Genomic DNA, 48,703 nt, shown 5'->3' on the forward strand with positions numbered 1-48,703 from the left:
CTGCCTCGTGGAAGCCGCGCACCCATTCCACGGTCCCGTCCTCGCCGTTCCACAGCGCGGCGAGCACTCCGCCCGGCCGCAGCACCCGCGCGACCTCCGCGTAGGCCCGGTCGTGGTCGAACCAGTGCCACGCCTGCCCGACGAGCACGGCGTCGAACGACCCGTGCGGCAGCGGGATCGCCTCCGCGGTGCCCTCGAGCGCGCGGACGCCGGGCAGCCGGCTGCGCAGCTCGGCGAGCATCGCGGCGTCGGGCTCGACGGCGGTGACCTCGCCGCGGTCGACGAGCGCCTGGGTGAGCTTCCCGGTGCCTGCTGCGAGGTCGAGCAGCCGCAGCGGTCCGCCCGCGACGGGCGCGAGCGCCCAGTCGACGGCCGCGGTGGGGTAGCCGGGACGGTGCGCCGCGTAGGCGGCAGCCGCCGCGCCGAAGGAGCGGGCCCGTTCTGGGGTGGTCACGCCTGCCGACCGTACGGCCTGCGACGGATGGGCGAACGAAATGCGCTCGATCCGGCTCACTACCCTTGACACCCGTGAGCAACGAGCCCCCCACCAGCCCCGACGTCGACCTGCCCGAGCAGATGCGGGTCCGCCGGGCCAAGCGGGCGGCGTTGCTGGAGCAGAACCGGGATCCCTATCCCGTCGCGGTCGAGCGCACCCACACGCTGCGCCAGGTGCGCGAGGCCCATCCCGACCTCCCGCCGGACACCGCCACCGGCGACGTCGTGGCCGTGACCGGCCGCGTGATGTTCCTGCGCAACACCGGCAAGCTGTGCTTCGCCACGCTCCGCGAGGGCGACGGCACCGAGCTGCAGGCCATGCTCTCCCTCGCGAACGTCGGCGAGGAGGAGCTCGCGCGCTGGAAGGCGCAGGTCGACCTCGGCGACCACGTGCAGGTGCACGGCGAGGTGATCACCTCCCGCCGCGGCGAGCTGTCGGTCATGGCCGACAGCTGGCAGATGGCGGCCAAGGCGCTGCGCCCGCTCCCGGTCGTGCACCGCGAGCTCGCCGAGGAGACCCGCGTCCGGCAGCGCTACGTCGACCTGATCGTCCGCCCGCAGGCGCGCGAGACGGTCTACCGGCGCGCCGAGGTGCTGCGCACGCTGCGCGCCGTCCTCGACGAGCGGTCCTTCGTCGAGGTCGAGACGCCGATGCTGCAGCTGCTGCACGGCGGGGCGACGGCGCGTCCCTTCGTCACCCACTCCAACGCGCTCGACACCGACCTGTACCTGCGGATCGCCACGGAACTGTTCCTGAAGCGATGCGTTGTGGGCGGGATCGAGCGCGTCTACGAGATCAATCGGGTGTTCCGCAACGAAGGGATCGACTCCACCCACTCGCCGGAGTTCACCACGTTGGAGGCCTACCAGGCCTACGCGACGTACGACGATATGGCCGTTCTGACGCGCGATCTGGTGCTCGCCTGCGCCCGCGCCGTCTTCGGCTCCACAGTGGTCACCCACGTCGACGGATCCACCTACGATCTGGGCGGCGAGTGGCGTTCGGTCACGATGCACGAGGCCGTGTCCGAAGTGGTGGGCGAGGAGGTGACTCCCGACACTTCCGTGGAGCGCCTCCGCAAGCTCGCGGCCACTCACGACGTGGAAGTCGCAGAAACCGACTCTGCCGGCGCGATCGTACTGGAACTGTTCGAGAAGCTCGTCGAGCACACGCTGCACGACCCGACGTTCGTGCGGGACTACCCGATCGAGCTCCGGCCGCTCGCCCGGCGGCACCGGAACGATCCGCGGCTCGCGGAGGCGTGGGACCTGTTCGTGTTCGGCACCGAGCTCGGGGTGGCGTACTCCGAGCTGGTCGACCCCGTCGATCAGCGCGAGCGGCTCACCCAGCAGGCGCTCAAGGCCGCGGCCGGTGATCCCGAGGCCATGCAGCTGGACGAGGACTTCCTGCGCGCCATGGAGTACGGATTGCCGCCCACCGGGGGCATGGGAATGGGCATCGACCGGCTGCTCATGACGCTCACCGGCCTCGGAATCCGCGAAACCATTCTGTACCCGCTCGTGCGTTCTGAGTAACTGTCGCGCGACACCGGACAGGGTGACTCGACGAACCGCCCCTTCGGGCTTATGGTTTCTTACGCGGCCATTGCCGCGTCGAAGCAGGTACGAAGTGGAGGGTTGCGGCTATGGCGCAGATCCGTGAGGTCCGACTGATCGACGACCTAACCGGAGAGGCCGCCGACGAGACGATCGAGTTCGGTATCGACGGCAAGAACTACGAGATCGACCTCTCCAAGGAGAATGCGAGCAAGCTGCGCGAGGCGCTGGCCGCCTACATCGCGGCGGCTCGGCGGGCCGGGGGCCGGCGCGGCCGTTCCGGTGCGGGCTCGGGCCCGGCGCGGCGTGCGTCCATCGACCGCGAGCAGAACCAGGCAATCCGAGAATGGGCGCGCAAGCGGGGCATGAAGGTGTCCGACCGCGGGCGCATCCCGGCCGAGGTGCTCGAGGCGTACCACAAGGAGAACTGACGCTCCGGCCCGCCCGACCCGGGGCGCCCGTGGTTAGCCTGACCCCACAGGCATCTCCCGAGGAGGCCACGTGGCGCGCAGGACGACCACCCTCGAGGTGCTCCGCACCGAGCGGCTCACCCCGCGGATGATCCGCGTCGTCGCGGGAGGGGACGAGCTCGAGACGTTCCCCGACACTCCCCACACGGACCGTTACGTCAAGATCCTCTTCCCGCGCCCCGGCGTGCGGTACCCCGAACCGTTCGACCTCGGCGCGATCCGGGCGGAGCTGCCCCGCGAGCAGTGGCCCGCCATGCGCACCTACACGGTGCGGGCGCTCGACCACGCCGCCGGTGAGCTCACGATCGACTTCGTCCACCACGGCGACGTCGGGCTCGCCGGGCCGTGGGCCGCGTCGGCCCGGCCCGGCGACCTCCTGCGCCTCGCGGGCCCCGGCGGCGCGTACGCCCCCGACCCCGACGCCGACTGGCACCTCATGGTCGGCGACGAGAGCGCGCTGCCCGCGATCGCGGCGGCGTGCGAGCGCGTGCCGGACGGCGTGCCGGTGGTGGCCCTGCTCGAGGTCGCCGACGCCGCGGAGGAACAGGAGCTGGCCTGCCCCGGCGACCTGCGGGCGACCTGGCTGCACCGCAACCCCGACGCGCCCGACCAGGTGCTCGACGCGGTGCGGGCGCTCGAGTTCCCGCCGGGGCGGGTGCACGCGTTCGTCCACGGCGAAGCAGGCATCGTGCGCAGCGTGCGCAGGCACCTGGTCGGCGAGCGCGGCGTGGCTCGCGCCCGCCTGTCGGTGTCCGGCTACTGGCGCCGCGGCGTCGACGAGGACGGCTGGCAGGCCGAGAAGGCGGCCGAGCGGGCCGCGGTGACGGGGGGTCGTTGATCGTTCCGGGGGTGGGCTCGGAAGGTGCTGCGCCGGACGGCCAGGTTTCCCCGATCGGCCCAGCCACCCGTCTTGACCTGGGGGGCCTCGGCAGTGCGGAATGAGGCCCAGGGTGAACGCGTTGTCACGGGTGCGTGCGAGAGGCGCGATGCACCGCCCCGGGCCGATACAGTGGAGGCACGGGATGTACTCGGTGCGCTAGTGCGCCGGTGCATGGCGCAGCAGGCTAGGAGCGTAAATGTTCGAGAGGTTCACCGACCGAGCGAGGCGGGTTGTCGTCCTGGCCCAAGAAGAGGCCCGGATGCTCAACCACAACTACATCGGCACCGAGCACATCCTCCTGGGCCTGATCCACGAGGGTGAGGGTGTCGCTGCGAAGGCCCTCGAGTCGCTGGGCATCGCGCTGGAGGGTGTCCGCCAGCAGGTCGAGGAGATCATCGGCCAGGGCCAGCAGGCGCCGAGCGGGCACATCCCGTTCACGCCGCGGGCGAAGAAGGTGCTCGAGCTGTCGCTCCGCGAGGCGCTGCAACTGGGCCACAACTACATCGGCACGGAGCACATCCTCCTGGGCCTGATCCGCGAGGGCGAGGGCGTCGCAGCCCAGGTGCTCGTGAAGCTGGGTGCCGACCTGAACCGGGTGCGCCAGCAGGTCCTCCAGCTGCTGTCGGGCTACCAGGGCAAGGAGCCCGCGGAAGGTACGTCCGGCGGCCGCGGCGAGGGCACCCCGAGCTCGTCGCTGGTGCTCGACCAGTTCGGCCGCAACCTGACCCAGTCCGCCCGCGAGGGCAAGCTGGATCCGGTCATCGGCCGCGAGAAGGAGATCGAGCGGGTCATGCAGGTCCTCTCCAGGAGGACCAAGAACAACCCCGTTCTGATCGGCGAGCCCGGCGTCGGCAAGACCGCTGTCGTCGAGGGGCTGGCGCAGAACATCGTCAAGGGCGAGGTGCCCGAGACGCTGAAGGACAAGCAGCTCTACACGCTCGACCTCGGCTCGCTGGTCGCGGGCTCCCGCTACCGCGGTGACTTCGAAGAGCGCCTGAAGAAGGTGCTGAAGGAGATCCGCACCCGCGGCGACATCATCCTGTTCATCGACGAGCTCCACACGCTCGTCGGAGCCGGTGCCGCCGAGGGCGCGATCGACGCCGCGTCGATCCTCAAGCCGATGCTGGCGCGCGGCGAGCTGCAGACGATCGGCGCCACCACGCTCGACGAGTACCGCAAGTACGTCGAGAAGGACCCGGCCCTGGAGCGGCGCTTCCAGCCGATCCAGGTGGGGGAGCCGAGCGTCACGCACACCATCGAGATCCTGAAGGGGCTGCGCGACCGGTACGAGGCGCACCACCGCGTCACGATCACCGATCCGGCCCTGGTGGCCGCGGCCACGCTCGCCGACCGCTACATCTCCGACCGCTACCTGCCGGACAAGGCGATCGACCTGATCGACGAGGCGGGTGCCCGGATGCGCATCCGGCGCATGACCGCCCCGCCGGACCTGCGTGAGTTCGACGAGAAGATCGCGGCCGTGCGCCGCGACAAGGAGTCGGCGATCGACGCGCAGGACTTCGAGCGGGCCGCGCACCTGCGCGACCAGGAGAAGCAGCTGCTCGCGCAGAAGGCCGAGCGCGAGAAGCAGTGGAAGTCCGGCGACCTGGACGTCGTGGCCGAGGTCGACGACGAGCAGATCGCCGAGGTCCTCGCCAACTGGACCGGTATCCCGGTGTTCAAGCTCACCGAGGAGGAGACCACGCGTCTGCTCCGCATGGAGGAGGAGCTGCACAAGCGGATCATCGGCCAGGAGGACGCGGTCAAGGCGGTCTCGCAGGCGATCCGGCGCACGCGCGCCGGCCTGAAGGACCCGAAGCGCCCGTCCGGCTCGTTCATCTTCGCCGGCCCGTCCGGTGTCGGTAAGACCGAGCTGTCGAAGGCGCTGGCCAACTTCCTGTTCGGCGAGGACGACGCCCTGATCCAGATCGACATGGGCGAGTTCCACGACCGCTACACCGCCTCGCGGCTCTTCGGTGCCCCTCCGGGCTACGTGGGCTACGAGGAGGGCGGCCAGCTCACCGAGAAGGTCCGGCGCAAGCCGTTCTCGGTCGTGCTGTTCGACGAGATCGAGAAGGCGCACCAGGAGGTCTACAACACCCTCCTGCAGGTGCTCGAGGACGGCCGCCTGACCGACGGCCAGGGGCGCACGGTGGACTTCAAGAACACCGTGATCATCTTCACCTCGAACCTGGGCACCCAGGACATCTCGAAGGCGGTCGGCCTCGGCTTCTCGGCCGGCAACGACGAGCGGTCGAACTACGAGCGGATGAAGACGAAGGTCGAGGACGAGCTCAAGAAGCACTTCCGGCCTGAGTTCCTCAACCGCATCGACGACATCATCGTCTTCCACCAGCTGACCGAGGACCAGATCATCCAGATGGTCGACCTCATGATCAGCCGCGTCGAGCAGCAGCTGGCGAGCAAGGACATGGCGATCGAGCTCACGCCGAACGCCAAGAAGCTGCTCGCCCGCCGCGGGTTCGACCCGGTGCTGGGTGCCCGGCCGCTGCGCCGCACCATCCAGCGCGAGATCGAGGACCAGCTGTCGGAGAAGATCCTCTTCGGCGAGGTGGAGCCCGGCCAGATCGTGGTCGTCGACGTCGAGAACTTCGACCCCGACGCCCCCGAGGGCCGCGGCGACGACAAGGCCAAGTTCGTCTTCCGGGGCGAGCCGAAGCCGGTCACGGTGCCCGACTCGCCGCCGGTCGACATGGCCGGTCAGGGCGACGAGTAAGAGCACCCGACCCGAACGACCGAACGGCGCTCCCGCCGGCAACCGCCGGCGGGAGCGCCGTTCGTCGTGAGGGGCGTGTCGGCGAGTCGCGGTCTGGGTGTCGGCGAGTCGCGGTGTGAGCCCCGGCGAGTCGCGGTGTGAGTGCGGGCGAGTCGCGGGCCGGACGCGGGCGAGCCGCGGTCAGGCCTCCGAGTGGCCCGCGGCGACGCGGTACCGGTCGGTGGCGCAGGGCGGCGGGTGGCACCGAGGCCGAGCACCGCCCCGCGGCGTCGGACCAGGCCGGGCTCAGGCGCGGCAGGTCGCGGCCCGCTCCAACAGCGCCTTCCGCTGCCTGGTGTTGGCCGTGAGCAGGGCCGCGCGCTCGAACTCCGCCGCGGCCTCGGCGGGGCGGCCCAGCTTCTCCAGCAGGTCCCCGCGCACGGTGGGCAGCAGGTGGTAGGCGCCGAGCCGGGGGTCCTCGCGCAGGCGCTCCACGATCTCCAGCGCCTCCTGCGCGCCGCGGGCCATGCCGACGGCGACGGCCCGGTTGAGCTCGACCACCGGCGAGGGGGCGAGCTGGGCCAGCCCGTCGTAGAGGGCGACGATCCGTTCCCAGTCGGTGTCCTCGGCCACCCGGGCGCGGGAGTGGCAGGCCGCGATGGCGGCCTGGAGCGTGTAGGGGCCGACCGGGCCGCCGGTCGCGTACGCGCGCTCGAGCGCGGCGAGCCCTCGACCGACGAGGAGCCAGTCCCAGCGGGAGCGGTCCTGTTCGAGGAGCGGCACCTGGTCGCCCGATGCCGAGACACGGGCCCGCGTGCGAGACGCCTGCAGCTCCATCAGCGCGACGAGCCCGTGGACCTCGGCCTCGCGCGGGAGCAGCTCGGCGAGGACGCGCCCGAGCCGCATGGCCTCCTCCAAGAGCTCGGGCCGGACGAGGTTGTCCCCCGAGGTCGGGGAGTAGCCCTCGTTGAAGATCAGGTAGATGACCTCGAGCACCGAGGCCAGCCGCTCGCGCAGCTCGCCCCGCCCGGGGACCTCGAACGGCACGCGCGCCGCGGACAGGGTGCGTTTCGCCCGCGAGATCCGCTGGGCCACCGTCGACTCCGACATCAGGTAGGCCCGGGCGATCTCCTTGGTGGTGAGCCCGCACAGCAGCCGCAGGGTGAGCGCCACCCGCGCGTCGGTGGACAGCAGCGGGTGGCAGGCGGTGAAGACGAGCCGCAGGAGGTCGTCGTCGAACGGGTCGTCGGGGTCGGGCTCCGCGGTCTCGGCCAGCTGCGCCCGGTGCCCGATCTCCTCGATCTTGCGTTGGTGGACGTCCGCCCGGCGTAGCCGGTCGATGCCGCGGTGCTTCGCCGTGGCCATGAGCCAGGCGCCCGGGTTCTCCGGGACGCCCGACTCCGGCCACTCCTCCAGGGCGGCGAGCAGCGCCTCCTGGGCGAGGTCCTCGGCGAGGCCGACGTCGCGCACCAGGCGCGCGGCGCCCGCGATCAGGCGCGCGGACTCGATCCGCCACACGGCCTCGATGGTGCGTCGGACGTCGGCCTCGGCCATCAGGCGCCCTCGACCTGCTCCCGCATCTTCTCCTCGCGCTCCTGCAGCTCGGGGGTGAGCGCGTCGCCGAAGTCCTCGGCCTCGAAGATCGGGCGGAGCTCCACGACGGAATGCTCACCCGTGGGGTTCGGGATCCGCTTGGCCCACTCGATGGCTTCGTCCATCGACCGGACCTGCCACACCCAGTAGCCCGCGAGCAGCTCCTTGGTCTCGGCGAACGGCCCGTCGATCACCTTCCGCTCGGTGCCGGAGAACTCGATGCGCACCCCCTTCGAGCTCGGGTGCAGGCCGTCCCCCGCGAGCAGGATGCCGGCCTTCACCAGCTCCTCGTTGTAGGCCGTCATGGCCTCGAGCTCCTCCTGCGTGGGCATCGCCCCCGCCTCGGTCTGCTCGGTGGCCTTGATCAGCACCATCACTCGCATCGGTGGAACCTCCTCGTCCGTTTCGGGTCCTTACCTGTGCGGCGAGCGAACGGACCGGATCTCGACACGGGCCGACTGTGGTATGCATCACGCCGCTCGCGCCCCATCCACCGGGTGCCGTTCGCGCTCGAAACAGGTGCCGCGGCCGGGGCCTGTGGGGGGTGGCGCCGGCCGCGGCCTCAGCCCTCGACGAGGTCGGCGAGCTCGGTGAGCACTTCGGCGGCCGGGCGGGCGATGCCGACGCCGCGCCCGTGGCGCACCTCGGGCTCGCGGGTGTTGATCCGCACGAGCGCCCCGCTCGCGGCGCTGGAGAGCTCCGCCTCGCGCCGCACGGTCGGGACGGCGGTGCCTGCGCCGATCTCGATGACCGTGAGCGGGACGCCGGCGGCGTGCAGCTCGCGGCGCCACGCGGTGTGGGCGCGCAGCTGCTCGGCCGTCCGATCGGGGACCCAGTCGGCGTCGCCGAACATCAGGATGTTGGGGCGGGCGAGGGAGCCGCAGGCCGGGCAGGAGGGCAGGGGCGGCCGGGCGCGCATCGTCTCCGGGTCGACCTCGACCGTGACGTCGTCGGCGGGCCACGGCGGCTGCCCGCAGTGCGCGGTGCACTGCAACCAGTGGATCGAGCCGTGGCACTCGGCCACGGTGTCGGCCGGGAAGCCGGCGCGCTGGAACTGGCCGTCGACGTTGGAGGTGAACACGCGCGTCGGCCACCGCTTCGACCACTCGCGCAGCACGACGAACCCGACGTGCGGTTCGGTGCGCCGGTAGAGCTCGAGGCGGTGGCCGTAGAAGCCCCACGCGAGCTCGGGGTCCTCCGCGAAGTGCACCGGGTCGGCGAGCTCCTCGAACCGGAGCCCGAGGCGGCGGTAGGGCGGGTAGGCCCGCCAGAAGCCCTCGGGGCCGCGGAAGTCGGGCAGGCCGGAGTCGACCCCCATCCCCGCGCCGGCGCAGACGAGCAGGGCGCCCGCGTCGCGGATCAGCTCGGCGGCGCGCCCGAGGTCCCCGCTCAGGATCCCGACGCCCGGGACTGCTGCACGACCTCGAACTCCAGCAGCGACGACCCGGTGCCGACCGGGCGGGCGCGCTCGCCGGAGTGGGCCTGCATCCCGGCGCCCTTCATCCACGCCTGGAACGACTCGTCGTCCTCCCAGTGCGTGACGACGAAGTAGCGGCTCTCGCCGGACACCGGGCGCAGCAGCTCGAAGGAGATGAAGCCGGGCTGGCCGTCCACGGCGTGCAGCCGGTTGGCGAACCGCTTCTCCAGCTCTGGGCCGGCGCCCTCGGGCACCTCGATCGCATTGATCTTCACGACGGCCATGGCTTCCAGGGTAGCTACCGCGCCGCCCTCGGCTATGGAGCGCGTGTGGGCTCGAGGACGAGCAGGCGCAGCTCGTTGGGGGCGAGCGGCAGCGTCTGGCTGTAGTAGGTGCCGTCCGTCCGTGGCGGGATGACGAACGTCTCGACCGGGTTCAGGCCGCCGGCGTGGACGTCGTGGGCCACCCGGTATCGGGTGACGCGGACCGACGACGTGCGGAACGCCCCGGAGAAGCCGGTGAGCACGATGCGGGAGTCGTAGGCGGCCGTGCCCGTCCACTGGTAGTTCCACGTCATGACCGCGACCGTCGAGCCGCTCGCCGCGGCGAGCCCGTAGACGCCGGTGCCCTGGGGCGACAGCGCGTCGGACGTCGCCCGCACCCGGGTGGGCGGGAGCGTGGTCAGTTGGCGCAGCGCGGCGTAATACGGTCGGGGCACGCCGGTGGCGAGGTCGACGAACAGGTCCTTCCGGTCGTTCTCCGGGTGGTCGATCGTCCAGTCGAACGGGATGATGTCCTGCTGGCCCGCGTAGTGGTAGTGCAGCGAGGCGGCGCAGGCGGCCTGGATGTGCAGGTCGGCATCGAAACCGCGCGGGGACTCGCGGGTCCCGGGGAAGACCCCGATCTCGGTGACCAGTACCGGGACCGCGGGGAGTCCGCGGGCGCGCAGGAGGTCGACGACCTGCTGCCGCTCGGTCCGCACGATCGCAGGTTCGTCCTTGAGCGCGTCCCACGCTCCGCCGCCGGTGTTGATCAGGTACTGGTGGTAGCTGATGAAGTCGAGGCGCTTCGCCTGGTCGCCGTCGCGGGCGTACTGGTCGAGGAACGCGCCGAGCCGCAGCGTGCTGAACACGTCGAGGGTCGGGCCGCCCACGAGCAACCGGGGGCCGGGCAGGTTCATCGCGTTGACCGCGTTCACGACCCGGTAGGCCAGCCGGTACTTCTCGTAGTAACGGGGGGCGTCGGCCGGGACCCCGAGGTCCTCGTTCTCCACCTCGATGTACTCGATCTTCGGGTAGCGGCGTTTGTAGTGGGCCAGCATGTCGACCTGTGCGGTGTACAGCTGCTCGGCCGTCCAGCCGCCGCTCGTGACGAGGGGGTCGTAGTCGGTCTGCCAGTTGACGAGGACCCGCTGCGCGCGCTGGTGGTAGGTGTCGAGGTAGTCGTACCAGCGTGCGTAGTCGGGTCGGCGGGTGGCCGGGTCGACCGTGCGGGTGAACCGCAGCCAGACGCGGACCCGTTCGAGCTGGAGCGCGTCGAGCGCGGCGAGGGTGGCGGGACCGTAGCGCCAGCTCTGCGGGATCGCGCTGAGCTGGCGGCCGAGGCCGAAGGGGAACCGGCCGGAGGGGGCGGCGAGGTCCACCGACACGGTGGCGAGCCGGGGGGCGGCCTGCTGGGGACGGGCCGCCGCGATCAACGCGGGGGCCGACAGGCAACCGGCCAGGAACGTACGACGGTCCACGGGGAGCGTTTCCTGGGGTGTCGGGGTCGGGGGCGGAGGTGGGCGCGGCCGCGCCGGAAGGTCGGGGGAGCCGGCACGGCCGCGCGGGGGTCGAGCGGTCAGCGACCGCCGGGCAGGTGCTTGCGGAAGTGCTCGTCGGCCGCGTCGACGGCCAGCGAGACCTGCTCGTCCTGGTCGTAGAAGTCGATCTGGGTGCCGCCGTCGGCCCACACGACCTCGGTCGGGCCCGCGGTCGCGTCGGCCACCGTGCGCAGGTTCTCCGGCAGCACGCAGCCGTCGCTGTGGACGAACAGGCCGGGGGCCCGCACGGCCGGGGCGGCCGACAGCCCGTCGAAGGTGAGCCAGTACAGCCACGACAGCTCGGCCATCTCGTTCACCCAGGTCGGGACGGCGCCGCGGGCCGGGGAGGCGTAGTAGTCCAGCTCGAGGAACATGCCCGCCTCCTCGTTGCCCGCGTCGTAGGCGGGCACGGTACGGACCTCGCCGGTGCGCTGGTAGAGCGCGAGCGCGTCGGCGGCCCGGTCGAGCCGCTTCGCCACGCCGTCGGCGCCGCCGTAGAACGGGGCGACGGTGGCCGCGTCGTGGAACCAGCCGGCCACGCTCGCGTAGGCGGTGATCGGCGCCCCGGCCGCGATCGCGCGCAGCACGTACTGGGCGCTCGCGCAGATGGCCAGGTACCCGAGCGCGCCGGGCCGTACGAACGACAGCGTGGATACCGCGCGCGCGGCCGCGACGATGTCGTCGATCTTGCGCGCGGGCAGCTCGGCCTGCCGCGGCGTGCCGTCGCTGGCACCGAAACCGGCGAAGTCGAACGTGAACACGGTGTAGCCACGGGCGGCGAGCCGGGCGGCGTACAGGTCGGCCATCTGCTCCTTGACCGTGAGCCACGAGCCGGTGACGAGCAGCGCGGGCTGCGGCTCGACGAGGTCTTCCGGCGTGCGGTGCAGCGTCGCGGCGAGCGTGGTGCCGCCGGTGAACAGCTGGAAGGGCCGTGGGGTGATCACGTCGGGATCATCGCTGGTCAACGTGCCTCCAAGGAGGGTCGGAACGTGCTGTCTTCGCCTCGGGAACCGGCCACCCGGTGGCCGCGTCCGGCGTCCGCCGAACCTATGGACGCGCGGGTTCGCGGGGGAAACAACGGATCGGTGTGGGGGCCACCGGTTCCGGTTGTCGGCACGGGCCGTGGGCTCAGGGCTTGCCGAGCAGGTTGCGGGCCACCGACTCCAGGTGGGTGCGCATGGTCGACTCGGCGAGCTCGGGGTTGCGGTCCCGCAGCGCGTCGACGATCGCGACGTGCTGGCGGTGGTAGAGCCGCCGGTGCTCGATGGTGTGGGTGCGCCGCTTGAGGCTGCCCCACACCGGCAGCTCGCGGGCGGTGTGCATGACGTCGCAGAGGTGCTCGAGCAGGCCGCTGTGCGTCGCGTGCGCGATCGCCCGGTGCAGCCTTTGGTCCCAGGTCTCGAGCAGGTCGGGGTCCTCGTCGACGAGCGCGTCGCCGAGCCCGTCGACGCACCGTGCGATCCGCTCCAGGTCGGACTGCGTCGCGTGCCGCGCCGCGAGCGCCGTGACCGGCGGCTCGATCAGCAGGCGCGCCTGGATGATCTCGGCGGGGCTGGTGTCGGTCGGGGCGCGCTTGACCGCCGTGCGGCCCTCCTCGGTGAGGAACGTGCCGCGCCCGACCTGCCGCACGACGAGGCCCTCGCGCTCCATGACGTCGAGGGCACGCCGGATCGCGCCGCGCGGCGCGGCGAGCCGCTCGACGAGGGCGCGTTCGGTGGGCAGCTTCGCGCCCGGGCCGAGCGTGCCGTCCGCGACGCCCTCCGCCACCAGGGCCCGCAGGGCCTGCTCCACGTTCAGCACGGATCAAGGGTAGCTCTTCGAACCAATCCGAACCAATAACGCGCACTCGGATCAGCGAAATCGCCTCTTCCGTCCCTTGTCTCCTGGCTGTATGGTTCCCGCTCGAGCGCTGATTGGTCCGAAATTGGTTCAGATTGGAGCGCCAATCCATGAAGCTGGTGAGCTTCACCACCGGGCGCGAGGAGCGCGTCGGGTTGCTCGACGCCGACCGGGAGACGATCCGCGACGTCACCGGTCTGCTCCCCGACGGCGCCGGCATGCTCGAGGTGATCGAGCGCTGGGACGAGCTGGGGCCCGCCCTCGCCCGGAACGCGTCCGCGCTCCCGGCCCGACCGCTCGCGGACGTGCGGCTGCTGGCGCCGATCCCGCGACCGCGGCGCAACGTCTGGTGCGTCGGCAAGAACTACCGCGCGCACGCCCTCGAGGTGGTGGGGACCGGCCTCGACGACGCGGGTGAGGCGGACGCGGTCCCGGAGCGGCCGGTGGTGTTCAGCAAGGCGACCACCGCGGTCGTCGGACCCGACGCCGAGATCGACCCGCACCGCGGCGTCACCGCGGAGCTCGACTACGAGGGCGAGCTCGCCGTCATCATCGGCCGCGGCGGGCGGGCGATCCCGGCCGAGCGCGCCTTCGACCACGTGTGGGGCTACACGATCCTCAACGACGTCACCGCCCGCGACCTGCAACGCGACCACCAGCAGTGGCTGCTCGGCAAGTCGCTCGACACCCACTGCCCGATGGGCCCGTGGGCGGTGACGGCCGACGAGGTCGACGACGTCGGCGCCCTCGAGCTGCGGACCGCCGTGAACGGCGAGACCCGCCAGTTCGCCCCGGTCAAGGACCTGGTCTTCGGGGTCGACGAGCTCGTGGCGACGATCTCGGCGGGCACCACCCTGCTGCCCGGCGACATCCTCGCCACCGGGACGCCCGCGGGCGTCGGCATGGGCTTCGACCCGCCGCGCTACCTCGCCCCGGGCGACGTGGTCGAGGTGTCGATCACCGGCCTCGGCATCCTGCGCAACCGGGTGGGCGGGGCGCGATGATCATCGAGCAGGAGTTCACGGTGGACGCGCCCCGGGACGCGGTGGCGGCGTTCTTCACCGACGTCCAGCGGGTCGCGGGGTGCGTGCCCGGGCTGGAGGGCGTCGAGGAGACCGGGCCGAACCAGTACTCGGCGCGGCTCGGCGTGCGGATGGGCCCGATCCGGGCGTCCTTCGGCGGGACGCTGCGCCTCGACCCGAGCGAGGCGCCCGCGCGGCTCGTCGCGGTGGGCGAGGGGCGCGACCGGGCCACCGGCAGCGTCGCGACGGTGCGGTTCACCGCCGACCTCACCGAGGTCGCGCCGTCGAGCACGCGGGTCACCGCGACCGCCGACGTCGCGCTGCGCGGCCGCATGGGCCAGTACGGCACCGGCGTGGTGCGCGCCGCGGCCGGCGAGCTGGTGCGCGAGTTCGCCGCCTGCGCCAACGCCACCCTCGCCGCCGAGGCCGTCCGCTCCGCCCCGGCCTCCCCCGAGCAGGCGGTGGCCGTCGCAGCTCCCCCTGCGGCGGCCACCGCCGGACCACGGCGCGGCCTGCTCGCGCTGCTCGTGCGGGCGCTGCTGCGGGCCGCCCGCGGCCGCCTCACCCGGCGGAAGGGAGGCGTGCGATGACCGCGCCGGTCGTGCGGGAACCGGGGTCGACCCGCGAGGCCTGCGCCTTGCTCGCCGCCGACCCGTGGGGCACCAAGGTCGTCTCCGGAGGCACCGCGCTGGTGCTGATGATGCGGCAGGGCCTGGTCGCGCCGCAGTCGCTCGTCGCGCTGTGGCGCATCCCCGGCCTCGCCGGGATCACCCGCGCCGGGGACGTGCTGCGGATCGGCGCGACCACGACCCTCGCCGAGGTCGCCGCCTCGCCGCTCGTCCGCTCGGTCGCGCCGAGCCTCGCCCACGCCTGCTCGGTGGTGGGCAACCCGAGGATCCGCAACGTCGCGACGCTCGGCGGCAACCTGGCCGAGGCCGACTACGCCTCCGACCCGCCTGCGGCGCTGGCGTCCCTCGGCGCCCGCTGCCACGCGACCGGGCCGGACGGCACCCGGGAGATCCCGGTGCGCGACCTCGTCACCGGCTTCTACGAGACCGTGCTCGACCACGCCGAGCTCATCACCCACGTCGACGTCCCGATCGCCGGGCCCGGGCGGCGCGCCACGTACCTCAAGTACCGCACCCGCTCGTCGGAGGACCGCCCGTGCGTCGGCGTCGCCGCCCGCCTCGACGCCGACGAGCGGGGCCGGGTGCGCGAGCTGGACGTCGTCGTCGCCGCGGTCGCGCCGACGCTGCACCGGGTGCCCGCCGCGCTGGACGCCGCCGCGGGCCGCGCCGTCGACGACGCGCTGGCCGGCGAGGTCGCACGGTCCTACGCGGAGGCCGTCGAGCCGCTGGAGGACGCCCGCGGCTCGGCCTGGTACCGCCGCCGGATGGTCGAGGTCCTCGTGCGGCGGGCGGTGCAGCGGTTCACGGCGCCGGAGGAGGTGGTTCGCAGTGCCTGAGGTCGGATCCGACCGCCGCATGCACGACGCGGAGGAGCGGGTCGTCGGGACCGTCCCGTTCGTGCTCGACGTCCGCGTCGACGGCATGGCGCACGCCAAGGCCGTGCGCAGCCCGTTCCCGCACGCGCGGATCAGGTCGGTGCGCACCGACGACGCGCTGGCGGTGCCCGGCGTCCTGCTGGTGCTGACCGGCGCCGACCTGGACGCCGACCCGGAGGTGAACCCCTACTACGGCAGCCCGCGGCCCGACCAGCCCGCGCTCGCGATCGGCAAGGCCCGGTACGCGGGCGAGCCGGTCGCGGTCGTCGTCGCCGAGACCGCGGCCGCGGCCGCCGCCGCGGCGCCGCTCGTGGAGGTCGACTACGAGGAGCTGCCCCACGTCGTCGACGCGAACGAGGCGGCCCGGCCGGGCGCGCCGGTGGTCCACGACGCGTGGCCGGACAACGGCTGCGGGTCGTGGCGGGTGCGCCACGGCGACCCGGACGCGGCGCTGGCGTCCGCCGACCGCGTCTACACCGGCGTCTACCACTCGCCGTCGGCCAGCCACGTCCCGATGGAGCCGATGGTCTGCATCGCCGACTGGACCGGCGGCGGGCTCGAGGTCTGGAGCGCCACGCAGGCCCCGCACGCGGTGCGGGAGGCGCTGGAGAAGATGTTCGCCGTCCCACCCGGTGGGGTGCGTGTGCGCACGCTCAACGTGGGCGGCGGGTACGGCGCGAAGACCCAGGTGAAGATCGAGCCGTTGGTGGCGTGCGCCGCCCGCGCGGCCGGCCGCCCGGTGCGCATGGAGCTGGCCCGCGACGAGGTGTTCCTCACCGCGGCCAAGCACGCCGCGACCGTCGAGCTGACCACCGGGGTGCGCGACGACGGCACGATCGTGGCCCGCCGGGTCAAGGTCAACTACAACGCCGGCGCCTATGCGCTCTCCAGCCCCATCGCCTCCGGGCAGGGCTTGACCCGGGCCAACGGCCCGTACACGATCCCGAACGTCGCCATCGAGTCGGTCGCGACCTACACCAACACCGTCCCCAGCTGCCCGTTCCGCGGCGCGATGACCTCGCAGCTGGCGTTCGCCTACGAGTCGCAGCTCGACGACATCGCCGCCGACCTCGGTATGGACCCGCTCGAGCTGCGGCGCAAGAACCTGCTGCGCGACGGGGAGGTCTACCCGACGGGCGAGGTCATGCACGACCTGCACTACGACGAGCTGCTCGACGACCTCGAGCGCGCGATCGACTGGGGCGGCCCGCCCGAGCCGGCGCCTCCGGGCAAGGCCCGGGGCAAGGGCATCGCGATCATGCTCAAGAACACCCTCACCCCCACCCGGTCGGAGGCCCGGCTGCGGCTGGTCCCCGACGGGCGGGTGCACCTCGACTCGAGCACGGTCGAGCTGGGCCAGGGCTCCCACCCGACCCTGCTCCAGCTCACCGCCGACCACCTCGGGATCTCCGCGGACCGGCTGGTCCGCGGCTTCCCCGACACCGCGCACACCCCGTACGACACCACCACCAGCTCCAGCCGCAGCACCCACGCCATGGGCACCGCGCTGGAGCGGGCGGCGGCGGACCTCAAGCGCCGCCTGCGGGCGCTCGCGGCCGACCACTGGGGGGTGCCGGCCGAGGAGGTCGAGGTCGCCGACGGCCACGTCGCCCACCCCGGGACGGGCGAGCGGCTGCCCTGGGAGGGCCTGCTGGCCGCGACCGGGACCGGCGAGGTCGTCGGTGAGGGCGTGTTCGCCCCTGACTTCGGCCTGACGCTGCTGGAGGACCCGCACGACGTGCGGGGCCGGGTCACCGTGCACTGGCACCAGGGCGGGGCGGCCGCCGAGGTCGAGGTCGACCTGGAGACCGGGCGCGTCGAGGTGCTGCGGATGCACGCCAACTGCTACGCCGGGCGGGTGGTGAGCCCGCTGCGGGTGCGCCAGCAGAACCAGGGCTGCGCCGTGTTCGGCCTCGGCCCCACGCTGTTCGAGGAGCTGCACTACCAGGACGGAACGCTCACCAACCCGAACCTGTCCGACTACATGATCCCGTCGATCCTCGACGTGCCCGCGGTGATCACCAGCTCGGCGCTCGAGGCCGGCGACGAATCCGCCGAGCTGCACGGCGTCGGCGAGATGGCGTTGCCCGCCGTGGCTCCCGCGGTCGCCAACGCCCTCTTCGCCGCGACCGGCACCCGCATCGACCGCCTACCGCTGACCCCGGAGCGCGTGCTGCGCGCGCTCGGCGAGCACGACCCGGTGAAGGAGGAGACCGGATGACGGCCGAACCCGAGGTGGCCGACGCGGTGCCGTCCGGCAGCACCCGGACGGTGACCCTGCGGCTCAACGGCGAGACCCGCACCGTCGAGATCGACCAGGCGGCCACGCTGCTGCAGGTGCTGCGCGACCAGCTGGGCATCACCAGCGCCCGCAGCGCCTGCGGCATCGGGGTGTGCGGTGCGTGCACCGTGCTCGTCGACGGCAAGGTGACCAGCTCGTGCATCATGCTCGCCGCCCAGGCCCACGACCGGGAGATCACCACCGGCGAGGGGCTGCGCCTGCCGTCCGGCGAGCTGTCGGCGGTGCAACGGGCGTTCGTCGATCGCGGCGCCTACCAGTGCTCGTTCTGCATCCCGGCCATGGTCCTGACCGTGCACGCCGCGCTGCAGGACCCCGAGGCGGGGCGTGACGTCGAGTCGGTCCGCGAGTACCTCGCGGGCAACCTGTGCCGCTGCGGCACCTATCCCACGATCCTCGAGGCGGTCGCCGACCTGGTCGGGGCCGAGCCCGCCGACGGAGGTGCGGCATGACCACGGACACCACCGGAACCGTCGTGCAACCCAAGATCCGGCTCTCCGGCATCGAGAAGACGTTCCGCTGGACCCGCCGCGGCCGCCAGGAGGTCGTCCCCGCCCTCGGCGGCGTCGACTTCGACATCCGCCCCGACGAGTTCCTCTCGGTCATCGGGCCGAGCGGTTGCGGGAAGACGACGCTGCTGCGGATCATCGCGGGCCTCGAGGCCGCGGACGCGGGCGCCGTGCGCATCGACGGTCGGGAGGTCACCGGCCCGGGCCCGGAGCGCGCCATGGTGTTCCAGGCGTTCGGGCTCTTCCCGTGGAAGACCGTCCTGGACAACGTCATGTTCCCGCTGACGATCCGGAAGGTGCCCGCCGCCGAGGCCGCCGAGCGCGCCCGTGAGCAGCTGCGCCGGGTCGGGCTGGAACGGTTCGCCACGAGCCACCCGCACCAGCTCTCCGGCGGGATGCAGCAGCGGGTCGGGATCGCCCGGGCCCTCGCGACCGACCCGGAGATCCTGCTCATGGACGAGCCGTTCGGCGCGATCGACGCCCAGACCCGCGAGTACATGCAGGAAGAGCTCATGCGGATCTGGGCCGAGACCCGCAAGACGGTCGTGTTCATCACCCACGACCTCGACGAGGCGGTGCTGCTCGCCGACCGGATCCTGGTGCTGTCGCGCGGCCCCGGGCAGGTGCGCCGGGTCGTCGACGTCGACCTGCCGCGCCCCCGGTGGGAGTACGACGTGCGGGCCCACCCGGCGTTCGCCGCGGTCCGCAACGAGATCTGGCAGCTGCTGCGCGACGACCTGCGCGCGCAGACCGAGCAGGAGATCTCCGGTGGCCGGTGACGTCGCCGCGGCCCGGCTCGCCGGGGCGCGGCGGGCCCCCGTGGCGGGCCACCTGGTCGCCGCCGTCGTCGTGTTCGGCAGCTGGGAGCTCTACGGCAGGCTGGGCAACCCGCTGCTGCTCCCGCCTGTGTCCGACGTCCTCGTGGGGCTCGTCGAGATCACGGTGAACGGGGCGCTGCCTGCGGCGTTGTTCTCCAGCCTCCAGCTGCTCGCGCTGGGGTTCGGCACCTCGCTGGTCGCGGGCACCCTGCTCGGGATCCTGATCGGGCGCTACGAGCTCGCCCACCGCGTGTTCGGGCCGTTCCTGAACGCCCTGTACGCCACGCCCGACATCGCCCTGCTCCCGCTGATCCTGCTGTGGTTCGGGTTCGGGATGCCGGGCCGGGTCGTCGTGGTGTTCCTCGCGGCGTTCTTCCCGATCATGATCAACACCTATGCCGGGGTGCGCGACGCGCCCCGGGACCTGCTCGAGGTCGCGGCCTCCTTCGGGGTGAGCTCGGAGGTCGCGCGGCTGCGCCGGGTCGTCCTGCCCGCCGCGCTCCCGTTGATCATGGCCGGGTACCGGCTCGGCATCGGGCGCGCCGTCGTCGGCATGGCCGTGGCGGAGGTGTACCTGCGCCTCGGCGGGATCGGCGCGCTGATCGTGCAGTACGGCGCCGCCATGCGCACCGACCTGCTGCTCGCGGCCATCCTGCCGCTCCCGCTGCTCGGCATCGCCCTCACCAAGGTCTTCGAACGCATCGAGAACCGCTTCCAGTACTGGCGTCACTCCTGACCGCTTCCCCATCCACGCGCTGCTCGACGAGGAGCTGACACATGACCGCGTCCCCCTCACCCACCCCGTCCGCCCGCTCCCGCGCCCGCCGGTGGGCGCTGCTGGGCGCCGCCGCGCTGCTCGCCTCCGCCTGCGCGGGCGGGGCGGCCCAGAGCCCGCCCGTCCCGGCGGGCGGCGCCCCGGGTGGAGCGTCCGGCGGCGGCCTGCAGGCGTTCGACCAGAACGCCGTGCCCGCCACCGGCGTCCAGGGCGGCCCGACCTTCGACCTGTCGGGTGTGCGCGTCGTCGCGACGACGCCCGCGCCCGGCGCCATCAACATGGGCACCTTCTTCGCCTACAAGCGCCTCGAGGAGTGGGGCGCCGACGTCGAGGTCGTGGTGATCACCACGACCAGCGGCGTGCAGACGATCGTCGCGGGCGGGGCCGACATCGCCTCGCAGGGCACCGACGAGGTGGTCCTCGGCGCCGCGGAGGGGGCGCGCATGGTGTCCATCGGCGCCCCGTACACCGCCGTCGACTACGTGCTGGTGGCCCGCAACGACATCACCGACCTGGCCGCGCTGCGCGACCGCGTCGTCGGGATGTCCGGCCCGTCGGGGTTCGACGCGCTGCTCACCCGGCTGACGCTCGAGCAGAACGGGATGAACCCCGAAGGCGACGTTCGCTTCGTCCAGATCGGCGGGAGCCCCGACCGTGCCGCCGCCCTGCTGAGCGGCCAGGTCGACGCCGCCACGATCTTCATGGAGGACTGGGAGGAGCTCAGTCGGCGCACCGACCAGCTGCGGCTCGTGCACTACATGGCCGACACGGTGCCCGGGATCCCCTCGGCGGCCTTCTTCGCCGAGGAGAGCTACTGGGCCGAGAACCGCGAGGTCGCGCTCGCCCTGGCCTGCGCGAACCTCCAGGCCAACGAGTGGATCAACAGCAGCGAGGACGGGTTCGTCGACTGGGTGCTGCGGGTGGTCCCCGGCTCCACCGAGGAGGCGGCGCGGGCGATCTACCGGTCGGGCCGCGAGGTCGACATGTGGCCGACCGACCCCGAGCGGATCCTCTCCGTCGACGGGCTCGGCGGGCTCGTCGACGCCATGATGCAGACCGGCGAGATCAGCACCCGGGTCGACCCGGCGACCATCGCCGACCCCACCTTCCTGCGTGAGGCGGCGGACATGGGTTGCGGGCAGGGGTCGCGGTCATGACCGCCCCCGTCCAGGAGCGCCCCGCGGCGGCCGCGTCGCGGGGCGCCGCCCCCGCCGCCCTGCTCAACGCCGGGCTGCCGGTGGTCGCCTTCGTGGTGTTCCTCGCCGTCTGGGAGGTGGCGGGGCGGCTGGTGAACCCCGTGCTGTTCGCGCCGCCGAGCCGGGTCGCCGAGGCCTTCGGGGAGCTGACCGCGAACGGCCGCCTGCCCCAGGCCGTGCTCGTCACGCTCCAGTCGCTCGGGCTCGGGTTCCTGCTCGCCCTGGTCAGCGGGCTCGCGATCGGGGTGGTGCTCGGCCTCTACCCGAGGCTCGCACGCGTCGTCGAGCCCTATATCGACGCGATCTACGCGACGCCCCGGGTGGTGCTGATCCCGCTCGTGATCCTCTGGTTCGGCGTCGGGTTCTGGGGGCGGCTGTTCATCATCTGGATCGGCGGCGTCGTCCCGATCATCATCAACACCGCCATCGGGGTACGCAACGCCCGCCGGGACCTCATCGAGGTGGCCCGCTCGTTCGGCGCCACCGAGCGCCAGACCGTCCGCCACGTGATCCTGCCCGGGGCCGTGCCCTACGTGCTCGCGGGCCTGCGGATCGCGGCGGGCAGGCTCCTGCTCGGCGTCGTCATCGCCGAGGTGTTCCTCGACCTCACCGGGGTCGGCGGGCTCATCCAGACCGAGGCGCAGTACTTCCGCGCGGACAACATGCTGGTCGGCGTCATCGTGCTGGCCCTGCTCGGGGTCGTCATGATCGCGGCGTTCGACCTGCTGGAGCGCGCGTTCTCCGGCTGGAAGGACGCGGGACGCGGATGAGCGACCACCACGACCCGCGCGAGCTGGTGAGCCTCGGCTGCCGCGTGCTCGACCTCATGGGCCAGTCCGACCTGGCCTGGGGCCACGTCTCGGTGCGCGACCCGGACGGCCGCGGCGTGTGGATCAAGGCCCGCGGGCTCGGCTTCGACGAGGTGGGGCCGAACGACGTCGTCCTCGTCGACCGCGCGGGCCGGGTCCTCGACGGGACGGGCGGGGTGCACGCCGAGTACCCGATCCACACCGAGGTCCTCGCGGCGCGCCCGGACGCCGCGGCGGTCGTGCACACGCACCCGGAGGCCGCGGTGGCGTTCGGGGCGACCGACCTGCCGCTGCGGCCGATCGGGCACGAAGGCGCGCTGTTCTCCCCGCCGTCGCCGCCGCGGTTCACCGCGACCAGCGACCTGATAACCACCCCCGAGCTGGGGGCCGCGGTCGCGGCGGCGCTCGGCGGGCACAACGCGTTGCTGCTGGTCAACCACGGCGTCGTGACCGTGGGCGGGGACCTGCCGACCGCCGTGCTCGGTGCGGTCTTCCTCGAGAAGGCCTGCCGGACCCAGCTCGCCGCGGCCGCGACCGGGCGGCCGCTGACCTGGTCGAGCGACGAGGAGGCGCGGGCGAAGCGCGACTCCGTGTTCGGGCCGGGGCAGGTCGCCGGGGCGTGGCGGTACCTGCTGCGGCGGCTGGGCGCACAAGGTCGCTTCTGAGTACTCACATGTGAGTGGTTTACTGGCCGCGTGAACCCCACGAGGCTCTTCGTGCTGAGCGCGCTCGCCAAGCGCGGGCCGATGTACGGCCACCAGATCCGGCGCGACGCCCGCGTGGACCGGGCCGAGCTCTGGTCGGACGTGCGCCCCGGCTCGCTCTACGGGGCCCTGCACCGGATGGAGGACGAGGGCCTGGTCCGCGCGTTGCGCACCGAGCAGGAGGGGCGGCTGCCCGCCCGCACGGTCTACGAGATCACCGACGAGGGCCGCCGCGAGCTGGCCGCGCTGCAGGCGGAGGCGTTCGAGGAGGTCCGGTTCCCGCCCGACCCGGTCGACCTCGCGCTCGCCACCGCCTCCGATCTCGACGAGGCGACGATGCGCGGCCACCTGGAGGACCGCGTCCGCGACCTCACCGCGCGGCTGTCGCGGCTCGACCACCTCGGCGAGCGCCGCTGGCCCGACCAGACCCCCGCCGACGACCTCGTGCTCGAGCACGCCCGCCTGCGCCTGCGGGCCGAGCTGGACTGGCACGCGCTCGTGCTCGACCAGCTGGGCAAGCTGGGGGTGGGGTCGTGACGGTCCGGGAGCTGCGCCTGATCGGGGACCCGGTGCTGCGCACGCCCTGCGCGCCGGTCACCTCGTTCGACGAGCGGCTGGCCGCCCTGGTCGAGGACCTCATGGACACGGTCTCGCTGCCCGGGCGGGCCGGGCTCGCCGCCAACCAGATCGGGGTGTCGCTCGCCGCGTTCTCCTACGACGTCGACGGCGCGCGCGGGTACGTGGTCAACCCGCGGCTGGTCGCCACCGACGGCGAGTACGACGGGGAGGAGGGGTGCCTGTCGGTGCCCGGGGTGTCCGCGCCGCGGCTGCGGGCGGCCTACGCGCGGGTGGAGGGCGTCGACGTGCACGGGCGGCCGGTCGTCGTCGAGGGCACCGGCGAGCTCGCTCGCTGCCTGCAGCACGAGACCGACCACCTGCGCGGCGAGCTGTACATCGACGGGCTCACCGGGGAGCGGCGCCGGGCCGTGATGCGGCAGCTGCGGGAGCGACAGCTCCTCGGCTAGCCCTCGACGTCGACCGCCACCACGCGGGCCCGGACCGTGGGCACCGGGTGCAGCAGCGCGAACGCGTCGGCCGGGCGCTCGGTGGCGAGCACGCAGTGCGGCAGCCACGTCCCCGGCAGGTACGCCGCGACCGGGGAACGGACGCGGCCCGCCAGCGCGTCGTGCACCGCGCTGTGGACGGCGAGCAGCTCGGCGTCGACCACGGCGGCGAGCACGAGCTCGTCGGGCCGCCCGGCGACGGTCCCGAGCGTCTCCAGCCAGATCGACGGCAGCGCCAGCATCCCCACCTCCGCGGCGAGGGCTTCCCGGGCCGCCTGCGGGATCGCCCCGGCCGCCGCCGCGATCACCGACGGCGCCCCGGCCGGCGTCGTGATGCCGTGCTCGGCCAGCCGCCCGCGCAGCGCCGTCAGTTCGGCGCACGCGGCGTCGTCGAGCCGGAACACGACCGTCTGCGCCATCAGGCCGGGAGCGCGAAGCGGCCGTCGTCGAGCTGTTCGGCGAGCCCGTCGACGAGCAGGGAGTCGAGGCAGCGGTCGCGCTGGGCCGCGTCGTCCCATGCCGCGTCGAGGGCGGCGCGCTCCACGGGGCCGTCGGCGTTGCGCAGGACGTCGAGCAGACGGCCGCGGACCTGCCGGTCGGTGCCGGCGAAGCCCTGCACCGGACGGCGCGGGCCCGTGTACTCCGGGCGGCCCGCCGCCCGCCACGCGCACACCTCGCGCACCGGGCACACCCCGCAGCGCGGGGAGCGTGCCGTGCAGACGACGGCGCCCAGTTCCATCAGTCCGGCCGAGACCACCGCGGCGGAGCCGTCGTCGGGCGGGAGCAGCGCGTCGACGTCGGCGAGGTCGGCCGCGGTGCGCGCCGGGCCCGCGTCGCCGCGGCCGTGCACCGCGCGGGCGACGACGCGCCGGACGTTCGTGTCGACCACCGGGCAGCGCCGCCCGTAGCCGAACGCCGCCACCGCCCGCGCCGTGTACGACCCGACCCCGGGCAGCGCCTCGAGGGCCTCGATCTCGGACGGGACGACGTCGCCGTGCTCGCGCGCGATCACCCCGGCGGTCTCGTGCAGGCGCAGCGCCCGGCGGGGGTAACCGAGCTTGCCCCACGCGCGCAGCACCTCGGCCCGGGACGCCGCGGCCATCGCCGAGGGCTTCGGCCAGCGCGCCATCCACTCCGTCCACACCGGTTCGACCCGCGACACCGGGGTCTGCTGGAGCATGAACTCGCTGACGAGCACCCCCCACGGGGTGGTACCCGGTCGGCGCCACGGCAGGTCGCGCGCCGCAGCGGGGAACCAGTCGAGCACGAGCGCGGCCATCGACACGGCTGACGATCGTGCCACCGCTCCCCGGACGGGTCGCAGCAGCCCGAAAGATCGACAACCGCTCGGGTGCTTCCGGCGCGTCGCGACGCGCCGTGACGCGCCCCGGTTCGCAACATGTGGTAGTCGGCGATATACGCTCCGTGATGTGTGGGAGCCGGTGGGTCCGCTGCCTGCGGCCGTCTATTGGCGGCGGCGCTGGGTCGCGATCGGCTCGGCGACCGCCCTGATCGTGGCGCTCACCTGGGGGATCGGGGCCATGGTCGGTGACGACGACGATCCCGAGACCCGACTCGCCAGCCGTGCCGCCGTGTCCGCTCCCCAGGAGGCCTCCCCGCCCCCGGCCGCGCCGCCGTTCGCCGCGCTGCCTTCCGGATCTCCGCCCTTCGCAACGCGGCCGCCCGCCGTGCTGCGGCCGGGGGCGGCGGGGTCCACGCCTCCGACCCCGGACCCGCTCGCCGCGGAGCAGTCGGCGACCGAACAGCCGGCGACGGAGGAGCTCGTGCCGGAGCCACCGACGCCGACTGCTCCCCCCGAGCCGGTGCCCTGCACGAACGAGATGATCGCCGTCAGGGCCGAGGCGCCCGCCCAGCACCGGGTCGGCGAGCGCGCGCTGCTGCGGCTGGTGGTCGTCAACACCTCCGACCGGCCGTGCATCCGCGACCTCGACCCGGAGCGCCAGGAGATCGTCGTGTGGAGCGCGGACGGCGTGGACCGGCTGTGGTCGAGCAACGACTGCTCGTCGGCGAGAGGGGCCGACCCGCGCACGCTCGAACCCGGTGAGCCCCTCACGTTCTCCGTGCGGTGGGTGGGCCGCACCTCGGCCCCGGGCTGCCCCGTGCAGCGCCAGGTGGTGCCGGCGGGGGAGTACCGCCTGCTGTCGCGGGTGGACGACGTGATCAGCCCGCCCACCCAGTTCATCCGCAACCCCTGAGCCGGGAGCGGGAAGCGTGGGCTACCGGATCGCGTCGAGCACCACGCCCACGTCGCGCACCTCGGTCAGCCGCATGCCCTCGGGCGCCTTGCCGCTGTCGGGCGGCACGAGCGCGTGGGTGAAGCCGAGCCGGGCCGCCTCGGCCAGCCTGCGCTCGATGCCCGTGACCCGCCGCACCTCGCCGGCGAGGCCGAGCTCGCCGAGCACGACGACGTCGGGCGGGAGGGCGACGTCCCGGCGCGCCGACGTGATCGCGAGCGCGAGGGCGAGGTCGGCCGCGGGCTCGACCACGCGCATGCCGCCGACGGTGGCCGCGTAGACCTCGGCGTCGTGCAGCCGCACGCCCGCCCGCTTCTCCAGGACGGCGAGCAGCATCGCCACGCGGGCGCTGTCGAGCCCGCTGACCGCGCGGCGAGGGCTGGGGATGTCCTTGCCCGTGACGAGGGCCTGCAGCTCGGCGGGGAGCGGGCGGCGGCCGTCCATGACGACGGTGACGGCGGTGCCGGGCACCGGCGGGCCGCCGAACCGGGCCAGGAAGAGCCCGGACGGGTCCGGCATGCCGACGATGCCGGCGTCGCGCATCTCGAAGCAGCCGACCTCGTCGGCGGGCCCGAAGCGGTTCTTGACGCCGCGCACCATCCGCAGCGTCGAGTGCTTGTCGCCCTCGAACGCCAGCACGACGTCGACGACGTGCTCCAGCACGCGCGGGCCCGCGATGCCGCCGTCCTTCGTGACATGTCCCACGAGGAGCACCGGCAGCGCCCGCTCCTTGGCGAGCGCGGTGAGGGCCACGGTGACCGCGCGGGTCTGGGTGACGCCGCCCGGGGCGCCCTCGGCCTCGGCGGTGGACATCGTCTGCACGGAGTCGACGATCAGCAGGTCGGGGCGCAGCTCGTCGATGTGGCCGACGATCGCGCCGAGGTCGGACTCGGCGGCGAGGTAGAGCTCGTCGTGCACCGCTCCGGTGCGTTCGGCGCGCAGCCGCACCTGGCCCGCGGACTCCTCGCCGGTGACGTACAGCACGCGGCCCGACCGCGCCGCCTGGGCGGCGACCTCGAGCAGGAGCGTCGACTTGCCGACGCCCGGCTCCCCGGCCAGCAGGACGACCGCGCCGGGTACCAGCCCGCCGCCCAGCACGCGGTCCAGTTCGGACACCCCGGTCGGCCGGGCCCGGGCGGAGTCGAGCGCGACGTCGGCGATCCGGCGGGCCGGGGCGCTCGGCGCGCCCGCGACCACGCGCTGGCGCGGCCGGGCGGCTGCGACCGGTCCGGTCTCCTCGAGCGTGCCCCACGCCTGGCAGCCCGGGCAGCGCCCGACCCACTGCGCCGCCTGGTGCCCGCACTCGGCGCAGCGGTAGCTGCTGCGCGTCCGGGTGGGCACCTAGTGCGCCGCCTCCGCGCGGAGGGTGTCGGGGCTCTCGACCGGGACGTCGACGCGCACCTCGCCCGCGCGCTCGAACGTGAGGACCAGCGGGTAGGTCAGGCCCGGCTGCACGTCCTCGCGGAGTCCGGTGAGCACGATGTGGCCGACGCCGCTCTCCTCGGTGGGCGGCTGCTCGACGGCGGCGGCCGGGTCGCCGGCGGCGGGCTGCTCGGCCGGGGCGGCCCCGGCTGCGGGGGCCTCGGCGGCGGGGGCCCCGGCGGCGGGTGCCTCCGTGGGCTCTGCCGTCGGCTCCGCGGTGGGCACGGCGCCCGGGCCGGCGGGCGCGCCCTCGGCGGGCGCCGCCGCGGCCACGGCCTCGGCCGGCGCGCCCTCGATGCGCAGGGACTGCCCGCCCGGGATGCGCAGGACGCCGCTGACCTGAACCGACGTGGCGACCGGGCTGCTGGCGGCCACCAGGCGGTCGACCTGGGCACCCGAGTTCGCGATGACCATCTGCAGCGGCGCGTTGCCGCCGGCCGGGTAGACGACGGCGCCGTGGGCGGGCTCGTCGAACTCGATCATGGCGTTGCGCACCGCGATCGGACCCGCGGTCGCGTTGGCCCCTTCGACGGCGGCGACCTGGCGGGCCGTCTGCGTGATCTGCCCCGCACCGCAGCCCGTGATCGCGACGGCCGCGATCAGGGCGCCGATGACGAGTCGTGCTCGGTTGCGGCGGGGGTCGCTCACTGGTGTGACGTCCTTCCTCGTGGCCGGGCACCGCGCCGAGCGGGGGCCGGCGCCGCGACGGGTGCGGACACCGGGTGTGCCCGCGGTGATCGCTGGGGGTCGCCGGGGCGACCACCCTGAAGCCTAACGCCACACCCAGCGGTGCTGGTCGCGGCTCCCTCGCTCGCTCCGCTGCACGCGCACCTGCACGTTTCTCCCCCTTTGTCAATCCCCTGACCTGCGATGACGGTGCACACCGGGGAGCGAAGCCCGGTTCGGGCGTGTTAACCTGGAGATAGCGAAAGGGGCAGAGGACACATGGTTTTCAAGGTCGGAGAGACCGTCGTCTACCCGCACCACGGTGCCGCTCTCATCGAGGCCATCGAGACTCGGACGATCAAGGGCGAGGAGCGCAAGTACCTCGTCCTGAAGGTCGCGCAGGGTGATCTCACGGTGCGTGTTCCCGCCGAGAACGCCGAGGTCGTCGGCGTCCGCGACGTGGTGGGCCAGGAAGGTCTGGATCGGGTGTTCGAGGTGCTCCGCGCCCCGCACACCGAGGAGCCGACCAACTGGTCGCGCCGGTACAAGGCCAACCTCGAGAAGCTCGCCTCGGGGGATGTGAACAAGGTCGCCGAGGTCGTTCGCGACCTGTGGCGGCGGGAGAAGGACCGCGGCCTGTCCGCGGGCGAGAAGCGCATGCTGGCGAAGGCGCGGCAGATCCTCGTGAGCGAGCTGGCGCTCGCCGAGGGCACCGATGAGGAGCGGGCCGAGGTCCTGCTCGACGAGGTGCTGGCCACGGCCACCGCCTGAACGCGGTAGACCTGCCTCTCTCCGACGGCCATCCGATGCACGTCGTCGCGGTGGTCGTGGCGGGGTCCGCTCGCGCGCTGACAGCCGTCGCCGACGTGCCGATGGTGCTGCGCGCTGTGCGCACGCTGCTGGCCGGGGCACCTGCCCAGCGGGTCGTCGTGATCGCGCCGGACGACCTGCGCCCGGATGTCGAACGCGTGTGCGCGGGCGTGCCCGTCGAGGTGCGGTCGCTCGCGGCGCTGCACGACTTCTGGGCACACACCGTGCAACGACCGGCCGGCACGGGAAGTGACGATCGAGTCACATCTGGTGATGACGTGGTCGTGCTGCTGCACGACGCCTGCCGGCCGCTCGCACCCGCCGAGCTCGTGACGGCCGTCCTCGGGGCGGTTCGGGACGGCCCCGGCGTCGCCGTCCCCGCCCTGCCCCTCACCGACACGGTGAAGTCGGTGGACGATCACGGCGCCGTCACCGGCACGCCGGACCGGGCGGCCCTGCGCGTCATGCAGACCCCGATCGCCGTACGCGGGCCCCTCCTCCCGGCGGATGCCTGGGCCGACCCCCTCGCGGCGGTGCGCCGGCACGCGGTGGCCGGCGGCGAGGTGCGGACCGTGGCGGGCCACCCCGCGGCGTTCGCCGTGAGCAGCGGGTGGGAGCTGGAGATCGCCGAGCTGATCGCGGACGGGAGGATCCGCCTGTGAGGGTCGGTATCGGCACGGACGTGCACCCGATCGCCCCCGGCCGCGAGTGCTGGATCGCCGGTCTGCGCTGGGAGGGCGTGGACGGGTGCGCGGGCCACTCCGACGGCGACGTCGCCGCGCACGCGCTGTGCGACGCGCTGCTGTCCGCGGCGGGCCTCGGCGACGTCGGGGCGGTGTTCGGCACATCTCGCCCGGAGTGGGCGGGGGCGAGCGGGCTCACCCTGCTCGCGGAGGTGCGACGGCTCGTGAACGCCGAGGGTTGGCGCGTCGGCAACGCCGCGGTGCAGGTCATCGGCGACCGGCCGAAGATCGGCCCGCGCCGGGCGGAGGCCCAGCAGGTCCTCTCCGACGCGGTGGGCGGCCCCGTGGCGGTCTCCGGGACCACCACCGACGGCCTCGGGCTCACCGGACGGGGCGAGGGCCTGGCCGCGATCGCCACAGCCCTGCTGCTGCCCGCCGGCTGAGGCCGGTCAGCCCACGCGCTGCTGGATCTGCTCCGGCGTGAGGTTCTCGATGCGCTGGCTGATCAGCCACTGGTGGCCGAACGGGTCGCGCAGGCGCCCGGCGTACTGGCCGTAGCCGTGGTCGGCGAGCGGGAAGATCACCGTCGCCCCGGCGCCGAGCATGCGCTCGGCCACCGCGTCCGCGTCGGACACGTCGAGCGACATGATCACGGGGACGCCGTCGCCGGTCGGGGCGGGGTCCCCGTCGCCCGCGTCCTTGACGGCGAAGCGGGCGGGGCCGGCCTCGACCAGGGAGTGCACGACCCGGCCGTCCGGGCCGGTGAAGCGCTCGGTGACGGTGCCGCCGAGCGTGCTGGCGTAGAACTCGAGCGCGACGTCGGCGCCCTCGACGACGAGCCGCGGGTAGAGGGCCGTGATGTGACTCATGAGCCCATCGTGGGCGCCCCGGGAGCGCTCGTCGTGGAAGAAACGGAACACCAGGCGCGATGGACACCACACGGGCTCCGTACCCTGGGGTCGTGAGCCTTCGCCTGCACGACACCGCCACGAGGATGCAGCGGGACTTCGTCCCCCTGCGGGCCGGGGCTGCGTCGATGTACGTGTGTGGGGCCACCGTGCAGGGCCTGCCGCACATCGGGCACGTGCGCTCGAGCCTCAACTACGACGTGCTGCGGCGCTGGCTCACCCACAGCGGGCTGGACGTCGCGCTGGTCCGCAACGTCACCGACATCGACGACAAGATCCTGCGCAAGTCCGCGGAGGCGGGCCGCCCGTGGTGGGAGTGGGCCGCCACCCACGAGCGGGCGTTCTCGGCCGCCTACGACGCGCTGGGCTGCCTCCCGGCGTCGGTCGAGCCGCGCGCCACCGGGCACATCACGCAGATGATCGAGCTGATCGAGCGGCTCATCGAGCGCGGCCACGCCTACGCCGCGGGCGGCGACGTGTACTTCGCGGTGCGCTCGTTCCCGCACTACGGCGAGCTGTCGCACCAGAAGGTGGACGACGTCGCGCAGGGCGAGGGCGACGGCGGGGCGAAGCGCGACCCGCAGGACTTCACGCTCTGGAAGGCCGCGAAGCCGGGCGAGCCGTCGTGGCCCACCCCGTGGGGGCGGGGCCGGCCGGGCTGGCACCTGGAGTGCTCGGCCATGGCCACCTTCTACCTGGGCCCGGAGTTCGACATCCACGGCGGCGGGCTCGACCTGGTGTTCCCGCACCACGAGAACGAGCGCGCGCAGTCGATGGCGGCAGGCGACCCGTTCGCCCGGTACTGGCTGCACAACGCCTGGGTGACCATGGGCGGCGAGAAGATGTCCAAGTCGCTGGGCAACACGCTGTCGATCGAGGCGTTGCTGCAGCGCGTGCGGGGCGTCGAGCTGCGCTACTACCTGGTCGGGCCGCACTACCGCTCCGCCATCGAGTACTCCGACAACGCCCTGCAGGAGGCTGTGTCGGCCTACCGGCGCATCGAGTCGTTCGTGCACCGCGTGCGCGAGCGCGTGGGCACCCCGGAGCCGGGCGCCGTGGCGCCCGAGTTCGCGGCCGCGATGGACGACGACCTGGGCACCCCGGCCGCGCTCGCCGTCATCCACGGCGCCGTGCGGGAGGGCAACGCCGCGCTCGACAGCGGCGACCGGGCGGCCGCGCTGGCCGCGGCCGGCTCCGTGCGGGCGATGACCGGCCTGCTCGGGCTCGACCCGCTCGACCCGCACTGGGTGGAGGGCGACCGCGCGGCCGACGCCGCCACCCACGCGCTCACCGCGCTCGTGGAGGAGCTGCTGGCCCAGCGCCAGGAGGCGCGCGCCCGCCGCGACTTCGCGGCGGCCGACGAGGTGCGCAACCGGCTCACCGCCGCGGGCATCGCGGTGGAGGACTCCCCCGATGGCCCGACCTGGTCGCTGAAGGACGGATAGATGGCCGGCAACTCCAAACGCCGCGGAGCCACGCGCAAGGAAGGCACCAAGAAGGGCATGGTCGTCGGCTCCGGCGGCCAGCGGCGGCGTGGCCTGCGGGGCAAGGGTCCGACGCCGCCCGCGGAGATGCGGCCCGGCCATCCGGCGGCCCAGCGCGCGGCCCGCGCCGCGGCGGCGAAGGCCAAGCAGGCCGCACGCGCCCGGCGCCGTCCCGGCGACGGCGAGACCCCGGAGACCGTCGTCGGCCGCAACCCGGTCGTCGAGTGCCTGCGGGCCGGGGTGCCGGCCACCTCGCTGCACGTCGCGCTGGGCACGCACGCCGACGAGCGGGTGGCCGAGGCCGTCCAGCTCGCCGCCGACCGCGGCGTCTCGATCCTGGAGGTGCCCCGCACCGACCTCGATCGGATCACCGGCGGCGTGCTGCACCAGGGCCTCGCGTTGCAGGTGCCGCCGTACGAGTACGCCCACCCCGACGAGCTGCTCGAGGCGGCCGCCGAGTCCGTCGACCCGGGCCTGATCGTGGCGCTCGACGGCGTCACCGACCCGCGCAACCTGGGCGCCATCGTGCGCTCGGTCGGGGCGTTCGGTGGGCACGGCGTGGTCCTGCCGCAACGGCGGGCCGCCGGCATGACGGCCGTCGCGTGGCGCACCTCGGCGGGCACCGCTGCCCGCGTCCCGGTGGCCCGCGCCACCAACCTCACCCGCACGCTGCGCGAGTTCGCCACGGCCGGCTACATGATCGCGGGCCTGGACGCCGAGGGTTCGGTGTCGCTCGACGAGTTCGAGCTCGCCACCGACCCGCTCGTGCTCGTGGTCGGCTCGGAGGGCAAGGGCCTGTCCCGCCTGGTCCGGGAGACCTGCGACGTCACGGTCGCGATCCCGCTCGCCGGGCAGGTCGAGTCGCTCAACGCCTCGGTGGCGGCCGGCGTGGTGCTGGCCGAGGTGGCCCGCCAGCGCCGGGCGCGCCGCCTCTGAGTCAGGCCGCGACCGGGCGGCGGCGCCTGCTGCCGATCGCCCGGCAGGCGACGTAGATCAGGAAGGCGATGAGGGCCACGTAGCCCGAGACGGGCTGGCCGGGCGCGAGCGAGAGCACGATCCCGCCGAGCAGCGCGGTCTCGGCGAACGCGACGGCCAGCACCGTGGCGAGCAGCGGGTTCGCGGTCACCCGCGCGGCCGCCGCCCCCGGTGTGATCATCACCGTGAGCACGAGGATCGCCCCGACGATCGGCACCACGAGCGCCGTGGTGAGCCCGACCAGCACGGCGAACACGATCGACAGCGCCCGGACCGGGACGCCCCGGGCGAGGGCGACGTCGGGGTCGGTGCTGGCGAACAACAGCGGCCGGTACAGCACGGCGAGGGTGGCCGCGACCAGCACCGTGACGACCCCGAGCACGGTGACGTCGGCCGTGTCGACCGCGACCGGCGAGCCGTAGAGCAGGCCGAACTTGTTCGAGGCCCGCCCGTCGTAGAGCGAGAGCAGGAGCACGCCGAGGCCGAGCCCGAACGCGAGCACCACCCCGATCACCGCGTCGCGCTCGCGCTGGCGCAGCCCGAGCACCCCGAACACCACGGACGCGACGATCGCGCCCGCGACCGCGCCGTACTGCACGCCGATGCCGGCCAGCAGCGCGGCGGCCCCGCCGGTGAACGACAGCTCCGCGGTGCCGTGCACGGCGAACGACATGCCCCGGGAGACGATCAGCGGCGCGAGCACGCCCGCGATCAGCCCGAGCACCGCGCACGCGAGCAGCGCGGCCTGCACGAAGGGCACCGCGAGCAGCTCGCCGAGGCCTTCGAAGGAGAACAGCTCGCCGAGGAGGTCGCTCATGCCGACTCCTCGTGGCAGTGCTCACCGTGGTCCTCGGCGCCGACGACGACCAGCCGGCCGCGCACGCGCAGGACGTCCACGTGCGTGCCGTACAGCTCGGAGAGCACCTCGGAGGTCATGACCTCCTCCGGCGGGCCGATCCGGAAGCGGCCGCCGACGAGGTAGAGCACGCGGTCGACGTACGGGAGCACGGGGTTGATCTCGTGGGTCACGAACAGCACCGCCGTGCCCGCGGCGCGGCGGCGCTCGTCGATGAGCCGGGTGACCGTGCGCTGGTGGGACAGGTCGAGCGAGAGCAGCGGCTCGTCGCACAGCAGCACGTCCGGCCCGCCGACGAGGGCCTGCGCCACCCGCAGCCGCTGCTGCTCGCCCCCGGAGAGCCGCCCGACGGGCGCGTCGGCGTATGCGGTGCCGCCGACCGCGGCGAGGGCGGCCTCGACGCGCTCGCGGCGCTCCCGCCTGCCGCGGAACCCGATGCCGAACCGGTGGCCGTCGAGCCCCAGCCCGACGAGGTCGCGGCCGCGCAGCGGCAGGTCGGGGTCGAGGGCCTTCTGCTGGGGGACGTAGCCGATGCTGGGGCTGCCGCGGCGCGGCGGCCTGCCGGCGATCCGCACCTCGCCCGCGGTGAGCGGGACCAGCCCGAGCAGCACGCGCACGAGCGTGGTCTTGCCGGACCCGTTGGGGCCGAGGACCGTGACGAATTCGCCCGGGGCGACGTCGAGGTCGAGCCCGTCCCACAGGGTGCGGTCGCCGAAGCTGACCTTCGCGCCGCGCAGCGACACCGCGGGCGCGGCGACGGGCAGCGCCGAGACGTCCGCGGGCGTGGTGGGAGGGGCGGTCACGGGCATCAGCTCCCCGACGACGCTGCGCCGAGGGCGCCGGCCAGGGCGTCGATCTGCGCGCCCATCCACGTGGTGTAGTCCGTGACGCCCTCGGGGAGGGTCTCGGTCATCTCGACGACGGGCACCCCTGCAGTCTGCGCCGCCTCCCGCACCTGGTCGGTACTGGGGGTCTCGGTCTGGGCGTTGACGACGAGCGCGCGCACCGCCTGGCCGGAGAACAGGGCGAGCGTCTCCTGGAGCACGGCGATCGGCGGGTCGCTGTCCTCCTCGATCGCCTCCGTGAACTCGTGCGGCGTGACGTCGGTGAGCCCGGCCGCCTCCACGAGGTAGCCCGGCACCGGCTCGGTGACGGCGACGCGGGCGCCCGGGTGCGCCCGGCCGATGGCCTCGGCCCTGCCGATCAGCTCGGCCACCCGCTGGTTGAACGCCGCCGCGTTGGCCGTGTACCGGGCGGCGCCGTCGGGGTCGGCGGCGGCGAGGTCGGTGGCGATCTGCGTGGCGACCTTCTGCACGGTGGGCAGGCTGTACCAGAGGTGCTCGTTGAACGCGCCGTGCTCGTGCCCGTCGTGCCCGGGCTCGCCCGCCGCGTGCTCCTCCTCCGGGTGGCCGTCCTCGGCGGGGTCGAGGCCGGACAGGGCGGCGGCCTCGACCACCGCGGGCCCGGTCCCCGACGACTCGACGAGCTGGGTGAGGAATTCGTCGTACCCGCCGCCGTTGACCACGACGAGGCGCGCCTTGGCGACCGCCGCGGCGTCCGCGGGGGTGCTCTCGTACGAGTGCGGGTCGGCGGAGGGGTCGTCGATCAGCGACTCGACGCTGACCCGGTCGCCGCCGACGGCCTCGACGATGCTGCCGTAGACGTTCGTGGAGGCGACGACCGGCAGCGCCGCGTCGTCGGCGGGTGTGTCGGCGGGGGCCTGGGCGCCGGAGCCGCAGCCCGCGACGGTGAGCACGGCGAGCACGCTGACGGCTGCGCGGCGGAACGGCATGGCGGATGCTCTCCCGGGTCTGGATCAAAGTGATAACCGTTGTCATTCACTGTAGCCGGTCGGGTGACGCCGGGACGGAGGGCCATCTCACACGACTTCCCCGCCGAGTGTCTGAACCGTTACGGTTCGACGATGGCCGGGCCTCCCAACGTCCGCCGTCCCGCGACTCTCGCCTCGCTGGCAGCCGAACTCGGCGTGTCGCGGACGACGGTCTCGAACGCCTACAACCGTCCTGACCAGCTGTCTGCGCCCTTGCGCGCTCGCGTGCTCGAGGCGGCGAGACGCCTCGGCTACCCAGGGCCCGACCCGGTCGCGCGCTCCCTGCGCACCCGCAAGGCGGGAGCGGTCGGGTTGCTGCTCACCGAGGCGCTCTCCTACGCGTTCCGCGACCCCGCCGCCACCGGGTTCCTCGAGGGCCTCGCGCTCGCGTGCGAGCAGGCGGGCCAAGGGCTGCTGCTGGTCCCCGTCAGCCCCGACCACGCCGACGTCACGGCGGTGCACCAGGCGGGCGTCGACGGGTTCGTCGTGTACTCGGTGCGGGAGGACGACCCGCACTTCCTCGCCGTGCTCGAGCGGCCGGTCCCCACGGTGGTGTGCGACCAGCCGATGAACGTGGAGGGCGTCGACCGGGTCGGCGTCGACGACCGGTCGGGGATGCTCGCGCTCACGCGGCACCTCACCGGGCTCGGGCACCGCCGGTTCGGGGTGTTGTGCATGCGGCTCGCGGCCGGGCACAACGACGGCCCGGCCAGCGCCGAGCGGCAGGCGAACGCGACCTACCCGGTGCAGCGCAACCGGCTCGCCGGCATCAGGGACGGGCTCGCCGAGGTGGGCGTGGACTGGGCGGACGTGCCCGTCCACGAGCGCTTCGACCACAGCGTGGATGCCGGGCAGGACGCGGCGGCCGAGCTGCTCGCCGCCCACCCGGACGTCACCGCCCTGGTCTGCACGTCCGACATCCTCGCCCTCGGCGCGCTGCGGCATGCCGCCGAGCGCGACCTCGCCGTCCCCGACCAACTCACGATCACCGGGTTCGACGGCGTGCCCGAGGCCGAGCGCGCAGGGCTCACCACGGTGCGCCAGCCCGTGCGCGAGAAGGGGCGGGTGGCCGGGGAGCTGCTGCTCGAGCGCGGCGACCGCAACCGGCCGCGCCAGATCACGCTGCCCACCGAGCTGGTGGTCGGCACCACGAGCGGCCGCCCCCGCGTGGAGGAACGCTTCTTCTCCGGCTGGTGAGCGCCCGATTCCGGCGAACGGCGCGTTCGTCGGACGGGTTCCGACGGACGCGCCGCTCGTCGGATCGCGGGTGGGCTCCCGGATCCGGCGGGCCCGCGGTTCACGGAGGGCGCAGCCGGGCGGTCACCGCACGGGCCACCTCGGTGATGTCCGCGTCCGTCTTGAGCGGCACGGCACCCTCGAGGATCAGGGTCGCGAGGCCGTGCACCAGCGACCACGCGGCGAGCGCGGTCGTGTCGGCGTCGCGCGTGCTGCCCGCCTCGAACCGCTCGACGCCGGAGCGCAGCTCGGTGCGTGCCCGCTCCATCGCGGCCTCGAGCTCGGGGTCGTCGGCGCGGGTGAGCCCGGGCGCCCGCATCACGGCGAAGTGCGCGGGGTGCGACGTGGCGAACACGACGTAGGCGACGCCGAGGTCGGCGAAGTCGCCCCCGCTCGCGGCCGCCTCGCGCAGCGCGTCGGCCAGCAGCGACCACCCCTCGGCGGCGATCGCGGTGAGCAGCGCGGTCTTGTCGCGGAAGTGGTGGGTCGGTGCGGCGTGCGACACGCCCGCCCGCCGCGCGACCTCGCGCAGGCTCACCGCGGCGGGTCCCTGCTCTCCGATGGCCTCGAGCGCGGTGTCCAGCAGGGCGCGACGCAGGTCACCGTGGTGGTAGGGCATCCGCCCACCCTACCCGAGGTCTTGCCATTGACAAGATGGTCGATCGCGGGCATCTTGTCAGTGACAAGACCGATGAGGAGTCGCCCGTGCCCGCCCTGCCCTGGATCCCCGTCTCCGACGCCCCGCCGACGAGCGAGGTCGTCGTGATGGCCTCCCGCTTCCGCGTGCGCGGCTTCCGCCACGTCCTGCCGTTCTTCGTCGACTCCATGCGTGTGCTGGCGCAGATGCGCAAGGCCGAGGGTGCGGTCGGCGTCTCGCTGGTCGCCCACCCCCTGCGCCGGGAGTTCGCCACCCTGAGCGCCTGGCGGGACCGGGCGGCGCTGGACGCGGCCGTGCGCGGCGAGCCGCACCGGTCGGTGATGCGCCGGCAGCGGGCGGCGATGGCGGAGTCGGCCTTCCGGTTCTGGACGGCGCCCGCGGGGTCGCTGCCCCTGGGCTGGGAGGAGGCAGACCGCCGGCTGGCCGCCGCCGACCGCACGTGATCAGCTCGTGAACCGGCGCTTGCGGGCCTCGACCAGCTGCCGCAGCAGCGCGGTGACGTCGGGCGGCGCGTCCACCCGGTGCTCGGCGGCGGTGTCGCCGGGGCCGACCTTGACCCCGACGTCGCCGGGGCGCAGGCGGGCGAACGCGGTCTCGTCGGTGACGTCGTCGCCGGCGAACAGCACGGCGTCGGCGGCCTCGCGCTCGCGCAGCAGCTCGAGGGCGGCGCCCTTGTCCATCCGCGCGACGGACAGGTCGAGCACGGCCTTGCCCGGGGTGCTCTCGACGCCCTCCCACGTGGCCGGCCCGGCCCGCACGGCGTCGAGCACGCGGGCGCCGACCTCGGGCGGCGCGTTGCGGACGTGCACGGCGACGCCCGTCGGCTTGGCCTCGAGGGCGACCCCCGGCTCCCCGTCGACGAGCTCGCGCAACCCGGCGGTCAGGCGCTCGAGGCGCCGGCGCTGCTCGTCGTCGAGCGGGGAGGAGCCGTCGTCGAGCTCGCTGCCGTGGCTGCCGATGAGCCGGACCGGGTCGCCGAAGCCGGAGACGGCGGCGAGGTCGGCCCGCCCGCGGCCCGAGAGCAGCGCCACCGTGGTGTCGGGCAGGGACGCCAGCTCGTCGATGGCGGCCGCGCTCTCCGGGAGCGGCCGGGCGTCCGACGGGACCGGCACGATCGGGGCGAGCACCCCGTCGAAGTCGAGGGCGACGAGAAGGCGGGGCACCCGGGCGAGCGCCTCGACGGCCGCCTGCAGGTCGGTCACCGCCCCTCCCCGTCGGACGGCGGGAGGCCCAGCGCGTCGAGGAACGTGCGCGCCCAGCGGTCGACGTCGTGGGTGAGCACCTGCCTGCGCAGCGCCCGCATCCGCCTGCGGCCCTCCTCCGACGGCATGGTGAGCGCGTGGTAGAGCGCGTTCTTGACGCCGTCCGTGTCGTGCGGGTTGACCAGCAGCGCGTCCTTGAGCTCCAGCGCGGCGCCCGCGAACTCCGACAGCACCAGGGCGCCCCCGCCGTCGTGGCGGCACGCGACGTACTCCTTCGCGACGAGGTTCATCCCGTCGCGCAGCGGCGTGACGAGCATGACGTCGGCCGCGACGAAGAACGCGACCAGCTCCTCGCGGGGCAGCGACTGGTGCAGGTAGTGCACCGCGGGGTGCCCGACGCGGGCGTACTCGCCGTTGATGCGGCCGACCGCCTGCTCGATGTCGGCCCGCATCTTCTGGTAGTGCTCGACCCGTTCCCGGCTCGGCGTGGCGAGCTGGATCATCACCGTGTCCTCGGCGCTGACCCGGCCCTCTTCGAGCAGCTCCTCGAAGGCGCGCAGCCGGACGTCGATGCCCTTGGTGTAGTCGAGCCGGTCCACACCGAGCACGATCCGCTCCGGGTCGCCCAGCTCGGAGCGGATCTGCTTGGCGCGCTCGAGCACCTCGGGGGTGCGCGACAGCCGGTCGAGGTTGCCCGAGTCGATCGAGATGGGGAACGCGCCGAGCTTGACCGTGCGCCCTTCGAAGACGACCTCGGTGCGCCCGTGCCCCGGCGTGGCGCCGGCCAGCCGCGTGGCGAGCCAGCGGAAGTTGCGGGCGCCGCCGGGGGTGTGGAAGCCGACGAGGTCGGCGCCGAGCAGGCCCTCCACGATGCGCCTGCGCCACGGGAGCTGCATGAACAGCTCGGTGGGCGGGAAGGGGATGTGCAGGAAGAACCCGATCCGCAGGTCGGGTCGCAGCTCGCGCAGCGCCGCCGGCAGCAGCTGGAGCTGGTAGTCCTGGACCCAGACCGTGGCGCCCTCCGCGGCGACCTCCGCTGTGACCTCGGCGAACCGCTGGTTGACCCGGACGTAGGTCTGCCACCAGTGGCGGTGGAACGCGGGCGGGGCGACCACATCGTGGTAGAGGGGCCACAGCGTGGCGTTGGAGAAGCCCTCGTAGTACTCCTCGACGTCCTTCGCGGACAGGCGCACGGGGTGCAGGTAGAGCCCGTCCTCGACGAGCGGTTCGACGTCGACGTCGGGGAGGCCCGGCCAGCCCACCCATGCGCCGTCCCGGCTGCGGAGCATCGGTTCGAGCGCGGTGACCAGGCCACCCGGGCTGCGCTTCCAGCGTTGTGACCCGTCGGGCAGTTTCTCCAGATCGACGGGCAGCCGGTTGGCCACGACCACGAAATCGGCGGACTGCTCGGTGCCTGACGGCATGTTCCTCCTCGTGCGATCAGCGCGTACGAGCCTACTGCCGGTCGGGCTCGGGTGGCGCCGATTCGGACGCGGAGGAAGGAGTCGGGCGGCGCGGGCGGGCCACGAAGTCACCGAGCGCGACGCCCGCGGCGAGCGCGAGGCCGATGCCGAGCGCGACCGTGACGGTGACCAGCCCGTCGGCGAGCCCTTCGACGGCGAGCTGGTAGAAGCCGCGGTAGGCGGTGAACCCCGGCAGCAGCGGGGTGATGCCCGCGAGCGTGACGACGAGCGGCGAGATGCCGCCGCCGCGCCGCAGCAGGCCGGTGGCGATGCCGATGATGATCGCCGCGGCCCCGGTGGCCGCCACCGGGCCGACCGCGAAGACCTGGGTGAGCGTCCCGTACGTGCCCCACCCGGCCGCGCCGGCGAGACCCGCGGCGAGCAGCGGCCGCCAGCGCGCGTAGCCGGCGAGCGAGAACGAGGCCGCGGCCAGCGCCGCCGCGAGGACGGACAGACCGAACCGCCCCGCGCTCCTGGGCAGCTCGCCGGCCACCTCGAGCACGACCCCGAACTCGAAACCGATCTTCAGCGCCAGCACGACGCCGGTGAGCAGGCCCGCGGAGAGCAGCCCGATCTCCATCATCCGGCCCGCGGCCGTGACGTAGTAGCTGGAGATCGCGTCCTGGACGGTGCTCACGACCGACAGCCCCGACAGCAGCACCGTGATGCTCGCCGCGACCACCAGCGAGGGCCGGGTGCCCGGCGGGATGAACCCCGCCGCGAAGAGGATCAACGTCGCGCCGGTGCCGACCAGCCCGCCGACCACCTGCCGGAAGAACGCGGGCAGCCCCCACCGGTTGAGCAGCCGGCCCAGCCGGTCGATGAGCCCCGTGACGAGGAACGCGGCCAGCGCGGTGATCGGTGCGGCGCCGAGGAGCAGCGCGACCGACCCCGCGAGCCCCGCCCACCCGGCCGTCGCGACCCACCGCGGGTACGGGTGCGGGGCGCTGACGGCGTCGGAGAGCGCGGCCGACGCCGACTCGACGTCCAGCTCGGCCCGCTCCACCCGCTCGACGATCTTCGAGACCTCCTCGAGCCGCGTGAGGTCGAGCGATCGGTAGCGGACCAGCCGCATCGACGTCACCGGGGCGGCCGCCATGCCCCGGTGGCAGCACATCGTGATCGAGCTGAACGTGATGTCCACGTCGACCGCGGAGAGCCCGGCGGACGAGGCCAGCCGCAGCATCGTCTGCGTCGTCTCGTCCACGCTCTCGCCGCTGGAGAGAAGCACTTCGCCCACGCGCATGCACAGGTCGAGCACCTGCTGCACGCGGGCGTCGTCCGGCACGCTCGGACCGAGCGGCCGCATCAGCTGCATCGTCGGTGGGCCGGCGTGCAGCAGGCCGTGCGCCTCGCGCCTGAGCGCGCTGCGGACCCGACGGGTGAACCGTTCGCCAGGCGTCATCGGGGGAACCCGCCCCCGGTGGTGGCGATCGACTGCGGCATGTCGCCCAGGGTAGGTGTGACCGGGGATCTCGCGACTAGGATGGCGCGGTACCGGCCGGTGTAGCTCAGTGGTAGAGCAACCGCCTTGTAAGCGGTAGGTCGTCGGTTCGATCCCGACCTCCGGCTCCGCGTCCTGACCAGCGGAAGGCATTCCGCTCGGACGCCCTCACCCCTCGACGGCCCCGACGGTGACCACCGGTCGCCGGCGGGGCTTTCGTGCGTCTGCGACTCGCCCCGATCCCATCGAGTCGGGTGACTCGAGCGGCGGCGTGCCCCGCGGCGCGACGGCCGCCTCGATCGGAAGGGACGGAGTGCCGAAGATGGCCGAGCACACCGCAGTGCGACACACGGATCGAGCGCCGCGAGGGCGTCGTGCGTGACCTCCCCGCCGGCCACGACGGCCGGCGCTGGGTGGCGAACGCCGCGACGCTCGTCTGGGGCGACGAGGAGGCCGTGCTCGTCGACACCTTCCCGACGACCGACCGGAACGAGCGCCTGATCGACTGGATCCGCGACCACGGCCGCCGACTGGTCGCCGTGTACATCACCCACGGCCACGGCGCCCACGCACCCGGTCGCTACACCATTCGCGACGCCACGGAGTGAACGGCCCGAACCACCGCCTGCGCGGCCGCCGAACGCGATTCCGCGGTGGCGACCTCGAGCGACCCGCTCACGGCCGGATCGCGGACGGGGAGCCAGCGCACGCCGGCCGGGACGGAGTCCGCCGCGAGCCCCGGGACCCGGGTGATGCCCAGGCCGGCGGCGACCAGCCCGAACCGGGTGGGCCAGTTCCGCACCGCGTAGCCGATCCGAGGCCGGTCGAGCCCCGGCCACGGCCCGAACTGCGGCTCGCCCGCCGGTCCGGTCCCCACGATCCAGGTCTCGTCGGCCAGATCGGCGACGGTGGCGAACTCCCGGTCGGCCAGCCTGTGGCCGACCGCAACGGCGATGCCGGGGCCGCGCGGGATCACCACGACCTCGTGGCGCAGTCCGACCAGGTCCCGCTCCGGCACCACATCCCCCGTGGCCAGCAACGCGACCTCGATCCGACCCGCCCGCAGCCGGCGGAGCTGGACCGGGCTCGCCGCCTCCTGCAACTCCACCTGGAGATCGGGGTGCCGCTGCCCGAGCAGCGCGATCGCGCGCGGCAGCAGCACCGCGGCGGCGGTGGGGAAACCGGCGACCACCATGCGCCCGGCGAGCCGGTCTCGGACGCCGGAGACCTCCTCCAACGCACCGTCGACCTCGCCGAGGATCCGTGCCGCCCGCCGGACCAGGACCTCTCCCGCCGCCGTCGGTCGCACCCCACGGGGGAGGCGCTCGAACAGGGCGGTACCGGCCGCGTGCTCCATGGCCGCGACCTGACGGGACACCGCGGACTGCGTGTAGCCCAAGGAGATCGCTGCCGCGCTGAACGAACCCTGCCCCGCGACCTCGTGCACGACGCGGAACCCGGCGAGCGTCATCTCGGCCATGTCCGCAACGTATGCGGTTTGCTCATGGCATGCTTGCAAAAGCATCGCTTGTCGCACACCTCGGCCCGGCGCAGCCTGAGGGCATGACGGAGCGCAACAGCACGAAGGTCTGGTTCGTCACCGGCGCGTCGCGGGGCTTCGGCCGCCTCTGGACCGAGGCGATCCTCCAGCGCGGCGACCTGGTCGCCGCCACTGCGCGAGATCCGCACTCCCTCGACGACCTCGTCGCGACCCACGGCGAGGCGCTGCTCCCGCTCCAGCTCGAGGTGACCGATCGGAACGCGGTGTTCGACGCGCTTCGCCGGGCCGCCGACCGGTTCGGCCGGCTGGACATCGTGCTCAACAACGCGGGCTACGGGCACTTCGGCGCCGTCGAGGAGCTCGCCGAGGCCGAGATCCGCGACCAGATGGAGACCAACTTCTTCGGCGCGCTCTGGGCCCTGCAGGCCGCGTTGCCGATCATGCGCGAGCAGGGCGGCGGGCACCTGGTGAACGTCACGAGCGAGGGCGGCGTCCGGGCCTACGCCGGCATCGGCGCCTACCACGCGTCGAAGTGGGCGCTGGAAGGGCTGAGCGAGTCGCTGGCCAAGGAGGTGCGCGACCTGGGTATCCGGGTGACGAACATCGAGCCCGGCCCGTACCGCACGGGTTGGCTGGAGGTCGGCTCCCGGCAGAGCAAGCCCATCGCCGCCTACGACCGGCTCCGGGAGGATGTCGACACCTTCGAGGTCGGGGATCCGGTGGCCACGGTGCCCGCGCTGTTCGCCGTCGTCGACGCCGAGGAGCCGCCGCTGCGGGTCTTCTTCGGCAAGCCCTTCGAGGCGGTGCGTGCAGAGCACATGGCGCGGATCGCCGAGTGGGAGCGCTGGCAGGACGTCGCGCTGTCGGCGTTCGAGCCGGAGGCCGCGGTTCGCTGACGGAGGAGACCCCGAGACGGCGGGCACGGCTCAGGTGGTCTTCACCGACGCGAACCGGATCGCTCAGCGGACGCGAGCGGAGAGCTCGCGGAGGGCCTCGGTGTAGGTCCGGGCCTGCTCGAAGTGCACCAGGTGGCCGGACGCGACCTGGACGAGCCGGGTGTCGGGCGGCAGGAGCGCGAGGGCGCGCTGGACGTCGGCGGAGTCCATGGCCGCCCGCAGGGTCCCGGAGTCGTCGTAGGCGGTCCCGTCGCGCGATTCGAAGTAGTTGGTGTGCAACAAGGTGGTCGGCACGCGGACGGACCGGAGCGCCGCCTCGGTGTCGAAGCCGGCGTACCACCGTCCGCCGTCGCGCACCCAGGCGGCGCCGAACGCGGGGTCGTAGCGCACGAGGCCGTGGAAGAACACGGTGACCTCACCTGGCAGGTAGAACGGCTGGACCGGCTCGCCGGGGCGCTCGCGAGCCCGCCGGAGGGCGTCGCGGGCGATCGGCCCGGCGAGCGGGCCGAAGAACTCGAAGTAGTCGCCGTGCCGCAGGAAGTACTGCTGGAAGTCCCCGTCCGGCGCACCGGCCGCGAGGTACCGGTCGGCGAGCACGAGCATGCCGCCGCCGACGGTGCTCGTCAGCCGGGGCATCTGCGAGGAGAACAGCGGCGGGTCCTCGAGGAACAGCCCGGTGACCAGCTCGGGGTGCGCAGCAGCGATGTGCAGCGCCAGCAGGCCGCCGGAGGAGTGGCCGGACACGATCGCAGGCGACCCGACGACCTGGTCGACGAACCCGGCGAGCAGGTCGCCGACGACGACGTTCGAGTAGCGCTCCGGGGCGAGGCGGTCGGAGGCCCCGTGCCCCGGGACGTCGACGGCGAACACGTGGTGGTCCTCCGCCAGCTCCGGCAGGACGCGCATGTGGTCCTGCCACCGGCTGCCCTGACCGTGGATCAGCACGAGCGGTGGGCCGTTGTCCGGGCCTTCCGCATAGGCGATCCGCTGCCCGTCCACCGTGGCGTGCTTCTCGACGAACCCGCTCTCGGCGACGGCCTCCAGCCCTCGACGGAGCCAGGTGACGTTCTGGTGCACGTACCCGCCGGCGAGCACCCCGAGCAGGACGACCACGCCCCCGGCCACGAACGCCGTGGCGCGACCGACCCGCCGTCGCCGCCCGCGCGAGGACGGCATCCCGGTCCCCTCTTCCGTCATCGCCGCCCTTCTACCGCAGCGGGGGCGGCGGCGGGGCGAGCCGGGTGGTCGCTCCCCCGAAAGTGGGCGAACGACGTAGGCGCCTCAGGCGTCCAGCACGGTGACCGGCACCCGCTGCACCTCGTTGTTGACGAACCCGCTCACGTTCCACCGGGTCCGCAGGGGCTGGAGCCGGCCGGTCGCGTCGCGGGCGCGGACGCAGAGCTCGTGGTCGCCGGGCCGCGCGTCCCACACGGCGCTGAACCGCCGCCACGCCCACCGGCCGCTCGCCTCCGGCCCGAGCTGCGCCTCCTGCCAGGTGTCGCCGCCGTCAGCGCTGACCTCGACCCCGGTGATCGGCCCCCACCCCGACCACGCCCTGCCCCGCAGGGGCACCCGGCCCGGGTGGACGAACCGGTGGCGGGTCATGAAGTCGGGGAACCCGGGCGGCTGCAGCAGCGCCCGCGGCTCGATGCGGGTGACCGGCTCGCCCGGCTCCTCCCCCTGCCGCACGCGGACCCGGTAGTTCACCCGGTTCTGGTACCCGGTGAACGGCTCGGTGATCACGTCGATCCTGGTCAGCCACTTGACGTGCGCCATGCCGTACCAGCCGGGGACCACCAGGCGGGCGGGGTACCCGTGCTGGGGCGGCAGCGGGGCGCTGTTCATCTCGTACGCGATGAGCACGTCCTCGGCCAGCGCGTCGACCAGCGGCAGGCCGCGCTGGTAGTCCTGCTCCACGCCGCGTTCGACGCCGTGGTCGGCGCCGGTGAACACGACGTCCCGCGCCGCGTCGGACAGCCCCGCGGAATGCAGCAGCGGCGCGAGCGGGGTGCCGGTCCACTCCGCGGTGCCCACGGCCTCCACGAGCCACGGCTGGCTCTCCGGGCGCGGGTCGAGGCGGGCGCGGCCGTTCCCGGCGCACTCGAGCGTGACGCGGACGCTGCGGCGGGGCAGCCGGGTGAGGTCGGCGAGGTCGAGCGTGACCGGCCGCGCGAGGGCCCCGCCGATCTCCAGGCGCCACGCCGCGGGATCGATGCGCGGGATGTCGAAGTGGGTGAGGACGTAGTGCAGCCCCGGCGGGGTCAGCTCCTCGCACAGCATCTCCAGCGGGAGCCCGTGGTTGCGGGCCGCGAGCTGCAGCTCCTCGCGCGTGACCGCGGCCCCGGGCTCCAGGAGCCGCGAGGGCCTGCTGCGGGCCGCGAACGCGGCTTCGGACGTGGACGTCATGGGCCCGCCCCTCTCACCGGCCGGTGGCGAGGGCTTTATCCCATCGCGCTGCGACCCGGTCAACCGCGGGTCGGCCTCCGGACCGGCCGTCCTGGCCCACGTCGCCGCCCACGCGGGAGCCGACGTCACCGCGGGAGCAGGTGCTCGACCGCGACCCCGTGCCGTTCCGCCAGCCGCCGGGCGATCAGCGAGCGGTGGCAGGCCTCGGGGTCGCGTTCGACGCAGAGCAGCGCCGCGGTCCCGCTGCTCGGCAGGGCCGCGGCGAGCGGCGCGAGGTCGGCGCGGTCGAGGATCTCGGTGGTGTAGCGGCGGGTGTACGCGACGGCGAGCGCCCGGCGTGAGCGCTTGCCGACCCCGAGGCGGGCGTCCTCGGCGTACTGGAGCTTGCGCAGCTCGGTGGTCGGGGCGAGCTCGCGGTGGTGCGCGTAGGCGATCCCGGCCCGGGCGAGCGCCGCCTGCAGCCGCCGGGAGTTCGCCCAGGCGTACTCGGGACCGCGGACGCCCCGGCGTTGGCGCACGTCGACCAGCAGGCGGACGTCCGCCCGGCGCAGGCGGTCGAGGAAGGACTCGGCGTCGAACCCGTAGACGCCGATCGTCACCAGGTGGGGCACCGCGATCACGCGACGGCGGTGCCGTCGATCTCGACCAGCAGCCCCGGGACCGCCAGCCGGGTCACCCCGAGCAGGGTGGTGGCCGGGGCGACCCCCGCGGCGCCCAGCCGCCCGGCCAGCACGCCGTAATGCGTCAGCAGCAGGTCCACGTCGGTGGTGTGGACGCCGAGCCGGACGAGGTTCGCAAGCGTCATGCCGGCCCCGGTGAGCACCGCCTCCAGGTTGTCGAGGCTCAGCGCCAGCTGCGCGGCCATGTCGCCCTCGTGCCGGGGCGTGCCGTCGGGCCCCGTCGCGGTCTGCCCCGAGCAGTACAGGGTCCGCGTGTGCCCGCAGACGAGCTCCCCTTGGTGGAAGCCCATGGCCACCGACCACGTCACGGGGTTCACGGCCGTCCGCTCCATCGCCACATCGGCTCCTCGTCGATCGGGATTCGCTGTCGATCGGGAGCCTGTCGCGGAATCGCGACAACCTCCGTCGCATATCCGGATAGGGTTCGACGGGTGCGTGCCGACCGGCTGGTCTCGCTGGTCCTGCTGCTGCGCCGGCACGGCCGGATGACGGCGGGGCGGCTGGCGCGGGAGCTGGAGGTGTCCACCCGCACCGTGCTGCGCGACATCGAGGCGCTGTCCACGGCGGGCGTGCCGGTCTACTCCGAACGCGGGCGGCACGGCGGGTACGCGTTGCTCCCCGGCTTCCGCACCGAGCTCACCGGCCTGAACCACGACGAGGTGCTCGCGCTGATGATCGCCGGGTCCCGGCGCGGCGCGCAGGTGTTCGGGCTCGGCCCGGCGTTGTCGTCGGCGATGCTCAAGGTGGTCGACGCGCTGCCGAACAGCCGACGGGCGAGCGAGGCGGCCGGCCGGATCCTGGTCGAGCCGGAGACCGATCTGCTCGCGCGCCGGCTGGTCACCGACGAGATCCCCGACGACGTGCTGGCCGAGGTCCGGCGCGCGGTGTTCGCCGGGCACAAGCTGCGCATCCACTACGCGGCGGCCGACCAGGTGCCGTGGTGGCGCACGGTGGACCCGATCGGGCTGGTCACCGCGCGCGGCCTCGGCTATCTCCTCGCCACGCGGTCCGGCGCGGACCGCACCTACCGGCTGTCGCGGGTGCTGGCGGCCGAGGAGCTCGCCGAGCCGGCCGAGCGGCCGGACGACGTCGACCTGGAGCGGGCCTGGCGGGAGCGCAGCGCGCGGTTCCGCAGCGGCGGCGAGCAGATCGTCGTGCTGGCCCGGGTCGCCCCGGACCGCCGGGACGACCTCGTGCGCACCGCGGTCGCCGTCCGTTCCGAGGAGGCGGAGGCGGGCGGCCTGCTGCGGCTCGAGGTCGCGTTCCAGGACCACCGGCACGCGGAGTGGGCGGTGTGGCAGCTCGGCGCGGACGTCGAGGTGCTCGCGCCGGACCGGCTGCGCGCCGCCCTGCACGACCGCGCCGCCGCGATCGCGGCCCGGTACGCGGCCGCGCGCTGAGCCCGGCTCAGGCGTCCTCGGGGTCCGGGCGCCTGCGGGGCTGGCCGAGCTGGCGGAGGACGTCGTCGAGGTCGAAGCGGAACTGCCCGCCCGGGGTGACGGCGGTCGGGGTGATGCGGCCGGTGCGCACCCATTCCCGGACGGTCTCGGGATGCACCTGGAGATGGCGCGCGAGGTCCCTGGTGGTGATCAGGGGACGGCGAGCCACAGCTCGACGCTAGGTAGAGGTCCCCGTCCCTGGTAGTTGTTCCTGGTCATCGACTGGATTTATCCACGAGATACTGTGCAACACTGTTGAATGTTCGATACGCTCTCGAACATGGCGTTCTGGATGACCGAGGTGCCGGGGGGCGGGTTCGCGATGGGTGAGGCGCCGGACGAGGCGCAGGCGCGGGTGGAGATCGCGCGGTCGCAGGGGCGGGCGTCGGTGGTGTTCCACGAGCGGTCGGGCCGCTACCG

General features: G+C 73.9%; 53 protein-coding genes and 1 tRNA gene (1 of these 54 running past the window's edge). 28 read left to right on the plus strand and 26 right to left on the minus strand.

From position 1 onward, the window contains the following. Window positions 1–454, minus strand: the 5' portion of a protein-coding gene (locus VKZ81_RS25940; RefSeq protein WP_324244299.1) for a class I SAM-dependent methyltransferase. Its footprint begins 290 nt before the window's first position; the window shows 454 of its 744 coding nt (coding positions 1–454); its start codon is at window positions 452–454; its stop codon lies off the left edge, out of view. Window positions 455–576: 122 nt separating this feature from the next. Between VKZ81_RS25940 and lysS the strand changes: the two genes are divergently transcribed. From lysS to VKZ81_RS25960, 4 genes are all read left to right on the plus strand, one after another. Then, complete coding sequence (lysS, locus tag VKZ81_RS25945) at window positions 577–2,031, plus strand: lysine--tRNA ligase (protein ID WP_324244357.1); 1,455 nt, start codon at window positions 577–579, stop codon at window positions 2,029–2,031. Window positions 2,032–2,141: 110 nt separating this feature from the next. Then, window positions 2,142–2,483 (plus strand): histone-like nucleoid-structuring protein Lsr2, encoded by a 342-nt coding sequence (locus tag VKZ81_RS25950; protein ID WP_324244300.1) that lies wholly within the window; start codon window positions 2,142–2,144, stop codon window positions 2,481–2,483. A gap of 127 nt (window positions 2,484–2,610) precedes the next feature. Next, entirely contained in the window at window positions 2,611–3,360 is a 750-nt protein-coding gene (locus VKZ81_RS25955) for a siderophore-interacting protein (RefSeq protein ID WP_414709476.1), read from the plus strand. Window positions 3,361–3,598: 238 nt separating this feature from the next. After that, entirely contained in the window at window positions 3,599–6,139 is a 2,541-nt protein-coding gene (locus tag VKZ81_RS25960; protein ID WP_324244302.1) for an ATP-dependent Clp protease ATP-binding subunit, read from the plus strand. 285 nt (window positions 6,140–6,424) lie between these two features. Here VKZ81_RS25960 and VKZ81_RS25965 read toward each other — a convergent pair whose 3' ends face one another. The 7 genes from VKZ81_RS25965 to VKZ81_RS25995 form a co-directional block, all read right to left on the minus strand. Then, the gene (locus tag VKZ81_RS25965) at window positions 6,425–7,672 is read right to left on the minus strand and encodes an RNA polymerase sigma factor (protein WP_324244303.1); all 1,248 of its coding nucleotides are present in this window, start codon (window positions 7,670–7,672) and stop codon (window positions 6,425–6,427) included. Next, a complete protein-coding gene (locus VKZ81_RS25970) occupies window positions 7,672–8,094 on the minus strand; it encodes a YciI family protein (protein WP_324244304.1) in 423 nt (140 codons plus the stop codon). The genes VKZ81_RS25965 and VKZ81_RS25970 overlap by 1 nt, the downstream gene beginning before the upstream one ends. A 179-nt stretch (window positions 8,095–8,273) precedes the next feature. Next, the gene (locus tag VKZ81_RS25975) at window positions 8,274–9,029 is read right to left on the minus strand and encodes an SIR2 family NAD-dependent protein deacylase (RefSeq protein ID WP_324244305.1); all 756 of its coding nucleotides are present in this window, start codon (window positions 9,027–9,029) and stop codon (window positions 8,274–8,276) included. Window positions 9,030–9,100: 71 nt separating this feature from the next. Further along, a complete protein-coding gene (locus VKZ81_RS25980; RefSeq protein WP_324244306.1) occupies window positions 9,101–9,412 on the minus strand; it encodes an antibiotic biosynthesis monooxygenase family protein in 312 nt (103 codons plus the stop codon). Window positions 9,413–9,444: 32 nt separating this feature from the next. Then, complete coding sequence (locus tag VKZ81_RS25985) at window positions 9,445–10,869, minus strand: hypothetical protein (protein WP_324244307.1); 1,425 nt, start codon at window positions 10,867–10,869, stop codon at window positions 9,445–9,447. 98 nt (window positions 10,870–10,967) lie between these two features. After that, window positions 10,968–11,873, minus strand: coding sequence for an alpha/beta hydrolase (locus VKZ81_RS25990; RefSeq protein WP_324244308.1), 906 nt, complete (start codon window positions 11,871–11,873; stop codon window positions 10,968–10,970). A 184-nt stretch (window positions 11,874–12,057) separates the two neighbouring features. Further along, window positions 12,058–12,729 (minus strand): FadR/GntR family transcriptional regulator, encoded by a 672-nt coding sequence (locus VKZ81_RS25995; protein WP_324244309.1) that lies wholly within the window; start codon window positions 12,727–12,729, stop codon window positions 12,058–12,060. A 149-nt stretch (window positions 12,730–12,878) separates the two neighbouring features. Between VKZ81_RS25995 and VKZ81_RS26000 the strand changes: the two genes are divergently transcribed. The 12 genes from VKZ81_RS26000 to VKZ81_RS26055 are packed head-to-tail and all read left to right on the plus strand — an operon-like array spanning window position 12,879 to window position 23,429. Next, entirely contained in the window at window positions 12,879–13,772 is an 894-nt protein-coding gene (locus VKZ81_RS26000; protein ID WP_324244310.1) for a fumarylacetoacetate hydrolase family protein, read from the plus strand. Beyond that, window positions 13,769–14,380, plus strand: a complete 612-nt coding sequence (locus VKZ81_RS26005) for an SRPBCC family protein (RefSeq protein WP_324244311.1) — start codon at window positions 13,769–13,771, stop codon at window positions 14,378–14,380. The genes VKZ81_RS26000 and VKZ81_RS26005 overlap by 4 nt, the downstream gene beginning before the upstream one ends. After that, window positions 14,377–15,255 (plus strand): FAD binding domain-containing protein, encoded by an 879-nt coding sequence (locus VKZ81_RS26010; protein WP_324244312.1) that lies wholly within the window; start codon window positions 14,377–14,379, stop codon window positions 15,253–15,255. Before VKZ81_RS26005 ends, VKZ81_RS26010 begins: the two co-directional genes overlap by 4 nt. Continuing rightward, window positions 15,248–17,515 (plus strand): xanthine dehydrogenase family protein molybdopterin-binding subunit, encoded by a 2,268-nt coding sequence (locus tag VKZ81_RS26015; RefSeq protein WP_324244313.1) that lies wholly within the window; start codon window positions 15,248–15,250, stop codon window positions 17,513–17,515. Before VKZ81_RS26010 ends, VKZ81_RS26015 begins: the two co-directional genes overlap by 8 nt. Further along, complete coding sequence (locus VKZ81_RS26020) at window positions 17,512–18,045, plus strand: (2Fe-2S)-binding protein (protein ID WP_324244314.1); 534 nt, start codon at window positions 17,512–17,514, stop codon at window positions 18,043–18,045. The genes VKZ81_RS26015 and VKZ81_RS26020 overlap by 4 nt, the downstream gene beginning before the upstream one ends. Further along, window positions 18,042–18,881, plus strand: coding sequence for an ABC transporter ATP-binding protein (locus VKZ81_RS26025; protein ID WP_324244315.1), 840 nt, complete (start codon window positions 18,042–18,044; stop codon window positions 18,879–18,881). Before VKZ81_RS26020 ends, VKZ81_RS26025 begins: the two co-directional genes overlap by 4 nt. After that, the gene (locus tag VKZ81_RS26030; protein WP_324244316.1) at window positions 18,871–19,656 is read left to right on the plus strand and encodes an ABC transporter permease; all 786 of its coding nucleotides are present in this window, start codon (window positions 18,871–18,873) and stop codon (window positions 19,654–19,656) included. The genes VKZ81_RS26025 and VKZ81_RS26030 overlap by 11 nt, the downstream gene beginning before the upstream one ends. A gap of 41 nt (window positions 19,657–19,697) precedes the next feature. Next, window positions 19,698–20,852, plus strand: a complete 1,155-nt coding sequence (locus VKZ81_RS26035; RefSeq protein ID WP_324244317.1) for an ABC transporter substrate-binding protein — start codon at window positions 19,698–19,700, stop codon at window positions 20,850–20,852. After that, window positions 20,849–21,661, plus strand: coding sequence for an ABC transporter permease (locus VKZ81_RS26040; RefSeq protein WP_324244318.1), 813 nt, complete (start codon window positions 20,849–20,851; stop codon window positions 21,659–21,661). Before VKZ81_RS26035 ends, VKZ81_RS26040 begins: the two co-directional genes overlap by 4 nt. Then, a complete protein-coding gene (locus VKZ81_RS26045; protein ID WP_324244319.1) occupies window positions 21,658–22,365 on the plus strand; it encodes a class II aldolase/adducin family protein in 708 nt (235 codons plus the stop codon). The genes VKZ81_RS26040 and VKZ81_RS26045 overlap by 4 nt, the downstream gene beginning before the upstream one ends. A 30-nt stretch (window positions 22,366–22,395) precedes the next feature. Further along, window positions 22,396–22,941 carry a PadR family transcriptional regulator gene (locus VKZ81_RS26050; RefSeq protein ID WP_324244320.1) on the plus strand — a complete coding sequence of 182 codons (546 nt, stop codon included), beginning with the start codon at window positions 22,396–22,398 and terminating at the stop codon, window positions 22,939–22,941. Beyond that, entirely contained in the window at window positions 22,938–23,429 is a 492-nt protein-coding gene (locus VKZ81_RS26055; RefSeq protein ID WP_324244321.1) for a peptide deformylase, read from the plus strand. Before VKZ81_RS26050 ends, VKZ81_RS26055 begins: the two co-directional genes overlap by 4 nt. Here the strand turns inward: VKZ81_RS26055 and VKZ81_RS26060 are convergent. Both VKZ81_RS26060 and VKZ81_RS26065 read right to left on the minus strand, forming a co-directional pair. Then, the gene (locus VKZ81_RS26060) at window positions 23,426–23,887 is read right to left on the minus strand and encodes a 2'-5' RNA ligase family protein (RefSeq protein WP_324244322.1); all 462 of its coding nucleotides are present in this window, start codon (window positions 23,885–23,887) and stop codon (window positions 23,426–23,428) included. The genes VKZ81_RS26055 and VKZ81_RS26060 overlap by 4 nt on opposite strands. Further along, complete coding sequence (locus VKZ81_RS26065) at window positions 23,887–24,747, minus strand: A/G-specific adenine glycosylase (RefSeq protein ID WP_324244358.1); 861 nt, start codon at window positions 24,745–24,747, stop codon at window positions 23,887–23,889. Before VKZ81_RS26065 ends, VKZ81_RS26060 begins: the two co-directional genes overlap by 1 nt. 151 nt (window positions 24,748–24,898) lie before the next feature. Here VKZ81_RS26065 and VKZ81_RS26070 point away from each other — a divergent pair, with 151 nt between their 5' ends. Continuing rightward, window positions 24,899–25,684 carry a carbon starvation CstA 5TM domain-containing protein gene (locus VKZ81_RS26070; RefSeq protein ID WP_324244323.1) on the plus strand — a complete coding sequence of 262 codons (786 nt, stop codon included), beginning with the start codon at window positions 24,899–24,901 and terminating at the stop codon, window positions 25,682–25,684. A gap of 21 nt (window positions 25,685–25,705) precedes the next feature. Here the strand turns inward: VKZ81_RS26070 and radA are convergent, their stop codons facing one another. Both radA and VKZ81_RS26080 read right to left on the minus strand, forming a co-directional pair. After that, window positions 25,706–27,064 (minus strand): DNA repair protein RadA, encoded by a 1,359-nt coding sequence (radA, locus tag VKZ81_RS26075; RefSeq protein ID WP_324244324.1) that lies wholly within the window; start codon window positions 27,062–27,064, stop codon window positions 25,706–25,708. After that, window positions 27,065–27,793 (minus strand): copper chaperone PCu(A)C domain-containing protein, encoded by a 729-nt coding sequence (locus VKZ81_RS26080; protein WP_324244325.1) that lies wholly within the window; start codon window positions 27,791–27,793, stop codon window positions 27,065–27,067. 297 nt (window positions 27,794–28,090) lie between these two features. Here VKZ81_RS26080 and VKZ81_RS26085 point away from each other — a divergent pair, with 297 nt between their 5' ends. The 3 genes from VKZ81_RS26085 to ispF are packed head-to-tail and all read left to right on the plus strand — an operon-like array spanning window position 28,091 to window position 29,747. Then, complete coding sequence (locus VKZ81_RS26085) at window positions 28,091–28,582, plus strand: CarD family transcriptional regulator (protein WP_075953662.1); 492 nt, start codon at window positions 28,091–28,093, stop codon at window positions 28,580–28,582. Between the two features lie 35 nt (window positions 28,583–28,617). Next, entirely contained in the window at window positions 28,618–29,283 is a 666-nt protein-coding gene (locus VKZ81_RS26090) for an IspD/TarI family cytidylyltransferase (protein WP_324244326.1), read from the plus strand. Further along, window positions 29,280–29,747: a 2-C-methyl-D-erythritol 2,4-cyclodiphosphate synthase gene (ispF, locus tag VKZ81_RS26095; RefSeq protein WP_324244327.1), complete on the plus strand. Its 468-nt coding sequence runs from the start codon at window positions 29,280–29,282 to the stop codon at window positions 29,745–29,747. Before VKZ81_RS26090 ends, ispF begins: the two co-directional genes overlap by 4 nt. Before the next feature lie 6 nt (window positions 29,748–29,753). Here the strand turns inward: ispF and VKZ81_RS26100 are convergent, their stop codons facing one another. Next, window positions 29,754–30,173, minus strand: coding sequence for a VOC family protein (locus VKZ81_RS26100; RefSeq protein ID WP_324244328.1), 420 nt, complete (start codon window positions 30,171–30,173; stop codon window positions 29,754–29,756). Window positions 30,174–30,265: 92 nt separating this feature from the next. Here VKZ81_RS26100 and cysS point away from each other — a divergent pair, with 92 nt between their 5' ends. Both cysS and rlmB read left to right on the plus strand, forming a co-directional pair. After that, window positions 30,266–31,657, plus strand: coding sequence for a cysteine--tRNA ligase (gene cysS / locus VKZ81_RS26105; protein WP_324244329.1), 1,392 nt, complete (start codon window positions 30,266–30,268; stop codon window positions 31,655–31,657). After that, complete coding sequence (gene rlmB / locus VKZ81_RS26110; RefSeq protein WP_324244330.1) at window positions 31,658–32,632, plus strand: 23S rRNA (guanosine(2251)-2'-O)-methyltransferase RlmB; 975 nt, start codon at window positions 31,658–31,660, stop codon at window positions 32,630–32,632. Between the two features lies 1 nt (window position 32,633). On the opposite strand, the gene VKZ81_RS26115 is transcribed toward rlmB, so the two are convergent. The 3 genes from VKZ81_RS26115 to VKZ81_RS26125 are packed head-to-tail and all read right to left on the minus strand — an operon-like array spanning window position 32,634 to window position 35,319. Beyond that, window positions 32,634–33,488, minus strand: coding sequence for a metal ABC transporter permease (locus VKZ81_RS26115; RefSeq protein WP_324244331.1), 855 nt, complete (start codon window positions 33,486–33,488; stop codon window positions 32,634–32,636). Beyond that, entirely contained in the window at window positions 33,485–34,336 is an 852-nt protein-coding gene (locus tag VKZ81_RS26120) for a metal ABC transporter ATP-binding protein (RefSeq protein WP_414709473.1), read from the minus strand. Before VKZ81_RS26120 ends, VKZ81_RS26115 begins: the two co-directional genes overlap by 4 nt. Continuing rightward, entirely contained in the window at window positions 34,336–35,319 is a 984-nt protein-coding gene (locus VKZ81_RS26125) for a metal ABC transporter solute-binding protein, Zn/Mn family (protein ID WP_324244333.1), read from the minus strand. The genes VKZ81_RS26120 and VKZ81_RS26125 overlap by 1 nt, the downstream gene beginning before the upstream one ends. A gap of 132 nt (window positions 35,320–35,451) precedes the next feature. Here VKZ81_RS26125 and VKZ81_RS26130 point away from each other — a divergent pair, with 132 nt between their 5' ends. Then, window positions 35,452–36,555 carry a LacI family DNA-binding transcriptional regulator gene (locus tag VKZ81_RS26130; RefSeq protein ID WP_324244334.1) on the plus strand — a complete coding sequence of 368 codons (1,104 nt, stop codon included), beginning with the start codon at window positions 35,452–35,454 and terminating at the stop codon, window positions 36,553–36,555. Window positions 36,556–36,655: 100 nt separating this feature from the next. Here VKZ81_RS26130 and VKZ81_RS26135 read toward each other — a convergent pair whose 3' ends face one another. Beyond that, window positions 36,656–37,213, minus strand: a complete 558-nt coding sequence (locus VKZ81_RS26135; RefSeq protein WP_324244335.1) for a TetR/AcrR family transcriptional regulator — start codon at window positions 37,211–37,213, stop codon at window positions 36,656–36,658. A gap of 86 nt (window positions 37,214–37,299) precedes the next feature. Between VKZ81_RS26135 and VKZ81_RS26140 the strand changes: the two genes are divergently transcribed. Beyond that, window positions 37,300–37,695: a DUF3291 domain-containing protein gene (locus VKZ81_RS26140; RefSeq protein WP_324244336.1), complete on the plus strand. Its 396-nt coding sequence runs from the start codon at window positions 37,300–37,302 to the stop codon at window positions 37,693–37,695. Here the strand turns inward: VKZ81_RS26140 and otsB are convergent, their stop codons facing one another. The 3 genes from otsB to VKZ81_RS26155 are packed head-to-tail and all read right to left on the minus strand — an operon-like array spanning window position 37,696 to window position 41,322. Further along, entirely contained in the window at window positions 37,696–38,454 is a 759-nt protein-coding gene (gene otsB / locus VKZ81_RS26145) for a trehalose-phosphatase (RefSeq protein ID WP_324244337.1), read from the minus strand. It abuts the gene before it with no gap. Then, window positions 38,451–39,878 carry an alpha,alpha-trehalose-phosphate synthase (UDP-forming) gene (locus VKZ81_RS26150; RefSeq protein WP_324244338.1) on the minus strand — a complete coding sequence of 476 codons (1,428 nt, stop codon included), beginning with the start codon at window positions 39,876–39,878 and terminating at the stop codon, window positions 38,451–38,453. Before VKZ81_RS26150 ends, otsB begins: the two co-directional genes overlap by 4 nt. Window positions 39,879–39,909: 31 nt before the next feature. Further along, window positions 39,910–41,322 carry a threonine/serine exporter family protein gene (locus VKZ81_RS26155; protein ID WP_324244339.1) on the minus strand — a complete coding sequence of 471 codons (1,413 nt, stop codon included), beginning with the start codon at window positions 41,320–41,322 and terminating at the stop codon, window positions 39,910–39,912. A gap of 95 nt (window positions 41,323–41,417) precedes the next feature. On the opposite strand from VKZ81_RS26155, the gene VKZ81_RS26160 reads away from it, so the two are divergent. Then, window positions 41,418–41,489, plus strand: a tRNA-Thr gene (locus VKZ81_RS26160). A 246-nt stretch (window positions 41,490–41,735) separates the two neighbouring features. Beyond that, window positions 41,736–41,969: an MBL fold metallo-hydrolase gene (locus VKZ81_RS26165; RefSeq protein WP_324244340.1), complete on the plus strand. Its 234-nt coding sequence runs from the start codon at window positions 41,736–41,738 to the stop codon at window positions 41,967–41,969. On the opposite strand, the gene VKZ81_RS26170 is transcribed toward VKZ81_RS26165, so the two are convergent. Continuing rightward, complete coding sequence (locus VKZ81_RS26170) at window positions 41,942–42,841, minus strand: LysR family transcriptional regulator (protein WP_324244341.1); 900 nt, start codon at window positions 42,839–42,841, stop codon at window positions 41,942–41,944. The two genes, VKZ81_RS26165 and VKZ81_RS26170, sit on opposite strands and share 28 nt — an antisense overlap. 83 nt (window positions 42,842–42,924) lie before the next feature. Between VKZ81_RS26170 and VKZ81_RS26175 the strand changes: the two genes are divergently transcribed. Next, complete coding sequence (locus VKZ81_RS26175) at window positions 42,925–43,758, plus strand: SDR family NAD(P)-dependent oxidoreductase (RefSeq protein ID WP_324244342.1); 834 nt, start codon at window positions 42,925–42,927, stop codon at window positions 43,756–43,758. A gap of 63 nt (window positions 43,759–43,821) precedes the next feature. Here VKZ81_RS26175 and VKZ81_RS26180 read toward each other — a convergent pair whose 3' ends face one another. The 4 genes from VKZ81_RS26180 to VKZ81_RS26195 form a co-directional block, all read right to left on the minus strand. Further along, window positions 43,822–44,955 carry an alpha/beta fold hydrolase gene (locus VKZ81_RS26180; protein WP_324244343.1) on the minus strand — a complete coding sequence of 378 codons (1,134 nt, stop codon included), beginning with the start codon at window positions 44,953–44,955 and terminating at the stop codon, window positions 43,822–43,824. A gap of 84 nt (window positions 44,956–45,039) precedes the next feature. Then, window positions 45,040–46,164: a sulfite oxidase gene (locus VKZ81_RS26185; protein ID WP_324244344.1), complete on the minus strand. Its 1,125-nt coding sequence runs from the start codon at window positions 46,162–46,164 to the stop codon at window positions 45,040–45,042. A gap of 125 nt (window positions 46,165–46,289) precedes the next feature. Then, the gene (locus VKZ81_RS26190; protein WP_324244345.1) at window positions 46,290–46,784 is read right to left on the minus strand and encodes a DUF488 domain-containing protein; all 495 of its coding nucleotides are present in this window, start codon (window positions 46,782–46,784) and stop codon (window positions 46,290–46,292) included. Beyond that, the gene (locus VKZ81_RS26195; RefSeq protein WP_324244346.1) at window positions 46,781–47,176 is read right to left on the minus strand and encodes a RidA family protein; all 396 of its coding nucleotides are present in this window, start codon (window positions 47,174–47,176) and stop codon (window positions 46,781–46,783) included. Before VKZ81_RS26195 ends, VKZ81_RS26190 begins: the two co-directional genes overlap by 4 nt. Window positions 47,177–47,275: 99 nt before the next feature. Here VKZ81_RS26195 and VKZ81_RS26200 point away from each other — a divergent pair, with 99 nt between their 5' ends. Further along, the gene (locus VKZ81_RS26200) at window positions 47,276–48,244 is read left to right on the plus strand and encodes a helix-turn-helix transcriptional regulator (protein WP_324244347.1); all 969 of its coding nucleotides are present in this window, start codon (window positions 47,276–47,278) and stop codon (window positions 48,242–48,244) included. A gap of 7 nt (window positions 48,245–48,251) precedes the next feature. Here VKZ81_RS26200 and VKZ81_RS26205 read toward each other — a convergent pair whose 3' ends face one another. Next, a complete protein-coding gene (locus VKZ81_RS26205; protein ID WP_324244348.1) occupies window positions 48,252–48,452 on the minus strand; it encodes a helix-turn-helix domain-containing protein in 201 nt (66 codons plus the stop codon). Window positions 48,453–48,703 lie beyond the last annotated feature (251 nt).

This window comes from Pseudonocardia sp., assembly GCF_035305885.1.
GTDB lineage: Bacteria > Actinomycetota > Actinomycetes > Mycobacteriales > Pseudonocardiaceae > Pseudonocardia.

Bases quoted from the DNA above. Each gene is read 5' to 3' on its own strand.
- VKZ81_RS26035 (WP_324244317.1), top strand. From the start codon at position 19,698: ATGACCGCGTCCCCCTCACCCACCCCGTCCGCCCGCTCCCGCGCCCGC.
- VKZ81_RS25980 (WP_324244306.1), bottom strand. From the start codon at position 9,412: ATGGCCGTCGTGAAGATCAATGCGATCGAGGTGCCCGAGGGCGCCGGC.
- VKZ81_RS26085 (WP_075953662.1), top strand. From the start codon at position 28,091: ATGGTTTTCAAGGTCGGAGAGACCGTCGTCTACCCGCACCACGGTGCC.
- VKZ81_RS26175 (WP_324244342.1), top strand. From the start codon at position 42,925: ATGACGGAGCGCAACAGCACGAAGGTCTGGTTCGTCACCGGCGCGTCG.
- VKZ81_RS25970 (WP_324244304.1), bottom strand. From the start codon at position 8,094: ATGCGAGTGATGGTGCTGATCAAGGCCACCGAGCAGACCGAGGCGGGG.
- VKZ81_RS26125 (WP_324244333.1), bottom strand. From the start codon at position 35,319: ATGCCGTTCCGCCGCGCAGCCGTCAGCGTGCTCGCCGTGCTCACCGTC.
- VKZ81_RS26010 (WP_324244312.1), top strand. From the start codon at position 14,377: ATGACCGCGCCGGTCGTGCGGGAACCGGGGTCGACCCGCGAGGCCTGC.
- VKZ81_RS26150 (WP_324244338.1), bottom strand. From the start codon at position 39,878: ATGCCGTCAGGCACCGAGCAGTCCGCCGATTTCGTGGTCGTGGCCAAC.
- VKZ81_RS26005 (WP_324244311.1), top strand. From the start codon at position 13,769: ATGATCATCGAGCAGGAGTTCACGGTGGACGCGCCCCGGGACGCGGTG.
- VKZ81_RS26130 (WP_324244334.1), top strand. From the start codon at position 35,452: ATGGCCGGGCCTCCCAACGTCCGCCGTCCCGCGACTCTCGCCTCGCTG.
- VKZ81_RS26040 (WP_324244318.1), top strand. From the start codon at position 20,849: ATGACCGCCCCCGTCCAGGAGCGCCCCGCGGCGGCCGCGTCGCGGGGC.
- VKZ81_RS25975 (WP_324244305.1), bottom strand. From the start codon at position 9,029: ATGGGGGTCGACTCCGGCCTGCCCGACTTCCGCGGCCCCGAGGGCTTC.
- VKZ81_RS26025 (WP_324244315.1), top strand. From the start codon at position 18,042: ATGACCACGGACACCACCGGAACCGTCGTGCAACCCAAGATCCGGCTC.
- VKZ81_RS26185 (WP_324244344.1), bottom strand. From the start codon at position 46,164: ATGACGTCCACGTCCGAAGCCGCGTTCGCGGCCCGCAGCAGGCCCTCG.
- VKZ81_RS26090 (WP_324244326.1), top strand. From the start codon at position 28,618: ATGCACGTCGTCGCGGTGGTCGTGGCGGGGTCCGCTCGCGCGCTGACA.
- VKZ81_RS26065 (WP_324244358.1), bottom strand. From the start codon at position 24,747: ATGGCCGCGCTCGTGCTCGACTGGTTCCCCGCTGCGGCGCGCGACCTG.
- VKZ81_RS26000 (WP_324244310.1), top strand. From the start codon at position 12,879: ATGAAGCTGGTGAGCTTCACCACCGGGCGCGAGGAGCGCGTCGGGTTG.
- VKZ81_RS26135 (WP_324244335.1), bottom strand. From the start codon at position 37,213: ATGCCCTACCACCACGGTGACCTGCGTCGCGCCCTGCTGGACACCGCG.
- VKZ81_RS25955 (WP_414709476.1), top strand. From the start codon at position 2,611: ATGATCCGCGTCGTCGCGGGAGGGGACGAGCTCGAGACGTTCCCCGAC.
- VKZ81_RS25960 (WP_324244302.1), top strand. From the start codon at position 3,599: ATGTTCGAGAGGTTCACCGACCGAGCGAGGCGGGTTGTCGTCCTGGCC.
- lysS (WP_324244357.1), top strand. From the start codon at position 577: ATGCGGGTCCGCCGGGCCAAGCGGGCGGCGTTGCTGGAGCAGAACCGG.
- VKZ81_RS26170 (WP_324244341.1), bottom strand. From the start codon at position 42,841: ATGGCCGAGATGACGCTCGCCGGGTTCCGCGTCGTGCACGAGGTCGCG.
- VKZ81_RS26020 (WP_324244314.1), top strand. From the start codon at position 17,512: ATGACGGCCGAACCCGAGGTGGCCGACGCGGTGCCGTCCGGCAGCACC.
- VKZ81_RS26180 (WP_324244343.1), bottom strand. From the start codon at position 44,955: ATGACGGAAGAGGGGACCGGGATGCCGTCCTCGCGCGGGCGGCGACGG.
- VKZ81_RS25965 (WP_324244303.1), bottom strand. From the start codon at position 7,672: ATGGCCGAGGCCGACGTCCGACGCACCATCGAGGCCGTGTGGCGGATC.
- rlmB (WP_324244330.1), top strand. From the start codon at position 31,658: ATGGCCGGCAACTCCAAACGCCGCGGAGCCACGCGCAAGGAAGGCACC.
- VKZ81_RS26155 (WP_324244339.1), bottom strand. From the start codon at position 41,322: ATGACGCCTGGCGAACGGTTCACCCGTCGGGTCCGCAGCGCGCTCAGG.
- VKZ81_RS26060 (WP_324244322.1), bottom strand. From the start codon at position 23,887: ATGGCGCAGACGGTCGTGTTCCGGCTCGACGACGCCGCGTGCGCCGAA.
- VKZ81_RS26115 (WP_324244331.1), bottom strand. From the start codon at position 33,488: ATGAGCGACCTCCTCGGCGAGCTGTTCTCCTTCGAAGGCCTCGGCGAG.
- VKZ81_RS26100 (WP_324244328.1), bottom strand. From the start codon at position 30,173: ATGAGTCACATCACGGCCCTCTACCCGCGGCTCGTCGTCGAGGGCGCC.
- VKZ81_RS26045 (WP_324244319.1), top strand. From the start codon at position 21,658: ATGAGCGACCACCACGACCCGCGCGAGCTGGTGAGCCTCGGCTGCCGC.
- VKZ81_RS26120 (WP_414709473.1), bottom strand. From the start codon at position 34,336: ATGCCCGTGACCGCCCCTCCCACCACGCCCGCGGACGTCTCGGCGCTG.
- VKZ81_RS25950 (WP_324244300.1), top strand. From the start codon at position 2,142: ATGGCGCAGATCCGTGAGGTCCGACTGATCGACGACCTAACCGGAGAG.
- VKZ81_RS26195 (WP_324244346.1), bottom strand. From the start codon at position 47,176: ATGGAGCGGACGGCCGTGAACCCCGTGACGTGGTCGGTGGCCATGGGC.